We start from the raw sequence: 57,671 nt of genomic DNA, 5'->3' as shown, positions 1-57,671 counted from the left end.
TTCAAAATATGGCAGTATGGCTCACCGTAGTAGAACGGAATCCACATGGCACTTCAGTACCGATAGGTTTGCTGATGCCGGGGCTGGCATTTCATCACGGACAATCATTTCAACCGGCAAGGGGCCGCTCTCTGAGCGGCCCCTTTCAGTTTGCGCAGGCGGAAGACTGAAAGGAAGCCCGCCTCCGGCAAAAAGGCGGTGGAGGCGGGCCAAGGACGTTCGCGGCGCCGTTCGACCCGGGGCTGGCTAGGGCTCCGTCGCTCGCGATGGAACCGTAGCATCATGGAACCCGGCGTGAAAACCCGCAGGACTACCGGGATCGTAAATCGAGTTAAGTCAGATTTACGATGGCTAGGGTTGTTTTACGATCGTAAATTCAGCCAGGGGCAGAGGTGTCGGGCGCGTTCAATCTGCGTTTGCGTCCCGAGCAGTCGCAGCGGGGAATCGGTTGCGATTTGCCGAAATCCGGCAGGCTCATTAGCGCTTCTTGAATTTTTGTCCTGCATGATCGAGGCGACGCGCAATTTCTGTGCGTGCTTCGGCCGGTGGCCGAGCGGTGCGTGATTTGGTGGGAAGCGTCTCGCGCCGGCGCGCCTGATTTGTCAGGCCGCCAGCGAGCGGCGACTCGATTGAATTTTCAAACCCAGATTTCGACCTGATATGTCTGATTCACTACCGCCCGAAAAACGTGGAACGGCACGCGTCGAGTTCTCGCGGGGCGTCGATGTGCACATGGTGGCCATCGACGGGACCTGGAGCCGTCAATGTCAGATGACCGACGTGGCCGAAGCCGGCGCGAAGCTCAAGGTCGATGGATCGATCGAGGGGCTCGCGCTGAAGGAGTTTTTCCTGCTGCTCTCGACGACCGGGGCGGCCTTCCGCCGCTGCGAATTGGCCTGGATCAACGGCGACCACATCGGTGTCCACTTCCTTCGCGGCAATAGACCGGGCAAGGGGTGAGTTGTCATGGAGGAGCGTCGCAGGCAGCAGCGCGCGACAGTCGACGAGGTCGCCTACATCGCCGGCGATGGATCCAGCATGCGATGCCGCGTCGTCAGCCTCTCCGACCTCGGTGCCGCCATCGAGATGACGGACAAGGTCTATGTCAGACCCCGCATCAAGCTCATGCTGGAGAAGGACCGCATTATCCGGGATTGCCGTGTCGTCTGGTCCAGCGGAAATCGTATCGGCGTCGAGTTCATTGATTGAGGATCGCGGGTGGCCTCATCCCGGCGAGGCGTGCGGCGTCGAAAGAGGGCTGCTCAAGCCGAAATCAGAAGTCGCGCCGGTGACCAGGTCGGCCGAGTCCCCCCGCTGATCACGGTTTATCGGCAGCTTTAATCCTTAAAGATCAAGATTTAGGCTTGCATCAGGGGGTGGCTTGGACAACTGTGACGGAGTCATAGACATATTTTAGTCTGGATTAACGAGAGTATTTCCGTCGTATCAGTTTTTGGGTTTTTCGAATGAGAACGCTGTTGATCATTGTCAGCATTTGGTTGCTGATTAACGTTCTCTTTGTCGTCGTGATGATCCCTCCGCGCAAGCCACGGAGGGCGAGCATCGCCGGCAGGTCGGGCGAGGCCACGCCGGCCATTGCCGGGATGAACTCGAGCGCGACCGAAACCCGGGACGAGAGCGTTTCGTTACGGCATCTCGTCATCGCAATTGCGCTTGGCGTCTTCTTCTCTTTAACGCCGCCCCTGCTTGAAGCCTACGATGCGATCAAGAAGCTGGTCAGCAAGCGCCTGCCTTGATCGAAACAGAGCACGGGCGGTCCTGAAGCGGGCGCGTCGGCAGGGGTGACATGCCTTCAGGGCCCGCGCGGCGTCGCCGCCGCACGGGGAAGGCTCAGCCGACCGGCTCACCAATATTGGTTGATGCGATACGGGCGGGGATATTGGCCGCGGTAGTAGATGATTCCTGGTCCGGCGACCGGCCGGTGTCGAAAGCGCGAGTTGGAGAGGTCGACGGCAATCGCTCTTACATCGTGACCCACGAAAACGGGATATTCATAAGTGAAGCCGTGGCCGTCGTCGGCAACGGGTCCATACTGTCCATAAAACGACGGCCCCTGGCCGTAGCCAAACCCCCACGCATTTTCGACGGTGGGAAGGCCGCCCGTTCCCATCCGCGTTCCGCCAGCCAGAGCCGATCCTGATGTCGTGAGGGCGCCGATCCCAACAAGGGCGGCAGCCGCCACGATGTATGAAGTACCTCGCATCGCGTTTCTCCTCTCAAATCAGATGTCAGAAACAGGAATAGGCAGCTGAGCCTACTCGCTCTCGCGTGGCAGCGGTAGCGAATAGGAAAGCACGCTTTGCGGCGAGTTAGCAGCTGCAAAAACGATAAAACTTGCCTCGGTTAATTGGTTCGCTAGTCTTCGTTACTTTCGAGATCGCTATTTTGCAGGGGCTTCGGGTGACAAACGATACCGCTGTGTTTGATGCGTTGCGCTTCGATCCGCAACAAGGGCAGATAGCGACGGGGAGAATAGGTACGCGCGAGGCCATTCTTCGAGACGGCCTGCTTATCGATCCATCCACGCTCGCTTATTGCCCGCATCAATGGATAGATGGCCGCGGCTACCTCGACCTCGATCTGACGAGACAATTTCCGTACTCGCTGGCGCTCTGATGAGCCGGACGGCTCAGTTCGGACCAAGGACGGCGTCGATCTGACGGCTGTCCCTTCTGACGATGAGGATGGCTCCATTGCGGATCGCGAATCTCGCGCCGAGCAGTTTGGGCACCTTTTCCGTGATCGGCGATGGGAAGGGTATTGTCGCTCCGGCGATCGGATCGCCAACGGCTGGCGCCGCGGTGGAAGTGCCGGTGCCGGGGGCGGGTTTGATATAGTCGCGAATGACCTGAATCTCTTCCCGTGACAAAGCGAGAGGAAGCGCTTGCTGCGCCGGATTGTCTGCTGTTCGCTTGTTCCGTTCCTCTCGCGCCTTGTCTTCGGCCTGCCTTGCTTTTTCTGCCTGATCGAACCGGGACAGCCGCTCTTTCAGCGGCGACAGCTCTCGCTGCAGCGAGGAGATTTCCGTCTGGAGCGACCTGATCTGTCGTAGCGCAATCACGGCGCCGGCGCAGATGATGACGACCAGCAGGCTGACGAGCGTAATCACGATTCCATTGACGCGCGCACTCTGGCCGACCGTCCGCGCTTTCGGCAGATCCTCTTCAAGGTGCCGCCGCCATAGGACAGCCAGGCGATGCAGCGGCCGGGAAACTGCGTCGAATATGCGGGTTCGCCAGTCGCTATGGTCTGGCGCTGGATTCGGCTCGCGTGACGTAAGGCGGGGGGCCGGTGCCGATGGCGCGGGCGCTGCGGCTGGCCGCATTGCCGGTTCGGGAACAGCAGCGCTCTCATCCAGGGCCGCCGAGCTCGGCTGCTCCACTTGCATCGGTGCGCCGTCTGTCGTGGGAATATGCGAACCCTGGGAGGAGAGCGGCTCGGTATCCTCGCGGAGATCGAGATTGAGCATCCTTGAGCGCACTTCAGCACCAATCAGATGATCAATGATCTCAAGCGAATTCGACTGAGGCGACGAGCGATGGGGCAGGGCCTCGATGACCGAGCGGCCGGCCTCGGTGATCTCCAGGCTGTCGCCATCCACGATGGCAAGGCCGGCCTCAATCAATTCGATTCCGGCCGATACCTGTTGTTCTATCCGGCCCTGGATCTCGCCATTCTCGTCATGTGCCTGCAGTTGCCGCTCGAGCTCGGCAAACGCAATCCGTCCGTCTGGACGACTCGCAAGTGCAGCAAGGATGGCGAGATTGGCTTGCACGGCGACCACGATCATCAGACAGGACGCCAAGGCAGGCGAAACGAGCGCGCAACCCGGCGCTCAACTATTCGCCCACGAGGCCCTTGATTGGAAACTCCCGCTTTGGCACTGTCGCGCATTCGCGCGTGAAGATCGAGGGCAACATGCCAAAATTGCTGGCCGCAACTGCCGTTTCCCTGACAGTTATGTTCGTTTCAAGCGCCGCTTACAGCGGTCCTTATCCGTTCGGAGACGAGCCCTATCGTCTGGGCTTCGGTCCCGAACCGCAGATTGATGCCGGCTGCTGGAAATGGAACTGGCAGCAGTATCAATGGAATAATTACTGCCCGGTCTATGTTCAGCCCAAGGCCTATCTGCATCCGAGGTCGCAGGGAGCCGTGCTGCGCACCAAGGGCTGATTCAGTTCGCCTCAGCTTCCTCGCCCTAGCGGGCGAGGGTGCAGGCGACTTGGCTGTGCTTGCCGAAGTTCAGCAGGGCATTCTCGCGGAAGCCGTCGAGCCAAATGCCCCGTCCGGCGTAGCGGTACCCCACGCCCATTGGAACCAGCCGAACATGCGCGCCGCCATGGCGTCCGGTGTGCAGGGATGCCGTGACGACCTCACCGGCCACCGAGACCGCAATCGGGCAAAGCGGATATTGCCGGCCATTCTCGCAGACAAACACCAGTTCGCTGCAATTTCCGACCGCTGCGGGCCCCGAGGTCATCAGGCCCAGATCGGCCGCGCTGGCTTGGCTCGTACCGACTGCCAGACTCAAAAAGGCCGCTGCCCAAAGAAGTCCGTTGAATCTGCTCCGCATCGCAGCCCCCAATAGCGAGAAATATTCAGCTAAAAGAGCAAAAATGGCATCAAAGGTCAATCTGCACGGCTTCCTTTGCAACGTGTGCAGAACCCGTTCGCGGACCAGGATTCTGGCGCTCTGCGTGAGGACTGAGGATTTGCCGCGTTCCGCTTTTCAGAAGTCGTTTGCGGTCGGCAATGTTGTCGGCGAGGCACCTGTCCAGGCGAGGCGGCGGCGTCGCGCAAAGCTCGGGATAAATCCGGTTTAGCTTTCGCGTACGCTAATCCCGGGCTTCGCGAGCGCCCACCCCTCCGCCTCCGTGCTTTTGCGGTCGCGCCGGGCTCGCTGGGCGCCAGCCCCCGCTCTATTTAAATACCGCCTGCGCGCAGCCGCCATATTTGGCCGTTGTGATCTCCGCGCGACCGGGCCTGCTCACTGTTACCGAAATGCCGCGCTCGCCAGAATTAATGTTCGTGAATTGCCGTTTTTACCCGGTAGCTGATCTTCCGTAATGGTGCGTGGTTGACCGGCCGTCCGATGGCGTGACAAGAAGTCGCGCGGGGAGCAGGGGTAGTCACGCGCGATTCGAAAACAGCCGGTCGGGCAAGGTGGGTTTTCCGTAATTTAACGGATCTCTCGCATTGTTAATGTTTGCTTTACGACGGTGCCTGAACCTGAGGCGGTGCTTTTCGACTGTGCAGGCTTTTCCTTGGGGCGCAAGCGAGCAGGTATGGAGACCATGACCACAGGCCGTCGTTCAATCCTTGCGACCTCTTTCGTCCGTTGTGCCGCTCTGGCGCTTCTGATCACCATAACCACCACTGCAGCCAAGGCTGATGAATTCCAGGGGCCGACCTTCCGCAAGGGTCTTTGGCACTTCGTCCGGACGCTCGACATGGTCGCTCATCGCAAGCCGAAGCACCGTTTGCTCGAGCGGGAATTGACGGCCTGTGTGGATCCGACCGTCTCGATGAAGGCGACCTTCGCGTCTCCCTCGGTCGGCAGTTGTGTCTCCGCGAGACCCGAGAAGAAGAACAATCAATACACTTTCGCGAACCGTTGCGACTTCATGGGCCCCGTCAGCACGGTGATCACGGTTCATAGCGAGGAATCCTACACGGAGCAGAACGAGCTCAGTGAAGGGCAGGTGCCGCGGGTCGAGTTGGTCGTGGCGCATCGGATCGGCGATTGTGGTGCAGGAGCAGACCTGGGGGCGGGCGCAAAGACGCTCTCTCACTGACGCAGCATCGCCGCAAGATGGCTTGCGGCGGTTTCCGCGCCGCAATAACGGCAGGCCCTTGCGCGGACCCGGCAGACGCGGAAATATCTCCGCGTTGGGGATGAGGCGCGTCATGAGGCTGTTGACCGGGATCGTCTGCTGTGCGGGGCTGTGCGTCCTGATTGATGCTGCGGGGGCTCAGGTCGCTGGACCGCCCGCTGCGCAGCCCGGCCTGGGCGAGCTGGTCAAGATCGACTCACTTCAAACGATGCGACGATCTGACAGTTACGGAATCGCCAGCTTCGTGCTGTCCAACGGCACCGACAAGAAGATCGACAGCGTCGAACTGACTTGCTGGATGGATGACGACCGGGAGCGTGCCACCAAGGTCCTGGTGTGGGCCAACCAGCCTGTGCCGGCGCATGCGAGTTACCAGTTCAAGAACGTCAACATCGGCGTGGTCGGACTGAACTCGCGCAGCCAATGCGAGGTCACGCGGGTGGACTGAACCGGTCGACCACGGGCGCAGAATGTTGGCGCCGAGCCCGCAATGATATCGTGCTTTAGATCTTTTGGCCGCCCGCTCCAGCGACGTTGACCGTGATCTTTTGGATCTCGGTCCGTCCGCCGGGATACTTCACCTCGATGGTCAGCGTATCGTCGCCGACAAAGTCTGGAGGCGATTTGTAGAAGGCCACGTAAGCCGGCACCTCCAGCGCCAGGCAGGCCTTGTAGTTGGTCGCCTTCACCTTACCGGGCTTTACGACGACCTTTCCCGACGTCGGGGAGGTTGCCAGTCGGATGGTTGGCAGCGGCCCCGAGGTGCAATCGGGTCTGACGTTGATGTAAAGCCCGATCTGGGTGTCCTTGTTCGGCTGGGCCTTAACCGTGCGTTCGACCGTCTGGGCCTCTGGCGCCGGCGGGTTTTGAGCGGCGGCGGCATGCAATCCGAAAGATCCGGCCAGCACGGCTGTTACCAGTAATTTCCTCATCCCTTGCTCCAGCTGCCGCCTGTTGGGCCTGGAGCGACATGCGTCAAAACGACGTTCATCTGGTCCGTTTTGCGACATATCGCGACCGCGCGGTCTCCTTTACCACATCCTGATCGAAAGTATTGATTAACCAAATAGTTTTCTTGACCCTTGTCGGGGTTAACAATAGCTTAAAGGTACAGTTCGACGTAAATTTCCTGCAATTTTTCAATTCACGTTCTTTTGGCGGAGAGATTTCATGAATGAGCAATTTCGGATTGCCCAGGCTACTGGTGCCGGAAATTCGAACAACGCCTCGCCGCCGCGCATCTTCAAGCTCACCAAGCCATTCGCAGATCAGGCAGTCGTTTTAAACCTCGGTTATGACCAGAAGGTTCAAGTCGACTTTTCGGCTATTGCGAACGAGAAGATTACGCTCGTTCATGTCGGCGAAAAGCTGATCATTCTTTTCGACAATCACTCGACGGTGACTGTCGAGCCGTTCTTCGACTCCCGGCACGATCAACTCGGCAATCTCACTATCCAGGTCGCGCCAGGCCGCGATCTCTCCGTCGCCGAGTTCGCCAGCGCCTTCCCGATCATCAACGATCCCTCGGCAGCTTCGGCCGTTCTTCCCGCCGCCGGCGACTCGCTGGGGCAGAACAATGCTCAGGCGAGCGGCGCGAACTTCAGCCCGTTCACGGTCGATCCGCTGCCGCCGGTCGGCACCAATACGCTGGCGCCCCAGGAGGACCTGCCGACATTTCAGACCATTCCCCCGACTGGCTTTGTTCAGCAGCCGACGACCCCGCCGGCTCCGACGATCTCGCTGGGCACGCTGCCCGAGCTGGTCCTCGATGAGAGCTTCCTGACCTCCGCCACGAACGGAATTGACGGCTCCACGCCTGACGCGTTGAGCACGGTGATTTCGGGTATTTTGCCGGTCACGCTCAATGTGCCGGGCGGCCAGCAGTCGCTGACCTTCGCGCTGTCGATCAGTGCGTCGGGCGTGGACACCGGCCTGATCGATTCGCAGACCGGGAATCACGTGTTCCTGTTCCTGGAGAGCGGTGTCGTGGTCGGCCGCGAAGGCAAGGACGCGGCGACGGCGGCCAGTGGCCCGCAGGATTTCACGCTGTCCGTGGATTCCAGCGGCAAGCTGACGCTGACGGATCTGCGCTCGGTGCATCAAGGCTCGGGCGAGGATGGCGATATCAGCGAAGGCATACATGTGCCTGCCGGTCTGATCTCGTTGACCGCCACGGTGACGGACAACAGCAACCAGAGCACGAGCGCGAGCGTCGACGTTGGCCCGCATCTGACATTGCAGGACGACGGCCCGTCGATCCACGTCGTCCTGGATGGCGAAGGTGAGGGGCAGGTACTTACGAACCTCGTCGTCGACGAGAGCAACCTCACGGCTGTGACCAACGGCATCGAGGGTTCGATCCACAACGGCATCAACTCGGCGATCGGGTGGTTCGGCGGTATCTTCCAGGCGAACTCGGGTGCGGACGGCGTGGCCGATTCGGAACATCCGATCAGCTATGCGCTGTCGATCGGTCCTTCCGGGACGAGCGGCCTGGTGGATGCGCAGACCGGCGAAGCTGTCGTGCTGCTGATGAACGGCACGACGGTGGAAGGTCATACCGCGGCGAGCAACCTGCTGGTGTTCACGCTATCGGTCGACAGCAGTGGCTTCGTGACGTTCACGGTCGACCGCTCGGTGAAGGAAGCCGACGGCACCAATCCGGATACCAACGAAGGCATCAGCCTCTCCGACGGCGCGGTGACGCTGACGGCGACGATCACCGACAATGACGGTGACACGGCCACCGCGGGCATCGACATCGGCAGGCAGGTGACGTTCCTGGACGACGGTCCGTCGATCCAGATCGTTCTGGAGGGCGAGGAGCGGACGCTTCCGAGCTTGATCGTCGACGAAAGCAACCTGCAGGCTGCAACCAACGGTGTCGACGGTTCGATCCACAACGGCAACAACACGGCGAGTGCGTCGTTCGGCAGCATTTTCCTGGCGGAGACCGGCGCGGACGGCGTGCCGGACCCGCAACATCCGATCAGCTATGCCCTGTCGATCGATACCTCCAAGTCGAGCGGCCTGGTGGACGCGCAGACCGGTGAAGATGTCGTGCTGACGATGAACGGCACGACGGTGGAAGGCCATACCGCGTCGAGCAACCTCTTGGTGTTCACGCTGGAGGTCGACAGCGACGGCAATGTGACGTTCACGGATAACCGCTCGGTGAAGGAAGCCGACGGCACGGATCCGGACACCAACGAAAGCATCAGCTTGGCCAGCGGCGTGGTGACGCTGACGGCAACGATCACTGACAATGACGGCGACTCGGCGGACTCGAGCATCGACCTCGGCTCGCGGGTGAAGTTCCTGGACGATGGTCCGACGGCGCACATTGCGCTGAACGGCGAGGCGACCCTGATCGTCGACGAGACCGACGGTGTTGGCGCTCCGGGCGAGGTCGATCCGGTCGGCGGCAACCTCGGCACGAACACGATCCTTGGTGCGTCGCTCTTCACCAACACCTCGGAGTTCGGGGCCGACGGCGCTGCGAGCACGACACCGACGGTCTATTCGCTGACGCTGCTGTCGTCGGTGTCCGGCTTGACCGACACGGCGACCGGCAACGCGATCACACTGTTCCTCAATGGTGGCGTGATCGAAGGTCATGCCGGCACGCTGAGCACCGATCCGCTGGTGTTCACGCTGTCGATCGACGCCTCGACCGGCGACACCACGATGACGCAGTTCCGCGCCGTCGTGCATGGGACGGAGACTGATCCGGACACCTCGGAAGCGGCAACGCTGGCCGACAACGCGGTCGGTGTGACCGTGACGGTGACGGACAACGACGGCGACTCTTCACATGACACGGCGAACCTGAACGGCGTCGTCAAGTTCCTGGACGACGGTCCGACGGCACACATCGCACTGAACGAATCGCCGACTTTGATCGTCGACGAGACCGACGGTGTGGGCGCTCCTGGCGAGGTCGATCCGGTCGGCGGCAATCTCGGCACGAACACGATCCTGGGCGCGACGCTGTTCACCAACACCTCGGTGTTTGGCTCTGACGGCGCTGCGTCGGCGACGCCGACGGTGTACTCGCTGTCGCTGTTGTCGACGGTGTCGGGCCTCACCGACACGGCGACCGGCAATGCCATCACGTTGTTCCTCAACGCCGGCGTGATCGAAGGTCATGCCGGTACGCTGAGCACCGATCCGCTGGTGTTCACGCTGTCGATCGACTCCTCGACCGGCGATACCACGTTGACCCAGTTCCGTGCGGTGGTGCATGGGACGGAGACTGATCCGGACACCTCGGAGGCGGCAACGCTGGCCGACAATGCGGTCGGCGTGACCGTGACGGTGACCGACAAGGACGGCGACTCCTCGCACGACACGGCGAACCTGAACGGCGTCGTCAAGTTCCTGGACGACGGTCCGACGGCACATATTTCGCTGAACGAATCGCCGACCCTGATTGTCGACGAGACCGACGGTGTGGGCGCTCCTGGCGAGGTCGACCCGGTCGGCGGCAACCTCGGCACGAACACGATTCTGGGCGCGACGCTGTTCAACAACACCTCGGTGTTCGGCTCCGACGGCGCGGCGAGCACGACGCCGACGGTGTACTCGCTGTCGCTGCTGTCGACCGTCTCGGGTCTGACCGACACGGCGACCGGCAATGCGATCACGCTGTTCCTCAACGGCGGTGTGATCGAAGGCCATGCCGGCACGCTGAGCACCGATCCGCTGGTGTTCACACTGTCGATCAACTCCTCGACCGGCGACACCACGCTGACCCAATTCCGTGCGGTGGTGCACGGGACGGAGACTGATCCGGACACTTCGGAAGCGGCGACGCTCGCCGACAACGCGGTCGGCGTGACCGTGACGGTGACGGACAAGGACGGCGATTCCTCCCACGACACGGCCAACCTCAATGGCGTCGTCAAATTCCTGGATGACGGTCCGACGGCACATATTTCGCTTAACGAATCGCCGACCCTGATCGTCGACGAGACCGACGGTGTGGGCGCTCCGGGCGAAGTCGATCCGGTCGGCGGCAATCTCGGAACGAACACGATCCTGGGCGCAACGCTGTTCACCAATACCTCGGTGTTCGGCTCCGACGGCGCGGCGAGCACGACGCCGACGGTCTATTCGCTGACGCTGCTGTCGACGGTGTCGGGCCTGACCGACACCGCGACCGGCAATCCGATCACGCTGTTCCTCAACGCCGGCGTCATCGAAGGCCATGCCGGCACGCTGAGCACGGATCCGCTGGTGTTTACGCTGTCGATCAACTCCTCGACCGGCGACACTACGCTGACCCAGTTCCGTGCCGTCGTGCACGGGACGGAGACTGATCCCGACACTTCGGAAGCGGCGACGCTGGCCGACAACGCGGTCGGCGTGACCGTGACGGTGACGGACAAGGACGGTGACTCCTCGCACGACACCGCGAACCTCAACGGGGTCGTCAAGTTCCTGGACGACGGTCCGACGGCACACATCGCGCTGAACGGCTCGCCGACCCTGATCGTCGACGAGACGGACGGCGTTGGAGCTCCTGGCGAGGTCGACCCGGTCGGCGGCAACCTCGGCACGAACACGATCCTGGGCGCGACGCTGTTCACCAACACCTCGGTGTTCGGGGCCGACGGCGCTGCCTCGGCGACGCCGACGGTCTACTCGCTGTCGCTGCTGTCGACGGTGTCGGGTCTGACCGACACGGCGACGGGCAATGCGATCACGCTGTTCCTCAATGCTGGCGTCATCGAAGGTCACGCCGGCACGCTGAGCACCGATCCGCTGGTGTTCACGCTGTCGATCAACGCATCGACCGGCGATACGACTCTGACCCAGTTCCGCGCCGTCGTGCACGGGACGGAGACTGATCCCGACACTTCGGAGGCGGCAACGCTGGCCGACAACGCGGTCGGCGTGACCGTGACGGTGACGGACAAGGACGGCGACTCCTCGCACGACACCGCGAACCTGAACGGCGTCGTCAAGTTCCTGGACGATGGTCCGACGGCGCATATTTCGCTGAACGAATCGCCGACCCTGATCGTCGACGAGACCGACGGTGTTGGCGCCCCGGGCGAAGTCGATCCGGTCGGCGGCAACCTCGGTACGAACACGATCCTCGGCGCGACCCTGTTCAACAACACCTCGGTGTTCGGCTCCGACGGCGCTGCGTCGACGACGCCGACAGTCTACTCACTGTCGCTGCTGTCGACCGTGTCCGGTCTGACCGACACGGCGACCGGCAATGCCATCACGCTGTTCCTCAACGGCGGCGTGATCGAAGGCCATGCCGGCACGCTGAGCACCGATCCGCTGGTGTTCACGCTGTCGATCAACTCCTCGACCGGCGACACCGCGCTGACCCAGTTCCGTGCGGTGGTGCATGGGACGGAGACTGATCCCGACACCTCGGAAGCGGCGACGCTGGCTGATAACGCGGTCGGCGTGACCGTGACGGTGACGGACAAGGATGGCGACTCCTCGCACGACACGGCCAACCTCAACGGGGTCGTGAAGTTCCTGGATGATGGTCCGACGGCACACATCGCGCTGAACGGCTCGCCGACCCTGATCGTTGATGAGACGGACGGCGTTGGAGCTCCGGGCGAGGTCGACCCGGTCGGCGGCAATCTCGGAACGAACACGATCCTGGGCGCGACGCTGTTCAACAACACCTCGGTGTTCGGCTCTGACGGCGCGGCAAGCACGACACCGACAGTGTACTCGCTGTCGCTGCTGTCGACGGTGTCAGGTCTGACCGACACGGCGACCGGCAATGCGATCACATTGTTCCTCAACGGCAGTGTGATCGAAGGCCATGCCGGCACGCTGAGCACCGACCCGCTGGTGTTCACGCTGTCGATCAACGCATCGACCGGCGATACCACGCTGACCCAGTTCCGCGCCGTCGTGCACGGGACGGAGACTGATCCCGACACTTCGGAGGCGGCGACGCTGGCCGACAACGCGGTCGGCGTGACCGTGACGGTGACGGACAAGGACGGCGACTCCTCGCACGACACGGCGAACCTCAACGGGGTCGTGAAGTTCCTCGACGACGGTCCGACGGCACACATCGCGCTGAACGGCTCGCCGACCCTGATCGTCGACGAGACCGACGGTGTCGGCGCTCCGGGCGAGGTCGACCCGGTCGGTGGCACCCTCGGCACGAACACGATCCTGGGCGCGACGCTGTTTAACAACACCTCGGTGTTCGGGTCCGACGGCGCTGCCTCGGCGACGCCGACGGTCTACTCGCTGTCGCTGCTGTCGACGGTGTCTGGTTTGACCGACACGGCGACGGGCAATGCGATCACGCTGTTCCTCAATGCTGGCGTGATCGAAGGCCATGCCGGCACGCTGAGCACGGATCCGCTGGTGTTCACGCTGTCGATCAACTCCTCGACCGGCGATACGACTCTGACCCAGTTCCGCGCCGTCGTGCACGGGACCTCGTCCGATCCGGACAGCTCGGAAGCGGCGACGCTGGCCGACAACGCGGTCGGCGTGACCGTGACTGTGACCGACAAGGATGGCGACTCCTCGCACGACACCGCGAACCTGAACGGCGTCGTCAAGTTCCTGGACGATGGTCCGACGGCGCATATTTCGCTGAACGAATCGCCGACCCTGATCGTCGACGAGACCGACGGTGTTGGCGCCCCTGGAGAAGTCGACCCGGTCGGCGGCAACCTCGGTACGAACACGATCCTCGGCGCGACGCTGTTCAACAATACGTCGGTGTTCGGATCTGACGGCGCTGCTTCGACGACGCCGACAGTCTACTCACTGTCGCTGCTGTCGACGGTGTCTGGTTTGACCGACACGGCGACGGGCAATGCGATCACGCTGTTCCTCAACGCCGGCGTGATCGAAGGCCATGCCGGCACGCTGAGCACCGATCCGCTCGTGTTCACGCTGTCGATCAACGCATCGACCGGCGATACCACGCTGACACAGTTCCGCGCCGTTGTGCATGGGACGGAGACTGATCCCGACACCTCGGAAGCGGCAACGCTGGCGGACAACGCGGTCGGCGTGACCGTGACGGTGACGGACAAGGACGGCGACTCCTCGCACGACACGGCCAACCTCAATGGCGTGGTCAAGTTCCTGGATGACGGTCCGACGGCACACATCGCACTGAACGGCTCGCCGACCCTGATCGTTGACGAGACCGACGGCGTTGGCGCACCGGGCGAGGTCGACGCGGTCGGCGGCAATCTCGGCGCGAACACAATCCTGGGCGCGACCCTGTTCACCAACACCTCGGTGTTTGGCTCTGACGGTGCTGCGAGCACGACACCGACGGTGTACTCGCTGTCGTTGCTGTCGACGGTGTCCGGTCTGACCGACACGGCGACCGGCAATGCGATCAAGCTGTTCCTCAATGGCGGCGTGATCGAAGGACACGCCGGCACGCTGAGCACCGACCCGCTGGTGTTCACGCTGTCGATCAACGCCTCGACCGGCGACACCACGCTGACCCAGTTCCGTGCCGTGGTGCATGGAACATCGTCCGATCCGGACAGCTCCGAGGCGGCAACGCTGGCCGACAACGCGGTCGGTGTGACCGTGACGGTGACGGACAAGGACGGTGACTCCTCGCACGACACGGCGAACCTGAATGGGGTCGTCAAGTTCCTGGACGACGGTCCGACGGCGCACATCGCGCTGAACGGCTCTCCGACCCTGATCGTCGACGAGACCGACGGTGTGGGCGCTCCTGGTGAAGTCGACCCGGTCGGCGGCAACCTCGGCACGAACACGATCCTGGGCGCGACGCTGTTCAATAACACCTCGGTGTTCGGGTCCGACGGCGCGGCGAGCGCGACTCCAACGGTGTACTCGCTGTCGCTGCTGTCGACGGTGTCCGGTCTCACCGACACGGCGACCGGCAATGCGATCACGCTGATCCTCAACGGCGGCGTGATCGAAGGTCATGCCGGCACGCTGAGCACGGATCCGCTGGTGTTCACGCTGTCGATCAACGCCTCGACCGGCGACACCACGCTGACCCAGTTCCGCGCCGTGGTACACGGGACCTCGTCCGATCCGGACAGCTCCGAGGCGGTAACGCTGGCTGATAACGCGGTCGGAGTGACCGTGACGGTGACCGACAAGGACGGCGATTCCTCGCACGACACGGCCAACCTGAACGGCGTCGTCAAGTTCCTGGACGACGGCCCGACGGCACACATCGCACTGAACGGCTCGCCGACCCTGGTCGTCGACGAGACCGACGGTGTGGGCGCCCCGGGCGAGGTCGATCCGGTTGGCGGTAACCTCGGTACCAACACGATCCTCGGCGCGACGCTGTTCACCAACACCTCGGTGTTTGGCTCTGACGGCGCGGCAAGCACGACACCGACAGTGTACTCGCTGTCGCTGCTGTCGACGGTGTCAGGTCTGACCGACACGGCGACCGGCAATGCGATCACATTGTTCCTCAACGGCAGTGTGATCGAAGGCCATGCCGGCACGCTGAGCACCGACCCGCTGGTGTTCACGCTGTCGATCAACTCCTCGACCGGCGACACCACGCTGACCCAGTTCCGCGCGGTGGTGCACGGAACATCGTCCGATCCGGACAGCTCGGAGGCGGCGACACTTGCCGACAACGTGGTCGGCGTGACCGTGACGGTGACCGACAAGGACGGCGATTCCTCGCACGACACCGCGAACCTGAACGGTGTGGTCAAGTTCCTGGACGACGGTCCGACGGCGCACATCGCGCTGAACGGCTCGCCGACCCTGATCGTCGACGAGACCGACGGTGTGGGCGCCCCGGGTGAGGTCGATCCGGTTGGCGGCAACCTCGGTGCGAACACGATCCTCGGCGCGACGCTGTTCACCAATACCTCGGTGTTCGGCTCCGACGGTGCGGCGTCGACGACGCCGACGGTGTACTCGCTGTCGCTGCTGTCGACGGTATCGGGCCTCACCGACACCGCGACCGGCAATGCGATCAAGCTGTTCCTCAACGGCGGCGTGATCGAAGGTCATGCCGGCACGCTGAGCACCGATCCGCTGGTGTTCACGCTGTCGATCAACTCCTCGACCGGCGACACCACGCTGACCCAGTTCCGTGCGGTGGTACACGGGACCTCGTCCGATCCGGACAGCTCGGAGGCGGCGACGCTGGCCGACAACGTGGTCGGCGTGACCGTGACGGTGACCGACAAGGACGGCGACTCCTCGCACGACACGGCCAACCTGAACGGCGTCGTCAAGTTCCTGGACGACGGTCCGACGGCGCACATCGCGCTGAACGGCTCGCCGACCCTGATCGTCGACGAGACCGACGGTGTCGGCGCTCCGGGCGAAGTCGACCCGGTCGGCGGCAACCTCGGCACGAACACGATCCTGGGCGCGACGCTGTTCACCAACACCTCGGTGTTCGGCTCCGACGGCGCCGCTAGCGCGACGCCGTCGGTCTACTCGCTGTCTCTGCTGTCGACGGTGTCGGGCCTCACAGACACGGCGACCAACAAGGCGATCACGCTGTTCCTCAACGGCGGCGTGATCGAAGGTCATGCCGGCACGCTGAGCACCGATCCGCTGGTGTTCACGCTGTCGATCAACTCCTCGACCGGCGACACCACGCTGACCCAGTTCCGCGCGGTGGTGCATGGGACCTCGTCCAATCCGGACACCTCCGAGGCGGTGACACTTGCCGACAACGCGGTCGGCGTGACCGTGACGGTGACGGACAAGGATGGCGACTCTTCGCACGACACGGCCAACCTCAACGGCGTCGTCAAGTTCCTCGACGACGGCCCGACCATCGCGGTGTCGACCACGGCACCGGCGGACGCTTTGGTGGTCGACGAGACCAACCTTGCGATCAACGCGACGGCGAACTTTGCCGACAACTTCACGGTGGTCAGCAGTTACGGTTCTGACGGCCCCGGCACGATCGCGTCGACCTATACGCTCGCCGTCAAGAGCGCGAGCGTGGACTCCGGCCTGATCGACGTTGCGACCGGGCAGCACATCCTGCTGGTGATGAACGGCAACACGGTTGAGGGTCATGTCGGTGCGACGCCGACGTTGGCCTTTACGGTCACCGTGGATGCCGCCGGCGTTGTGACACTGGATCAGATGCGCGCACTCAAGCATCCGAATGCGTCCGATCCGGACGACACGGTGACGCTGACCGCGGCGGACCTGATCACGCTGACACGGGCCGACACGATCACGGACAAGGACGGCGATTCCGCCAACAGCTCGTCGAGCATCAATATCGGCCAGGCGCTGACGTTCCATGACGATGGTCCGAGCACGATTTCTCCGGACTACGCCATTCTGAACAACAGTATCGGCGCGAGCTTTACGGGATACCTCGACGTCGACCACAACATCGACAACAACGTCGGGGCCGATCAGCTTGGAACGATTTCATTCGCAAACATCACGAATGGCGACTTGGCGATCGGCGTTGTAAACGGGAGCAACGCAACTCTCACCTCCGGTGGCCAGAACATCCACCTTTACCTCGTGGACAACGACTCCAACCCGACTACCCCGCTTCAACTTCAGGGCTGGGTCGGGAGCGCTCCCGGCGGGGGCGGCACCGAGGTGTTTGCCGTTACGTTGAACCCGGATGGCAGCCTTGCCACCAGCAACGATCAGTACACGATGCAGCTGTTCGCTCAGATCGGAGCGACCGAGACCCGAACGATCAACGACTTCTCGGCCCTTGGTCAGAACACGCAGCAGTTCAAGGCGTTGGACGTCGCCAATACGACTCAGGACCTGCTGTTCTCGGGCTATGTGCAGCAGTCCAACGGATCGTCGAACGCGTCGGGCGGAAGCTCCGTGTCCGCAAGTACGACGGGCATCGGCGTCGCCAACAACTCGATGAACGACGGCGACAATCTGCGAATTGATTTCGTCAACAATGCAACGGTCACGAACGGGAACAACAACGAATACAACTATACGACGCACTACAACATCAACGACTTCCAGTTCGGTATCGTTCAAGTGAACGGCAGCCCGCCCGCCGATTCGATCGAAGTGTGGGTGCGGATCTACAATGCGAACGACGACACGTCGGGCAACAACACGGCCACGGATTCCGCCCATCTCGCCGATGATTCTCAGCTCAACACGATCACGGGAATTCAGGTGAACGGGGTCAACGTCAATCTGGCGTCACTGACCACGGACGGGAATGGTGGCTACCTGGTTACGGGACTGGACCTTCACGACACCGTCCTGGTGCACTCGTCGGGCACCGGTTACGACCGGATCGAGATCGAGAACGCCCTGCAGACACCGACCTTCAATAACCCTGCGCTCAACGGCGAATCGTTCGACATCGGCACGTTCTCCTATGTGACGACGGCGACAACCATCCCCAACGTCAGCATGTCGTTCGACGTGGCTTTGACGGATGCGGACGGCGACAGTTCGACGAGCAGTCTCGGGATGACGTTGGTATCGCCGGGGACGCTGTTCAACGATTACTCCGCTTCCGGAACGGGAGTTACGGCCACGGTAGGCGATGCGGCGGATCCACAAGCCAACATCAAGGGATCCAACTTCAATGATACCTTGACCGGGAATTCGGCCGCCAACGTCCTGTCGGGCGGTCCGGGCGACGATACCCTGCGGGGAATGGGAGGCGATGACGTCCTGATCGGTGGCGCTGGCAACGACAAGTTCGTGCTTGAAGCCACGGCGGCCCTCAACGGCCACGATACGATCGCGGATCTGCAGAGCACCGACGGGATCTTTGTCGATGTCGCCAGCCAGGCCTTGACGATTGGCACGGCAGCGTCGATCTCTGCCGCGCAATTCGTCTCGTCGAGCGCGGGAGTGCCGAACGAAGCGTCTGCCGGAGCGTGGAACGGGTCGGCGAACAGCTTCTTCTTCAACAACACCACGCACGAACTTTGGTACTCTGCAAACGGCACCGGTACGGACAAGGTCGACCTGGCCCATGTCTCGACCGGCATTCCGACTGCAGCGGCCGTTCATACCTTCTGACGCGACTGCCGTTGCAGACACGCGCTCTGCCGGTTGACGTTGGATGATGCGATATGCGGCGACAAGGCGACCAGCCTTGTCGCCGCTTCGCTTTCTGGCGGTTGAGCTGCGGGACCACAGAGCCAGCCGCGGGAATATGCTGATCGACGCGCCTATGGTGCTGACGCGGTCCAGGCCGCGTCAGGAGTGGTCTCAGAGAACCAGCGTCAGCGTGCTCAGCGAACCGCCGCCACCTGCCTCCGCGGGCTCCGAGCCCGCCCATTCCGCGCCCGCCGCTGCCGGCGCGGCTTCGGCCGTAAGCGGCGCAGCCTTCGCATAAGGCTTGGCGAACAGATGCACGCCGTCGTGATTGATCGCGAAGAGCGGGGCGAAGTTGAGCTCGCCGTTGTCCTCCCGCAGGCCCGCCCAGCGGTTGTCCAGGATCAGCCAGCGGCCATCGAGCCGGGCGGCGAGCACCGCGTGGTCCTGCCGGACCGTTCGGTCGCGGACGAGGAGAAGGCGCATATCGGCGTCCGGGAAACCCGCCTGGCGCAATGCGGCGTATTTGGCGATCGCATAGTCTTCGCAATCGCCTTTGCCGGTCGCAAAGCTCGCCAGCGGCGAACTCCAGCGGTCGAGCTCCCGATGCTGGACGAGATCGCTGACATAGCGGATCGCGGTATTCACGCCGAGATTGACTTCCTCGAGCTGAGCTCGCCCGGACTTGGCCTTGACGGCGCCGACGAGCCTGAGGAACTGCGCTGCCTGAGACGGGCAGCTCGCAGGGGCGGATCCGCAGCGCTCGAGCACGGACTGCTCCTTGACGAGGTCTGCCTCGACCGCCCGCCATTTGCGCCAGATATCGTTGTCAGGCGCCCGGAATGCGAAGAGACCGAAGGGTTCATTGCCGAGCGGCGACGCGGCGGCCGGAGAGACGGGCTCAGGCGCGGCATCCGTGGCGGTGGAGGAGGGCGGTGTCAGCGCTGCCAAGCGCACGGCATTCGGCCCGCGGCCGCGCTCGCGGTCCAGCTTCGCCAGCACGGCGTTGATCGTGAAGAACGTCGCGGGAGCCTGGATGGTATCTGCTCCGGCCGGCGCGATCTCGGCTGGATCAGCCGGCCCGAAATCGGACGCAAACGCGACCGAGGTCGAAACACCGGTGAGCGAAACCAGCATGGCCGCCGTAAACGCCAGAATGCCCTGCCGTCGCTGTGCAAAACGCGACTTCATTGACCGTCCCCATATTTCGGGACGTCGTCGGCGTCTTTGCGCGCCTGATCGTCATCCCGACCTGTTTATCGGGAGCCAGCGTGCGCGTGGGCGCGCTTAAGTCGGGTTAAAACCGGGGAGGCGCGGCCGGGAATGAGCCGGCGCGATGAACCGCGGCTCTCCGGCAATGCTAAAGCTTGCGATCGCGCATTAGGGAGTCATTAAGCAAGCCGGGCGGTGGCGGATCTAACGCATGACCGGATAAGCGCGAAGCGGTTTTCCGGTCAGACCGTGCTTAGACCACGAGCTAAAGCACGATGACGAGACATCCTGGTCTCGTCGCGCTCTAGTGCTCGCGGAGCGCCTCATCCCGCAAGGTACGAGCCGGCTTCATGATGTAATCCAGAACGCTCTTCTTGCCGGTCAGGATCTCGACCGTCGTGATCATGCCCGGGATGATCGGAAGCGGGGTCTCCTCCGTACCGAGATGGTTCTTGTCGGTTCGAACCATCACGCGATAGTAGGTCTCCGGTCGCTGCGCGGCCTCACCCTTGTCGTCGAGGATCGTGTCGGCGCTGATCCGCTCGACCTTGCCGGCGAGATGGCCGTAGACGGAGGAGTCGTAGGCGGAGATCTTGACGACGGCATCCTGGCCCGGGCGGATGAAGGCGATGTCCTGCGGCCTTATCTTGCCTTCGACCAGCAACGAATCGTCGAGCGGCACGATGTCCATGAGGTTCGCGCCGGGCTGAACGACGGCGCCGATCGTCGTGACGTTCAGCTTGTTGACGATGCCGCGAACCGGCGAGCGCAGATCCGTCCTGCGCACCCTGTCCTGGGCGGACTTGATGTTCTCGTCCAGGACTGCAAGGTCGGCCCGCGCTTTGGCGAGGTCTTCGTCTGCTGCAGCCCGGAAGGTCGAAATCGTGGTCGCGATCTTCGCCTTGGCTTCGGCGATCTGCCCCTTGGCCTCTGCGGATTGACGCTCCAGACGAAGCATTTCGATCTCGGGAACGACCTTCTGCTCGTAGAGCTTGCGGGTCAAAGCGAGCTCGCGATCGAGCAGGGCGGATGTCTGGGTCAGCCTGACGATCTGCTGATTGAGGACGTCGACGTCCTGCGAAACCTTGAGGGCGCGGGTCTTGAAGACGCTGCGTTCCGTTGCCACGGCGGCGGGAGCGACCACATCGATCTGGTCGGGAAAGACGATCTCGCTGCGGCCCCTGGCTTCGGCGTCGAGCCGCGCGAAGCGCGCGGCCATCGAGGCGCGGCGCTCCCGTATCTCGCCAAATTCGGAAGCGAATTTGGTATCGTCGATCCGCATCAGGGATTGCCCCTGCTGGACCACCGCTCCCTCCTGGACGAGGATGTCGCCGACGATCCCGCCTTCAAGGGATTGGACGACCTGAATCTGTCGCGAGGGGACGACCTTGCCGTTTCCGCGCTTGACCTCTTCGAGCACGGCGAAATGAGCCCAGATCAGGAATGTGGAGAGCAGGGCGAAGAACGCCCACAGCAGCATCCGGGAGGTCCGCGGCGTTCTCAATCGGACGGCCGCGCGAATATCGTTGGCGTAAGCGAAATCAGCTGACATTGGACTTCTGCGCCGGCTGGACTTGTTGAACCACTCGGGGATTGACGGCAGGCTCGGCCGACTGAGCCTTGCCTTGCAACAGGCTCAACACGTGATCGCGCGGCCCGTCGGCCACCAGCCGACCATTGTCGAACAGCAGCAGCCGATCGACCATGGTCAGCAGTGAAAGACGATGCGTGGAGATGACGATGGTCATCTGCGCATCGTCGAGCTTCTTCAGCCGCTCGAGGAACTCGGCCTCGCTGCGGACGTCGAAATGAGCGGTCGGCTCATCCAGAAACAGGATTCTGGGCTTGCGGATCAAGACGCGCGCGAGGCCAATGGCTTGCTTTTGCCCCCCTGAGAGGCTGCGTCCGCCCTCTGCGATGGGCATGTCGTAGCCCATGGGGTGGCCTGCGATGAAGCTCTCGACGCCGGCAAGGCGCGAGGCCGCGAGCACTTCCTCGTCGGTCGCCGCCGGATAGCCCAAGGTGATGTTGTCGCGCAGCTTGCCGAAGAACAGATCAGTGTCCTGCATGGCAAAGCCGATGCCGGCGCGCAGATCCGCGGGATCATATTGGCGAGAGTCGACGCCATCGACCAGGATGCGACCATCCTGTGCCTCGTAGAAGGAGAGCAACAGGCGCCCGACGGTCGTCTTTCCCGAACCCACCCGACCGATGATGCCAACGCGCTCACCGCTCTGAATCTTGAAGGTGACCTTGTCCAGCGCCTTCCCAGGCGCATTGGGATAGGTGAAGGAGACGTTTTCGAAGCTGATGGTGCCTTGTTCGATTTTCCTGGCGACATAGGTCCGTTCCGGCGAACGTTCCCGCTCCAGCGTCATGATCCGATCGATGGACTTGAGCGCCGAGAAGGTCTGAGTGCCGCGGGTGATCACGGACGCGATGCCCGCAATCGGCGCCAGAACCCGGCCGGCAAGCATATTGGCTGCGACCAGGGCGCCGACCGTCAGGGTGCCGTTCTGGATCAGAAAGACGCCGATGATGATCATCAGCAGGCTGGTCAACATCTGCACCGAGTTTGCCGCAGTCAGCGCCAGGGACGACCAGAAGTGTACGGCTTCGCCGGACCGGGCCGTCGCTGCAACCGAACGCTCCCAGGCCGTCTGCATTCTTGCTTCACCGCCCGACGCGCGCACGGTTTCGAGACCGGCGAGCGATTCCACCAGCACGCCATGGCGGGCCGCCGATTCCGCTTGCAGTCGCTTCATCGCCCGGTTGAGCGGACGTTGCAGCAGGAAGCCAATTCCGATCATGACGGGCAGCATCAGGAGCGGCACCCAGGCGAGGGGGCCGGCGACCACGAAGAGAACGGCGACAAACAGGACGGCAAACAGCAGATCGGTCGCCGAAACCACGCTCCCGGAGGTGAAGAACTCGCGAACGGAATCGAAATCGCGAAGCTGGTTGGCGAGGATGCCGACCGACGTCGGTCGCTGCGCCATCTTCACGGACATGACGTGTTCAAAGATGTTGGCGGCAAGGACGACATCGATCGTCTTGCCCGTCACGTCGATCATCTTGCTCCTGACCATCCGCAGGACCAGATCAAAGACGATGGCGAGGCCCATGCCGATCGACAGAGCGACGAGTGAAGGAATGGCTCCGTTCGGAATGACCCGGTCATAGACGCTCATCGTGAAGAGCGGCATGGCAAGGGCGAGAATGTTGATGAGCAGCGCCGCCAGCGCGATGTGGCCGTAGTTGCGCCAATGCGCCCTTACGACAGACCAGAACCAGTGTTGCCGCGGCAGACTGCCGGCGGCAACGGCTCGCGGGTCCAACTCGGCAGCTGCCCGGACGAAGAAGGCGTAACCCGTGTATCCCGCAGCGATCGCATCGAGGGTCAGCATCTGCGGCACATACGGCCGGTTGCTGGGGTCGATCACCTTGGCGGTACGCTTGGCCTCGTCGATGCTCAGCAGCACCAGCGTCGTTCCGTTCTTCATGATCAGCACGGCCGGAAGAACGAGAGGCGGGATGTCCAGCAGCTTGCGTTGGGTGGCTTCGGTCTCGAGGCCCGCGCGGCGCGCTGCGCGTTCGTAGAGCGAAACCGTCAGGCGCCCGTCGAGGATTGGCAAGCCGCCGAGCAAGCCGTCGCGTGTCACGGCTCTGCCGTGATGTCCGGCCAGGAAGATGAGCGAGTCCAGCAGGGGATCGCCTTGTTGCGCTCCGACCCTCTCGGCCCGGGCCGATACCGCGGGCTCCTCGCCGATGTTGTCCGGGCGTGCATTTTGGGCGGCCGAAGCCGTCTTTGTTCGACGAAACAACAAGCTGGTATGCCTTAAATGAAAAGCGATGACGCGAACTTTGCAAAGTCGTCGAAAGACTACGACAAATTGCCAGTTAATTCATTTAGTCATTTGGGCCGTCGAGATTAACGATTAACAATGGTGCGACCGCAAGGCTATCCGTGCATTATCGGGGGTTGGCTGAAATCAAAAAGCCCGCACAAGTGCGGGCTTTTCGTTCGTCATCCGGTCGATGTTACTATTTTGTAATCGGCGAGAATGCGGTCAGCAGCCAATGGGGCTTCTCGGCCGCGGCATATGAGCTGCGCTGGCTGGTCGAGCTATCGAGCACGATCGGCCCGCCGGCGCCTTCGCGCTGCGCAAACCAGGCCGACACGCCGGCAACCTTGACGGACCCGGCCTCAGGCTCCCCGGAGAAGCGATCGCCGAATGCCGACGTGGCAGGCCCGGTCGCAGCGTAGGACAGCCGAACCGGCGCGGCCGTCGGTGCCGGCACTGCAACCCGCACCGGCTCCGAGCCGGTCTGCGGCAGGGTCCAGCGGATCGTCGGCACTTTGTAATCCGGCAGGCCGAACAGGTTGAGATCGGTCGGAGCTGCGTCGACAGGCGGAGGGGCCTTCAGATATTCGATCAGGGTTCCCGTCGCGGCGAGCAGCTGATAGTCCGCAAACACCACAACCGCCCGCGCCGAGGTCAGCGAAACCTGCGCATTGAAGAACTGGTTCTGGGCGTTCAGGAGATCGATGAGCGAACGCTGGCCGAGCTCGTATTCCTTCTGGAAGGCGGCGATGGTCTTGCGGTCGGCCTCCAGCTGGCCAGTCAGCGCCGTAATGCGAGTCTGCGTGACCGTACGAGCGTTCCAGGCCTTGTCGATCGACTCATACGCATCCCGCTGCAAGCGGGCGTGCCGGGCGGTCGCTTCGGTGAAGCGTTCAGCCTTTTCCGAGCGATTCCACGCGTCCTGTCCGCCGCGGAAGATGTCCCAGGACATCACCACCTTGCCGCTGTAGTCCTCGTGGGTGACGGCGGGCGAGCCGGCGGCAGCCACATAGGGGAAGGAGTTGTCGTAATGCGTCGCCCGGCCTTCCAGATAGAACTTCGGGGCAAACAGGCCGTCCGTGGACTTGAAGGCGTGCTTGGCGGCATCGACATCGGACTGGGCCGCGTTGATCGTCGAGTTGAACCGCAGCGTGACCGCGAGCGCTTCATCCCGGCTGGCCGGGAGACCCCGCAACGGGCCCGGGAAGCGCACATTGTAAGGCTCTATGCCGACGACCTTGCGGTACTTCGCACGTGCGTCCTCGAGGCTGCGGCGGAACTCGGCCAGGGCAGCACGCGCACTTTCGACGCGCTCCCGCGACTGCTCGAGGTCACCTTCGCCGGCGCGTCCGCCCGAAAACCGGGAGTTCACGTTCGAGAAGATCTTCTCGTGATTGGCAACGTTCTGCTGCGCGAGGCTCACCAGGCGCATATAGCGCACGACGTCGATATAGGCCTCGGCAGCGTCAAGCGCGATAAGCTCGGTTCGCTCCTTGACGCGTGCTGCAGCGGCGTTCACCCGCGCATTCTGGCGCCATACCTCGTGGATGGAGGTAAAACCATCAAACAGAAGCTGCCGGACGACGACCGATTCCTGGCTTCCATTCCGCCACGGCCCGGATCCCGTCGTCGGGACCGCAATGCTCGGCGCGATGAAGCCCGGCGATTGGTCGAACTTCTCCGGCCCATAGCTGGCGTCGATGCGCACTTGCGGTAACAGCGTACTCTGCGTCTGGCGGAGTTCGCTCTCGGTTGCGCGGCGGTTCGCCGAGGCCTCACCCACTCCCGGGTTGGTCTGCATCGCCTGACGCAAGGCGTCGTTGATGGAAAATTGCTCGGCTCTCGCGGGGGCGACCGCCAGGACGATGGTTGCTAAGGCTAAATACGCCGGCTTCATGGTCCCCACCATAAAAGGCTTTTAACAAATATTATTGCTCGGGAAGAATTAGCAAACTGCTACGGTCTCACCTATGACATTTCAGTCACAGCTTGCAGCAATCGACCCGGCTGCCGTTGCGCACGCAACACGGGGTTGAGCCCTTCTGGCGTAGCTAATTACCTCAATCGGGCCTGCTGCGTCGCACAAACTGTGCGTGTATTCTGCGCGTTAGCAATCTGATTTTGCTTATTAATCCCGCCGCTGCTGTACCGCGATGTAGCGATCGACCGAGGCGTCGAGTTCCGCACGGGCGCGACGGGAAAGGCTGGCGAGGAAGCTTTTGCCGCAGGCTGAATAGTTTCCCGGACTTCCGGGGGGAGGTGGCCCAGGTTCTGCCGGCGCCGTTCCGCCTTCGTCGATTCGGATACCGTCGCCCGGAGCGGCCGACGGGTTGAGCTGCGATCGGCTTGCCTCGATCGCCGGTCGCCAGCGGGGCTCCGACCCAGGGCCGGTTGGCGCCGGGGCGGGTGACGAGGCCGGCCCGGCGAACCGTCCAGGTTGCGGTCCGGGGCCACCCTCACGAGGTCTCAGACAGCTTGCCTGCGGCATTAACAGAAGCCGCTTTCGAGTTAATGTCGGTTGGGCCAGGCAACGACCCGACGCAAACCTTGCTTAAGTTCTCAGACACATAGTGGATGCCTTTCAGTTTGAGATTGAAGGGCATCAATTGTGAATCAAGATCTTCGAACCGAGCTCGAAGGCCTCATGGAAGATATCCAGAAGCGCCAACGGCATATTGAGGACAGGGTTTTTCTCATCGACGTCCTCGAGCGGGAGGGACACATCACGCTCGAGGAACAGGCCGCGCTCAGATTCGAGCGCAAGCAGCTGGCGTATCAAATGGAGCGGCAGACGAGCCTGCTTCTGAAGGCACGGAACTGAGCTAGCGCCAGTCATTGTCAGGCAATGTGCCCGGCGGGGGCTTGAGCTGCTCGAGCCCCTCGTCGATCGCCTTGATGTCTTCCTCCATCCGCTCGATGGCCCGGATCGGATCGATGCCGGACACGGTCCGGAGTTGCTCGAGCAGCCGGCGACGATGCTCCCGCAGCTCTTCCAGCCCCCGCCGGTCCTTCAATGCCACATGAGAGGCAACGATCAATTCGATGGATGATGGCAATGTAATACCCGTCGATCAAATGTGTCGATTAAAGCGCCCATTATAGAGTTTTATGTGAGCAGGAAAAGATCGTCGGCGTCCGCACTTTGACGGAGGGGCTCTGCCAGCCCAGCGATTCCCTGCACTAATCCCCGAATATGAATCGCGAGTCGTCGCGTGCGTTCTTTACGCACGGCATTACGCGCATTAACTTCATCCCATATTTTGAATGTTTCACCTGCGTCGATATCAAGAAAAGCCATTCCGCCAGGGCAATTGCAGACTGATGTGCGATCGTTGCTCGGTCTTCGACCGGAAGATTCAAAGGTTCAAGGAACTCGTTGTTCAGCTGTCCGATTTCGATGACGGCCTGGTCGAGCGGATCATGTGGAAGATTGCCAAGCTGCGGAGCATGAAGGCCGCGCTTCACCCCGAAGACGGATAGCCGCATTCTTCTTTTATGATCACGCTCGGAGAGCTGGCCGCTTTGCGTTCGGTCCGAAGCACGAAGATTCCAACAGCGCCGCCCGCTTGAAATGAAACTGCGGACGGCGCTGCTCCAGCCCCGGGAGGGTGATGCAAAATCCCGGTTTTTCGAGTCTGCGGTTTTCGCCGGCCTGGGTCAAACCAAAGTGCAGAATTGGTAAATCGGGGCGAATGTAGTCCCTGGGCCCTCGTGGCATCACCCGTTCGGTTGATATTTCGGGAAAAAATAGAAGAAGGGCCTGCTCTTAATGGTGATGAGCGCAGGCCTTCGAGCGAAATCTTGCCGAATTCCGATAGATTAATCGGACGGATATCGCACGGGTCCATGCTCCCCTCGCCGGCGAGGGACTTGGCAAGATCGGGAAAAATAGGCAATATCCAATTTTTCAGATTGCCCAATTTTTGGGATTGCCAATGCCAGCTTATCTCGTCCGCTCAATTGACAGTCATGAGATCGTCGGCCTTTTGTTCGCCGATCACCCCAAAAGTCTCGCCCGCTCAGTTCAGGAATGGACGGAGCGGGACGATTGCGAATACGTCGAATTGCCGGCCGGCGGCCTGGTATGGGCGGGATCGGCGGTTCGGGTGCCCATGAGTACAGGCATCGAGAGCAGCACCGACTGGACCATCCCCGAATTGCCTTTCGCGACCGCGACGCTGTCCGAAACCTGGCTCGACGTGCTCTACGGCTACAAGCCCGAACTTCGCTGGACGAAGTTCAGAGCCAGGAAAGGGGCGCAATCGACGTCGACCGAACTTCCGCAGCCGATGCATTCGGCCCAGGTCATTCCTCTACGAAGACCGCATGCCTAGCCAAAGCCAAGCGAGGAGACGGGTCATGACTGCAGAGAAGCTGCGGAGCCACGTCACCTACTTGAGCGAGCTGGTGCCGGACTCCGAGGGGCGCGACGTCTTCGTGGGCCTCACTTATTGGGAAACCATCTGGCTGATCGATTATCGGGAACGGCGCGCGCGTCGTGAGCCGGGATGGAGCCGGGATCAGGCGGCTGCCCGCGAACTGGCTGCGAGGCACGATACGGCACACTTCGAGATCGTGACTGCACAGGCGGAATTGCGTTTCGACCACCCGACCATCCACTAGCCGGTCTGTGACGGCGAGTTGGCCGGCGACGGGGCAGGACGCCCTCGAAGGCGGTTGAGACGCCTTCTCAAAAATAGTCAGCTCGTGCGAAATCCTAACCCTGGCGGCGCAGGAAGCCCGTGATCGTGACCTTTTCCCAGATGCCGGCCGCTGCAAAGGGATCGGCCTTGTTGAAGGCCTCGACTTCGGCGCGACCGGGCGCCTCGATCAGGAACAGGCTGCCGATCATGGTGGCGCCATCGTCGGAGACGAGCGGCCCCGACATCACGATCTTGACGCCGAAGCGCGAGGTATCGCTCAGGAAGGACTTGTGGGCGTCGTAATTGGCGAGCCGGGTCGGCAGCGCGCCGGTGCGGTCGACGGCGTGAATGGCGAACAGCATGGTGGTCTCCGCTTCTTGGTTTCTTCTTGGCTTCGTTCTTGGGACGGCCGCGAGCGCGGCCGTCCGTGTTCGTCGTGTGCTTATTTTGCGCCGAGCTTGCCGGCGTCCTCGAAGGTCGGGCAGGTGCGCTGCTCCAGCGGCACGTCGAACGGCTGATAATTGTCCTTGGTGATGACGGTCGGCTTCAGCACGATCTCGCTGATGACAGGCTGGTTGCGCAAGGAGCGGATCGCCATCATGGTGCCGAGGCAGCCCTGGGCAAATCCGTTGTAATCGCCGCTGGCGAGCAGCTTGCCGGACTTGATGGCATCGATCGCCTCCTTGGTGCCGTTGATGCCGATCACCTGCGCCTTGCGGTTGGCGCCGTCGAGCGCCTCGATCGCGCCGACCGCCATGGCGTCGTTGGCGGCGAGCACGCCGTCGATCTGCGAATTCGACTGCATCAGGTTCTCCATCACCTGAAGCGCCTGCAGCCGCTGGTAGTTGCCGGGCTGCGAGGCCAGCAGCTTGGCGCCGGGCGTTTCCTTCAGCGCGTCGTTGAAGCCGCGCACGCGGTCGACATTGGTCAGCGAACCCTTGACGCCCTCGATGATGACGATATTGCCCTTGCCGCCCAGCGTCTTGAGCAGGAAGCGCGCGGTCTCCAGCCCCAGGCTGTAATCGTCGGCGCCGACGAAGGAGAGGAATTTGCCGCCGGCGGAGCGGTCGGTGATGTTGACGACGGGGATCTTGGCCTCGTTGATCTTCTCGACGCCCGGCACCATCGCCTTGTAGTCGACTGGCGTGAAGACGATCGCGCTCGGCTTCTTCACCACGACGTCCTCGATCTGGCTGAGCTGCTCGGGGATCGAGTCCGGCTTGGTCGGGATGTATTGCAGCGTCTTCGCGTTGAGCGCCTTCGCCATGTTGTCGGCGCCGACCCGCACCGTCTGGAAGAACGGGTTGGTCTGGTTCTTGGTGAAGACGGCGATGGTCTCGCCGTCGGCACGCACTTCGGTGGTGAACGCAGCCGCCATCAGCAGCGGCAGCGCCAGATAACCCAGCTTCTTCTTCATATTGCCTCCATCCCTCATTTTGCTTGTTGGACTTCTTGAGAACTCATTGCGCGCGGCGCCGGGTCTTCATGTCGAGCCAGACCGCGAGAATGACGATGATGCCTGTCACCAGCGGCTGCCAGTTGGCACTGACCGACAGCAGGTTCATGCCGTTCAGCACCAGCGTCAGGATCAGCGCGCCGATGAAGGTGCCGAACACGGTGCCGACGCCGCCGAACAGCGACGTGCCGCCGATCAGCACGGCCGCGATCGCGGGCAGCGTCAGGCTCTCGCCGATGTCGGCCTCGGCCGAATTGAGTCGCGACAGGAAGATGATCGAGGCGAGCCCCGCCATGGTGCCGGACACCGTGTAGACCAGCAGCAGGCGCTTCGCGACCGGAATGCCCGAGAGCCGCGCCGCGACCGGATTGGCGCCGATCGCATAGATCTCCTGGCCCCAGATCGTGCGTTGCGCGAACAGTGTCCCGATGCCGAGGAACACCAGCAGCAGATAGACCGGGATGGGCAGGCCGAACAGATAACCGCTGCCGATCTGGCGGAAGCCCGCGGGGAAGCCGTGCAGCGTCTCACCCGCCATGTACCAGTAGGTGAGGCCGTTCAGCACCCAGAGCATGCCGTAGGTGGCGATGAAGGAGGGGATACGCAGCGCCGTGACCATGACGCCGTTGAGCAGGCCGACGATGCCGCCGCAGGCAAGCCCGGTGAGAATGCCGAGCGCCGGCGAGCCGGTTTTGTGAATGACCGTGCCGGCGATACAGGCTGACAGTGCGACGTTGGCGCCGACGGAGAGATCAAGGCCCGCGGTGAGCACCACCAGCGTCAAGCCTGAGGCGATGAAGAAGGTCAGGCTTGCCTGCCGGAGCACGTTGAGGATGTTGCCGAGGCTGAGGAAGGAATCGCTGAGCACGGCGAGCACCGCGCAGATCAGGAGTGCTGCGAGCAGGCGGTAGAACACCTGAATGGCATCTTGCGACAGGAACGAGCGGGGCGGCGCCATGACGTCCTTGCTGATATCGGTCATGCTCGGCTCCTGAGACCGTCGAGGAACAGGGCAACGATAACGAGGACGCCGACGCTTGCGACCTGCACCGATGAGGGCAGCGAGATCAGGTTCAGCCCGTTGCGCAGCACACCCACAGAGAGGACGCCGAGCAGCGTGCCGAGCAGCCAGCCATTGCCGCGCTCGAACGAGGTGCCGCCGACGGCGACGGCCGCGATGGCATCGAACTCGAGGCCGAGGCCGGCGGTCGGGTGGCCGGAGTTCATCCGTGCGGTCATTAGGAGGCCCGCGATGCCGGCCATGCCTCCGCCGAGTGCGTAGACCGCGATCAGCAGCTTGTTGGGCGACAGGCCGGCATAGCGCAGCGCCTCGCGATTGCCGCCGAGGGCGAAGATGTAGGTGCCGAAGCGGGTGTGGTAGAGCAGGCCGTGGAAGGCCGCGTAGGTCACGAGCGCCATCACGATCGGCACGGGAATGCCGAGCACCGTCGCCGAATAGATGTCGCGGACGCTGTGGGGGATGCCGACGACGCTCTGGCCGTCGCTGACGATCAGCGACAGGCCCTGCGCCATGCCGAGCGTGCCCAGCGTCGCGACGAAGGGCGGGATACCCAGGATAGCGACCAGCCAGCCATTGGCGACGCCGAAGGCCGCGCCCACCAGCAGGCCGGCGCCGAGGCCGAGCAGCATCGAGTGGGTCGCGAGCGAGACGATGGCGACGCACAGCGAGGTCAGCGTCAGCACCGCGCCCATCGAGAGATCCAGCCCCTCCGTCATGATGATCAGGGTCATCGGCAGCGCCAGCATGGTCAGGATGGTGGACTGCACCAGCACGTTGGAGAGGTTGGCGACCGACAGGAAGCCGGGCGCGATGGCGCTGAACAGCGCGATCAGCAGCACCAGCACGATGGCAACGCCGGGAATGCGCTGCAGTGGATTGGGCTCCGAGACGACCGCGGCTTCACGCATGATGCATCCCCAGTCGCACGATGTTCTCCTCGGTCAGTTCATTGCGGGTCAGGTGTCCGGCGATACGGCCCTCGCGCATCACATAGGCGCGGTCGCAGACATGGCAGATCTCGACCTGCTCGGATGAGATCATCAGCGCCGCCGCGCCTTCCGCGACGAGCCGGTCGATCAGGGCAAAGATTTCCGACTTGGCGCCGATGTCGATGCCGCGCGTCGGCTCGTCGAAAATGAACAGCTTCGAGCCGGCGGCCAGCCATTTGCCGATCACGACCTTCTGCTGGTTGCCGCCGGAGAGCAGGCCGACGGTCTGCCGCGCGCTGGGCGTCGCAATGCGCAGCTGGCGAATGAGTGCATCGGACGTCCGCTGCGCGCTGCGTTGGTCGAACAGCCCGCTCGGGAACAGCTTTCGCAGCGCCGACACCACGAGATTGTCGCTGACCGATCGCAGTAGCGCGAGGCCTTCGCTCTTGCGGCTCTCGGGGATCAGCGCGATGCCGCGGCGGGCGGCGAGGTCAGGCTCGCCCGAGATGGTCTTGCCGTCGAAGATGATCTCGCCCGAGGTCACGGGATCGGCGCCGAAGATGGCGCGGGCGACCTCGCTGCGGCCGGAGCCAACCAGGCCGCACAGGCCGACGATCTCGCCCCGGCGCACCTCGATGTTGATGTCGGAGATGCCGGTGGCCGCGCTCAGTCCCTTGACCTCAAGCAGCAGCTCGCCGGGCTTGTCGGCAAAATTGCGCGGATAGGTCATGTCGACGTTGCGGCCGACCATCATGCGGACGAGCTGGTCCGGCGTGACGTCGGCGGGCTTGACGCCGTCGATGCGGCGGCCGTCGCGCAGCACGGTGATGCGGTCGCCGAGCGCGAATACCTCGGCCATGCGGTGCGAGATATAGACGATCGAGACGCCGTCAGCCTTCAGCCGCGCGATCAGCGCGAACAGCAGCTCGGTCTCGCGGTCGGACAGCGCCGCGGTCGGCTCGTCCATGACGAGGATGCGGGCGTTCTGGCTGATCGCCTTGGCAATCTCGACCATCTGCTGCTGTGCGACGCCCAGCTTGTCGACGATGGTGGAGGGATCGATGTCGAAGCCGATCGTATCGAGCACGCGCTTCGCATCGGCCAGAATCTTGCGACGGTCGATGGTGCCGGGGATGCGGCCCTTCGGCTCGCGGCCGAGGTAGATGTTCTGGGCGATGTCGAGATGGGGGACGAGCGAGAACTCCTGGAAGATCACGGCAATGCCGAGCTTCTGCGCATCCGCGGTGGAGGAGATCGCGACCTTGTTACCCTCATGGTAGAACTCGCCGGCGTCGGCCCGGTAGGCGCCGCACAGCACCTTCATCAGGCTCGATTTACCAGCGCCGTTCTCGCCGAGCAGCATGTGAACTTCGCCGGGGTAGACGGCAAAGGACACGTCATCCAGCGCCTTGACGCCGGGAAACTCCTTGCTGATCCCGCGCAGCTCCAGCAGCGGGACAGGCGAGGTGACTTCGATCGGGAGCGCGTCGCTCATTCCCTGGCTCCGCCTGAAAAGATCTTCCCGGGATTCATCAGTTCCTCGGGGTCGAGTGCCGTCTTGATCGACCGCATCACGTCGACGGCCTCGCCGAGCTCGTCGGTGAGATAATCGATCTTGCCGAGCCCGATGCCGTGCTCGCCGGTGCAGGTGCCGTCCATGGCGATGGCGCGGGCGACCATGCGGGCCTGCAGCGCCTTGGCGCCTTCGGTCTCCTCCGGCTTGGTGGGGTCAATCAGGATCAGCATGTGGAAATTGCCGTCGCCGACATGGCCGACGATGGGCGCGGTGAAGCCGTGCTCGTCGGCATCGCGGCGGGTCTCGGTCAGGCATTCCGCCAGCCGCGAGATCGGCACGCAGACATCGGTGATGACCGCGCGCGCACCGGGGCGCAGGCCGAGGCCCGCATAGAGCGTGTTGTCGCGGGCGTGCCAGAGCCGGCTGCGGTCTTCAGGGGCCTTGGCCCATGCAAAGCCATGACCGCCATGGTCGGCCGCGATGGCTTGCGCTGCCTCGGCCTGCTCGGCGACGGAGGATTCGGAGCCATGGAATTCGAAGAACAGCGTGGGCGCCTCGCGGTAGCCCAGCTTGGCGTAGGCATTGATGCCGCGCATCATGACGTCGTCGAGCAGCTCGATGCGCGCCACGGGGATCGCGGACTGGATGACGGAGATCGCGGTGTCGACGGCGTCGTGCAGTGTATCGAAGCTGCAGACCGCGGCCGAGATCGCCTGCGGCACCGGGTGCACCTTCAGCGTGACCTCGGTGATGACGCCGAGCGTGCCTTCCGCGCCGACGAACATGCGCGTCAAATCGTAGCCCGCGGCCGACTTCCGCGCACGCTTTGCGGTGCGGATGATGCGGCCGTCGGCCAGCACTACCTCCAGCGCCATGACATTGTCCTTCATGGTGCCGTAGCGCACGGCCATGGTGCCGGAGGCGCGGGTGGAGGTCATGCCGCCGATCGAGGCGTCGGCGCCGGGATCGATCGGAAAGAAAAGTCCGGTATTGCGCAGCTCCGCATTGAGCTGCTTGCGCGTGATGCCGGGCTGCACCACGACATCCATGTCGCTGTCGTGGACCGCCAGCACCTTGTTCATGCGCGCGAAGTCGAAGCAGACGCCGCCTGCGACCGCCGCGGCATTGCCTTCGAGCGAGGTTCCGGCGCCGAACGGGACGATCGGCATGCCCGCGCCCGCGCACAGCTTCACGATGTCGGCCACTTCCTGCGTCGTCTCGGGAAAGACGACGATGTCGGGCGGCAGGCTCCGATAGTGCGACTCGCTCTGCCCATGCTGATCGAGCACACCGCGCGCAACGCTCGCGCGCGGGCCGATCATGCCGGTGAGGCGATCGGCCAAAATGCTCGTGCTGACCCGCGGTCCCATCCTTGCTCCCTGTCTGCCCCGTTCGCGGACTCTTGCCGGTCCGCTGCGTTGTCGTCCGGCTTAGGCGGCCCTTGCGCTGCTCGCAACCTGCTTCAGGCCGAAATCGTAGTTGAGATGAAAATACGTGCTGTCCACCATGCGACCATCCGGCGCACGACCAGCGGGGTGCTCCGTAAATTCGCGGATCAGGCTGTCCTTGACGCCGAATACCACGTCGCTGTCGAGATATTTGTCGCCGGCGACGAACACATGCGTCACGAGCTGCTCGAAGCCGGGCGCGGAGATCATGAAGTGCACATGCGCGGGACGCCAGGGATGGCGTCCTTGTGCCTCCAGCATGTCGCCGACCGGGCCGTCATGCGGAATGGGGTAGGCGGCGGGCTTGATCGACCAGAAATGGAAGCGGCCGTTGGCATCGGTATGGAAGCGCGCGCGCATCGCAAGGTTACCGATCTCGTCGAGCTGCTGCACGTCGTAATAGCCGTCATCGTCGGAATGCCAGACGTCGACGATGGCGCCGGCCAGCGGCTTTCCGTCCACGGTCGAGACCGAGCCGGTGACCAGCATCGGGTCGCCTTCCATCGGGCCGGAGATATCGGCGCCGCTGTCCTTCTCCGGCGCGGCCTGGACGAAGAACGGGCCGAGCACCGTGGTCTCGGTCGCACCTTCCGGCACCGGATGGTTGATGGCGTCGACCAGCATCGAGACGCCGAGCGTGTCCGACAGCAGGATGAATTCCTGGCGCTTGTCGTCGCACATGTGCCCGGTGCGGGTCAGGAAATCGATGCCGTACTCCCATTCCTTCTGCGTCGGCCGCACCTCGCGGACGAAGGCGTGAAGGTGCCGCACCAGCGCCTCGCTGACTTGCTTGATGCGCGGATCGCTCGCACCCGCGATCCGCTCCAGCACCGCATCCGTGATCGTGTTCTCGTTGAAGTTACGCATGTCTATCTCCGCGATCAGAGTTTCGGTTCGCCAAGCCCGGACAGACGTTCCAGGTGCTTGACGGTCGCGATGAAGTCGGTGTCGCCGTCGCCTTGGGCGACCAGCGAGCCATAGGTCTCGCGCACTTGGGCTGCGAGCTGCAGCGGCACGCCGACGGCATGGCCGGCACCCAGGATGAGATCGAGGTCCTTGGCCATCTGCTTGCAGGAAAAGGTGGACTCGAAGTCGCGGCTGCGCAGCGGCGCCGTCTTGTACTTCACCATCGGCGACGCCACCGCGCTGTCGTCGAGCACCTTCAAAATGTCCTGCCAGGCGATGCCGCCCTTGCGCGCCAGCGCGAGGCTCTCCGCCATCATCGCCGCCGACACCGCGATCATGAGATTGACCGAGAGCTTTGCGTAGCGGGCTTCCTCGGCCGGCCCGAGATAGGTCTGGGCGCGGGTGAAGGCGGCGAACAGCGGCTTTGCGGTCTCGAAGGCGTCCTTTGGCCCCGAGACGAAGCAGGTCAGCGCGCCGGTGTGGACGATGCTGGCATTGCCGGAGACCGGTGAGCGCAGATAGGCAACGCCGCGTGCCTGTGCGGCAGCCGCAACCTCGGTGGAGGCATCGACGCTCACGGTGCTGGTTTCGATCAAGACAGATCCGGCGGCCATCGCTGCGATCAGGCCGGCGGGACCAAGCAGCGCGCCGCGCAAGGCAGCATCATCGGGCAGAGAGGTCACGACCGCGGCCTTGCCGTTCACCGCTTCAGTCGGCGAAGCGGCGATCGAAATGCCCTGTGCGCGCGCCTCGCTGGCGCGCGCCGCGCTCTGGTCGAACGCCGTGACGGCATAGCCGGCCTTGGCGACGAGCACCGACATCGGCAGGCCCATCTTGCCGATCCCGATGAAAGCGATGTTTTTCGATCCGTCTGTCATTGTTCTTGTCCGTTGGCGCCGTCAGGCGGCGCGTCCTTGTCGTTCGATGTCCTGCACCAGCCGCCGGCCGGATTGGCTCAGCAGCTCTTTCTTCGTCTCCAGTCCTTCGACCAGGAGCTTGCCATTCCGCTTCTTCCAGGCTCCGCCGATCATGACGGCCTCGATATTGGCAAGGCTCGTCTGCATCACGACGGTCGCAACGGGGTCGTGCACCGGATGGAGATTGAGATCGGAGGCGTTGATGATGACGAGGTCGGCGAGCTTGCCCGGCGTGAGCGAGCCGATCTGGTGCTCGCGGCCGAGCATGCGGGCGCCTTCGGTCGTGATCCAGCGCAGCGCCTCGCGCACGGGAATCGTGGTCGTCGCCGGAATGGTGCCGCTGGCTTTGCGCGACTCCGAATTGTCGAGCGCTCGCTGCATCGACAGCGCGACGCGCGCAGCAGAGACGAGATCGCCGGCCAGCACGGATTCCAGATCGATGCCGATGGTCGGCCGCACGCCGCGCTTGAGCAGGCGTCCGGTGATCGGAAAACCGTGGCCCTGGATCATCTCGTTCTCGGGCGTCACCGAGAACGAGACGCCGAGATCGACCATGCGGTCGAGCAGATCGTCAGGCAGGTCGTTGCCATGGACGATGTTGACGCCGGGGCCGACGAGTCCTGCCTCGATCAGCTTCTCCCAGCCGCCGGGCGTCTTGGCCGGGCCGCCGCCCTGATGCATCGAGGCAATCAGCTTGAGCTCGCGCGCCAGCCGGAAATCCTGCATGGCGACGTCGAGCGTCGAATAATGCGGGCCCAGGATGGCGAGCCCGAGCGTGACGAGCCCGTCGCGGTCGGCGAGGGGACCGGCCAGCAGCCGCTCGACCTCGCGGCGCGGATGCGGCACTTCCGAGAAATGCGGCTCGCCCGGCTTCGGCTCCGGCTTTGGCGAGCCATGGAAGAACGCCGCGCGGATGCCGCTCTCGATCAGCCCGCGCACGGCGGCATCGGTGTGATCGGGCGTCGGATTGTTGTGGCACCAGTCGACCAGCGTGGTGACGCCGTGGTTGATCTGGTTGAGCGCGCCGACGAGCGTCGCGATATAAATGTCCTCGGGCCGGAACACGGTCGCGAGGCCGGCATGCATGCGGCGGAAATATTCCAGCAGCGTCCAGTTCGCGGCAAAGCCGCGCAGGCCCGTCTGCCACGTGTGCATATGCGCGTTGATCAGGCCGGGGATGACGATGCGGCCTTTGCCGTCGAGGATCTCTGTGTCGGCCGCAACCTCGATCGATGGCCGCACATCAACGATGCGGCTACCCTCGACCAGCACGTCGCCGGTCGCGAGGTCGCCGATCGCGTCATCCATGCTGATGACGGTGGCCGATCTGATCAACGTGCGGCGCATCGCTTCAAGCCGCCGCTTTGACGGCGCCGGGCGGCTCGCCGGCCCAGGCGCGCGCGATCAGGTCGCGGATGGCATTGCGCTCCAGCGGGCGCGGGTTCCAATACGCGTTGGTGACGGCGAGGTCGGCTGCCTTGTCGATTTCGCTCTCGGGCATGCCGATATCACGCAGTGCCAGCTTCGCGCCCAGCCGCTTGGCGAGGTCATAGAGACCCTGCGATGCGTCGGCCGCGCCGATCGCACGCGAGATGCGCGCCATCGCATCGGGCACAGCCGGCGCGTTGTAGGCCAGCGCATGCGGCAGCACGATCGTGTGGGTCTCCGCATGCGGGAGGTCAAAAGTGCCGCCGAGCGTGTGGCAGAGCTTGTGATGCAGCGCCATGCCGACGGTGCCGAGACAAACGCCGCACAGCCAGGCGCCATAGAGAGCCTCGGTGCGGGCCTCGTGGTCGTCGCTCTTGGCCGCGATGGCGGGCAGGGCCCGCGCGAGCGCGCGAATTCCTTCCTCCGCCATCAGCGACGTCACGGGATTGGTGTCGCGCGCATAGAGCGCCTCGACGGCGTGCGCGATGGCGTTGATGCCTGATGTCGCCGCCAGGCTCGCCGGCAGCGTCAGGGTGAGGTCGACATCGTAGATCACGGTCTCCGGCAATATCGCCGCGTCGCGCACCGTGGTCTTTAGCCCATTCTCGGTCTGGCCGACGATCGGCGTCATCTCCGAGCCGGCATAGGTGGTGGGGATGCAGAGCTGGTTGACCCCGGTGCGCAAGGCCAGCGCCTTGCCGAGGCCCGTGGTCGAGCCGCCGCCGAGAGAGACGACGCAGTCGGCCTCGCAGGCTTTCATCGCGGCGAGCGCGCGCTCGGTAACGTCGACCGGCGTATGCATGGTCGCGCCCGGAAAGATGCCGGCATAGAGCGGGCCGAGCGCGGCGCCCAGGCTCTTGCCCTGCGCCTCCTGCTGCGGCGTCGTCAGCACCAGCGCGCGCTTGCCGCCGAGCCGTTCGACCTCGGCCTTTGCGCTCGCCAGGGTTCCGCTGCCGAACACGACGCGGCAGGGCAGGTTTTCAAAGGTGAACGAACCGATCATGCGCCGGTCTCTTTGATGGGATAATCGACCTGGAAGCGTCCGATCCGCAAGTCGCCAAGCGCCTCGCGGACGCGCAAATGTTCGGGGTGATTGGCGTAGGCGGCGAGGGCGGCCTGGCTGGTGAATTCGGAGAACAGCACCACGTCGCAGGCGTAGTCCACCGCGCTGACGTCCATGCCGATTTCGATATGGGTGAGGCCCTCGATCCGGCCCTTGAGGCCCTCGAACAGGGTTTTGACCTTGACCCGGGCGGCCGAGCGCTCCTCGGGGGTCTCCCCGCGCAGCCGCCACATCACGATGTGCCTGATCGGGCCCGACATTTCCTGATTTCCTCGCCTGCCATTGTGCTTTATTGGCGCCATTTTGCCTTGCAGAAATCGGAAATAAAGGTCAAAATTTGTAAGTCTCTTTTCCTTATTCCGCAAAAATGGACCGGCTGCTCCAACTCGAAGTCTTCTCCAAAACCGCCGAGCTCGGCAGCCTGTCCAAGGCCGCCGAAATCCTGCGGATGTCGAACGCGGCCGCCAGCCGCCATCTCAGCGCGCTGGAGGAGCGGCTTGCGGTCCGCCTGATCGAGCGCAACACGCGCCGGCAATGGCTGACCGAGGCAGGACAGGAGCTGCTGCAGCGCTGCAGCACGCTCTTGAACGAGCTCGCCGAAGCCGAGGACGCCGTCTCCGACCGCGCGTTGTCACCGAAGGGCATGCTGCGCGTCACGAGCTCGCTGTCCTTCGCGATGATCTATCTCGCGCCGATGCTGCCGGCCTTCCGCGCGCTCTATCCCGATCTCAGCGTCCAGATCATCAGCGCCAACCGCTATCTGGATTTCATCGAGGCCGGCATCGACGTGGCGATCCGCACGCGCGAGCACGAGCCGGATTCCAACATCATCGTCCGCCGCATCGGCCAGATGCACCGCGTGCTCGCGGCGGCTCCCTCCTATCTGGACAAGCACGGCCGGCCGGAGCATCCCGCCGATCTCGCCCGCCACAACATGCTGATCTACAACCTCGCCAACGATCCTTATTCGCTGCGGCTGAGCAAGGGCAGCGCGACGCAGACCGTCCGGATCGCGCCGACGCTCGACAGCAATGACGGCCAGATCATCTGCGGCGCGGCGCGCGCAGGGCTCGGCATCCTGATCCAGCCGCTTTACATCGTGCAGGGCGACATCGCGGCCGGCCGGCTGGTGCCCGTCCTGAGCGACTGGGAGCTGCCGCTGCTCACCATGAACATCGCCTATCAAAACCGCGTCAGGCTGCCCGCCAAGATCAGGGTCTTTTCCGACTTCCTGGTCACCCATATTCGCGAGCATTCGGAGCCGGGAATATGGATCGACACAGCGAAGTGAGCGGGAGACAATCATGTATCTCGGCATCGATCTCGGCACCTCCGCCGTCAAGACCGTTCTCGTCGACGATGCCCAGCGCGTGATTGCGAGCGAGAGCCGGCCGCTCGCGACCGTCTCGCCGCAACCAGGTTATTACGAGCAGGACCCCGCGCAGTGGATCGATGCGGCCTTTGCCACGCTGGATGCCCTGAAGGCGTCGCATGGAAAAGAGCTGGCGGCGGTCGAAGGCATCGGGCTGTCCGGCCAGATGCACGGTGCCACCTTGCTCGATGCGAGCTCGAAACCGCTGCGGCCCTGCATCCTCTGGAACGACGGACGCTCCGACGCCGAGTGTCGGATTCTCGAGCAGCGCTGGCCCGCCCTGCGCGCGACCACGGGCAACAAGGCGATGCCGGGATTCACCGCGCCGAAGCTGCTCTGGGTCGCGACGCATGAACCCGATATCTTTGCGGCGACGAAGCTCGTTCTGCTTCCCAAAGCCTATCTGCGCCTCGTCCTGTCGGGCGAGGCCGTCGAAGACGTCTCGGATGCATCGGGATCGCTGTGGCTCGACGTCGCTCGCCGCGACTGGTCCGACGCAGCTTTGGCCGCGACCGGACTGTCGCGCGATCACATGCCGCGCCTGGTCGAGGGATGTGCGCCTGCGGCACGGCTGCGGGGCGAGCTCGCGCAGCGCTGGGGCATGGCCAAGCCGCCGATCATCGCAGGCGGGGCCGGTGACAATCCGGCGGGCGCGGTCGGCATCGGTGCGATCCGGCCGGGAACCGCGTTCGTATCACTGGGAACCTCGGGTGCCCTGTTGGCGCCGACCGACAGGATTGCCGCCAACCCCGATCGCGTCGTGCACACGTTCTGTCATGCCATTCCCGGCATGTGGATCCAGGCCGGCGCGATCCTGTCGGCCGCCTCGTGCCTCGCCTGGGCCGCGCGCCTGTTCGGCGCCACCGAGGCCGAGCTGCTGGCGCCGCTGGGGTCGCGCCCGCAAGCGCCGTCTCCCGTGAGCTTCCTGCCTTATCTCGCCGGTGAACGGACGCCGCACGACGATCCCGCCGTGCGCGGCATGCTCGATGGTCTGAGCCACGGCACCGATCGCGCGGCGATCGTGCAGTCTGTGCTCGAGGGCGTTGCCTTCGCGCTCGCCGATTGCCGCGATGTGCTCGCAGATGCCGGCATGGCGATTGCGGAGGCCGACGTCATCGGAGGTGGTTCGCGGTCTCCGTTCTGGCTTTCGGTGCTGGCCAGCGTGTTGAATGTTCCGGTTCACCGTTTTGCCGGTGGTGAAACCGGCGCGGCGTTCGGTGCGGCGAGATTGGGGCGGCTTGCTGTCACGGGCGAGGCGATCCCCGCAATTTGCACGCGGCCGCAGCGCGTCGAGACGTTTGAACCCGACGCAAAACTGGTCGATGCGTATGCCGAGCGGCTTCCCGCCTGGCGCGAACTGTATCGGCCGCGCCACTAGCCGCGCTTCGATGCTCAATTCCCGTCTGTTCGGTATTGCCCTGGCTTGCGGCGTTTTGTTTAATGCGTGAGCCGCGCTGACACACCGATTGAGACGCGGGTAGGGAACGCATTGTGCGCCGGGAGGCACGATGAACGATCCGATCCTTGAGATGCGCGGGGTCTCGAAGACCTTCTTCGGCATTAAGGCGCTGCGTACGGTCGATCTCACCGTCTATGCCGGCGAAATCCATGCCCTGATGGGCGAGAACGGCGCCGGCAAATCGACGCTGATGAAGATCCTGTCCGGCGCCTACCGGCCCGATCCCGGCGGCGAGATCCGCATCGAAGGACATCCGGTGCGGATCGAAGGCCCGCTCGGCGGCCGTGCGGCGGGCATCTCGATCATCTATCAGGAGCTGTCGTTGGCTCCCAATCTCAGTGTTGCCGAGAACATCTATCTGGGGCGGGAGATCTCGCGTGCCGGCTTGCTGGCGCGCAGCACGATGCGCGAGGGCGTCGGCCCGATCCTGAAGCGGCTGGGAGCGGACTTCCTGCCATCGACGCTGGTGGCGCATCTGTCCATGGGGCAGCGGCAACTGGTCGAGATCGCGCGGGCGCTGCATGCGAGATCAAAGATCCTGATCATGGACGAGCCGACCACCTCGCTGTCGGCGGCCGAAAGCGAGCGGCTGTTCGCGCTGATCCGCCAGCTGCGCTCCGAGGGGCTTGCCATCATCTACATCTCGCATCGCATGGACGAGGTCTACGCGCTCGGCGACCGCGTCACCGTGCTGCGCGACGGCCGGCTGGTCGGCTCGCTCGACAAGCCCGATATCCGCGCCGATACCATCGTCCGCCTGATGGTCGGGCGCGACGTCTCCTCCTTCTACAAGAAGGATCACGATCCCGGCGCGGGGCGGGGGCACCCGGTGCTGGCGGCGATCGACATGGCCGACGGCCACCGCGTCAAGGGCTGCTCGCTCACCGTACATGCCGGCGAGGTGGTCGGGCTCGCCGGGCTGATCGGCGCGGGCCGCACCGAGCTTGCGCATCTCATCATCGGCGCATCGGCGAGAACCTCGGGCCGTCTCGAACTCGAGGGCCGCCCGATCGACATCCGTACCCCCGGCGCCGCGCTCGAGGCCGGCATTGCCTATCTGACCGAGGACAGGAAGGCGCTCGGCCTGTTCCTCGACATGTCATGCCTGGACAACATCAATCTCGCGGTGCTCGGACGCGATGCCAAGCTCGGCTGGGTCCTGGATCGCGACAAGGGTCGCGAGCGCGCCGACCGGGCCTTTGCAGGGCTCAGCATCCGTGCCGCCAGTGTCGGCGTTCCCGCGGGCGGTCTGTCGGGCGGCAACCAGCAGAAGGTACTGCTGTCGCGGCTGCTTGCCATTGCGCCGAAGGTCCTCATCCTCGACGAGCCGACGCGCGGGGTCGACGTCGGTGCCAAATCCGAGATCTATTCGATCATCGACAATCTGGCCAAGGTCGGCACCGCGATCCTCGTCATCTCCTCCGATCTGCCGGAGATCATCGGCATCTGCGACCGCGTCATCGTGATGCGCGCCGGGCACATCGCCGGCGAGGTCGCACGCGGGCCGCATTCGCCGCTCACGCAGGAAGACATCATGGCGCTTGCCACGGGGATGGAGCATCTGGATGCCTGACAATGGTGCATCGCAGGCCAAGCCCGCGCCCTCGACGACCAACGGCGCGGCTGCGGAGACCAAGCGCCAGCGGGTGAGGATGCTGATCAGCGCGCTCGGCATGCTGCCGGTGCTGCTGATCTTGTGCATCGGCTTTCATTTTCTCTCCGAGGGGCGCTTCTTCACCGGACAGAATCTCGGCATCGTGCTGCAGCAGGCCGCGGTGAACACCGTGCTCGCCGCGGGCATGACCTTCGTCATCCTCACCGGCGGTATCGACCTCTCGGTCGGCTCGATCCTCGCGGCCTCGGCCATGGCTGGTCTGACGCTCTCCAAGCTGCCGGAGCTCGGGATGCTATGGCTGCCGGTCTCCGTCCTCACCGGCCTTGGCTTCGGCATCGTCAACGGCGCGTTGATCGCGCTGCTGCGCCTGCCGCCCTTCATCGTCACGCTCGGCTCTCTCACCGCCGTGCGCGGCCTCGCTCGGCTGCTCGGCGCCGACACCACCGTGTTCAATCCGTCCATTCCCTATGCCTTCATCGGCAACGGCTCGCTGACGCTCATTCCGGGCGTCGCGTCGATCCCGTGGCTCTCGGTGATCGCCTTGCTCGTCATCTTCGTCTCGTGGCTGGTGCTGCGCCGGACCGTGCTCGGCGTGCACATCTATGCGGTTGGCGGCAATGAGAGCGCGGCGCGGCTCGCCGGCATCAAGGTCTGGGCCGTGCTGATCTTCGTCTACGGCATCTCCGGACTCTTCGCCGGGCTGGGCGGTGCCATGCAGGCGGCGCGGCTCTATGCCGCCAACGGCCTGCAGCTCGGCCAGTCCTACGAGCTCGATGCCATCACCGCCGTAATTCTCGGCGGAACCTCGTTCGTCGGCGGCATTGGCTCGATCTGGGGCACGCTGATCGGCGCGTTGATCATCGCGGTGCTCTCGAACGGCCTGATCCTGATTGGTGTCTCCGACATCTGGCAATATGTGATCAAGGGTCTCGTGATCATCGGCGCCGTGGCACTGGATCGTTACCGGCTGCAAGGCTCCGCCAGAACGTGAAGGCTCCGCCAGAACGTGAAGGCGCGGCCAGGACGTGAAGATACGAGGTTCCGCTGCGGCAACTGGTCTGCCGTGCCGGGGATGAAGACAGACCAGGGAGGAAACCAATGTTGAAGACGATCACGCTCGCCGGCGCCGCGACGGCGCTTGCCCTCAGCGCCGCGCCATGCTTCGCCAAGGAGCTCAAGTCGATCGGCGTCTCGCTGGGATCGATGGGCAACCCGTTCTTTGTAGCGCTGTCGAAGGGCGCCGAGTTCGAGGCCAAGAAGACCAATCCCAACGTGAAGATCACGACGGTCGGCTTCGAATACGATCTCGGCAAGCAGGTCACCCAGATCGACAATTTCATCGCCGCCGGCGTCGACCTGATCCTGCTCAACCCCGGCGATCCCAAGGCGATCGGGCCGGCGATCAAGAAGGCGCAAGCCGCCGGCATCGTCGTCGTCGCGGTCGACACCGCGGCCGAAGGCGCCGATGCCACCGTGACCACGAACAACGTGCAGGCCGGCGAGATCTCCTGCCAGTACATCGTCGACAAGCTGGGCGGGAAGGGCGACGTCGTCATCGAGAACGGGCCGCAGGTCTCCGCCGTGATCGACCGCGTCGTCGGTTGCAAGAACGTCCTGTCGAAGAATCCCGGCATCAAGGTGCTGTCCAGCGACCAGGACGGCAAGGGCTCGCGCGAAGGCGGCCTGACTGTGGCACAGGGTTATCTGACCCGCTTCCCCAAGATCGACGCCATCTTCGCGATCAACGATCCTCAGGCGATCGGCACCGACCTTGCCGCGCGCCAGCAGAACCGCACGGGCATCATCATCACGGCGGTCGACGGCGCGCCCGACATCGAGGCCGCGCTGAAAGATCCGCAGTCGCCGCAGATCCAGGCGTCCGCTTCGCAGGATCCGTTCTTCATGGCGCGGCGCGCGGTGCAGGTCGGCGTCGGCATTCTCAATGGCCAGAAGCCGGCCTCGACCGTCGAGCTCCTGCCGTCCAAGCTCGTGACCAGAGACAACATCGCCGAATACAAGGGCTGGACGTCGGATCGGTCCCAGTAACAAGGCCGCTTCCTGGGGGGAGGGCTCCCAACACCGGAATGGCAGGCGGCGTCTTGATCGCGCCGCCTGCAGTTCATGATCGCCAATATGCGCGCCGCTCACGCGCGCTCGCGCGCGAACGGTCGCCGATCTAGCGGGCCTTCGCCGAGTACACGTCGGCAAAACGCTCGCGCAGGAGATTCTTCTGCACCTTGCCCATCGTATTGCGCGGCAGTTCGTCGACGAAGATGACGCGCTTGGGCTGCTTGAACTTGGCCAATCGTCCGGAAAGCGCCTCCAGAATGGAGCGTTCGTCTACGGCGGAGCCATTCGAGCGGACGACGGCGGCGGTTACGCCTTCACCGAAGTCGGCATGAGGCACGCCGACGACGGCACTCTCGGAGACGCCGGGAATGGCGTCGATCTCCGTCTCGATCTCCTTCGGGTAGACGTTGAAACCTCCGGTGATGATGAGGTCCTTGCCGCGGCCGACGATGTACAGGCAGCCACGTGCATCGCGCTTGCCGAGGTCGCCCGTGATGAAGAAGCCGTCGAGGCGGAATTCGGCCGCCGTCTTGTCGGGCATGTTCCAGTAGCCGGCGAACACGTTCGGCCCCTTCACTTCGATCATGCCGACCTCGTCGGTAGACAGGATGGCGCCGCTCTCGGGATCGGCGATGCGGATCTCGACGGCGGGCAGGGGATGCCCCACCGAGCCTGGAATGCGCGGACCGTCATAGGGATTGGAGGCGATCATGCCGGTCTCGGTCATGCCGTAGCGCTCGAGGATCTCGTGACCTGTCCTGTCTTTCCAGTCGCGATGCGTTTCCGCGAGCAATGGCGCCGAACCGGCGACGAACAGTCTCATGTTCGCGGTCGTGATCTTGCTCAAATTCGCGCTCTGCAGCAGCCTGACATAGAAGGTGGGGACGCCCATCAGCACCGTCGCCCGGTCCATGGCGGCCAGAATGCGTTCGCCGTCGAACTTCTGCATGAACAGCATGCGTGCGCGTGCCGCGAATGTCACGTTGCCGGCCACGAACAGCCCGTGGATGTGATAGATCGGCAGGGCGTGGATCAGGATGTCGCGGTGCGAGTAGCGCCATTGCTCGACCAGGGTCAGTGCGTTCGAGACGAGATTGCCGTGCGTCAGCATGGCCCCCTTCGAGCGGCCGGTCGTCCCTGACGTGTAGAGGATGGCGGCGAGATCGTCCTTCGCGCGCGGCACGGTATCGAAATCCGCTGCAAGACCCGCTGCGGCGTCGATGAGCGAGCCATGGCCCTGCTCATCGAGCGTTTCGACGCGTCCGCCGGCCTTCGCGGCAATCGCGCGCAGGTCGGCTTCGTCCCTTGGATCGCACACGATCAATGTCGGCTGCGCGTCGCGGATGAAGTATTCGGTTTCTGCTGCTGTATAGGCGGTATTCAGCGGCAGATAGGCTGCACCGGAGCGAAGCGTCGCAAGATAGAGTGCGAGGGCTTCGACGGACTTCTCGACCTTGGCCGCAACCCGGTGGTTTGGACCGATGCCGCTGCCGGCAAGTAAATTCGCAATCCTTCCGCTGAGGGCGGCAAGGTCGGCATAGCTCAGTGTCGCGCCGTTGTCCTTCTCGATGCAGATCGACTGGTCGGAAGCCGCGCCGGCGAGCAGGCGGTCGTACAGATTCCAGGTCATGACGAGATCTTCCGTTGCGAGTTGGTGGGAGGACTGGGGACGAGGTCGCGCGATGACAACTTCGCGCGAAGCGCCTTCTTGACCTTGTCGGACGCTACGACGGTGCCGTGTTCGGCAAACGCTTCGTGGTTCGCCTCGATGTGCTCGAGCGCGTAGAGATAGTTCACCATGAGCCCGTATGACTGCTTCATGCCCTTGGCGGAGCCATAGCCGAGGAAGTTCAGCCGTTCGAGGCGCGCGCCGTTGCCGAGATGGAAGCGGGCGACCGGGTCGACCGGCTTGCCGGACGGCAGCTTCGCCTTGAGGAAGTAATAGGCGGCGAGCGCGGTGATGGCATCCTTCGCCTGTGCGACGTCGCCGCCGCTGTCGAGCGCAGCGATCGCTCCGCTCGTGTCCTCGTCGATCGCGGCGGAAGCCTCGGTCTTGAGCTCGCGCCTGACCCAGCCGGCAAAGCCGGGAACGGGCGACAGAGTGACGAAGGTCTTCAGGTTCGGCAGCTCGCGGGCGAGGTCCTGCACCACCTGCTTGATCAGGAAGTTGCCGAAGGAGACGCCGGCAAGTCCCTTTTGCGTGTTCGAGATCGAATAGAACACGGCCGTCGTCGCCTCGCGCGCCGCGATCGCCTGGCGCGATTTGTCCAGCAGCGGGCCGATCGCGCCGGGAATCTCCCGGGTGAGCGCGACCTCGACGAAAATCAGCGGCTCGTCGACCAGCTGCGGATGAAAGAACGCATAGCAGCGGCGATCCGGCGGCTCGAGCCGGTTGCGTAAGTCGTCCCAGTCCTGGATGGCATGGACGGCTTCATACCTGATGATCTTCTCCAGGATGTTCGCCGAGGTGGTCCAGTCGATCGGCCGCAGCACCAGAAAGCCGCGGTTGAACCAGGACGAGAACAGATGGACGAAATCGTCGTCGACCGCCTGGAGCTCGGGATGCTCGCGCAGCAGCGAGAGCAACACCTCCCGCATCCGCACCAGCGAGGCCGTTCCGCCGGGCGCGAGGTTGAGGCGTCGTATCAGTTCCTGCCGGCGCGGCTCCGCGGCGGCATGGAGCGCTTCGAGCTTGGACCCGTCGCCGCCCTCCTTGCGCTGGTAGGCGGCGATCGCGAGCTCGATCGCGCGGCGGTCGGGCCCGAACCGGTCGGCGAGCGAGGCGAGGAATTTCAGCCGCTCCGGCTCGGCCGCCTGCTCGAAGGCCGCCAGCAGCGATTGCGCGATCGCTACGCCGGAAGCCTCGCCGCGCCGGGACAGCAGCGCTTCGCCGAGAAGCGCGAGATCGCGATCCTCGCCCGCCTCGCGGTCCGGCTTCATGCCGAGAACCGCGCGGCCGCGTTGCGTCAGCGTGTCGATCAGCCCTGCCAGGAATTCCGGTGCGGCAATGCGTCCGGATCGGATGTCGTTCAGCATGGGGCGTGGCTCCTCGATTATCGCGATGGCGGACCCATCACGAGGTTGGGCAGAAAGGTCGAGATTGACGGGACAAGGCACAGCAAGACGACCGCGAACCCCATCAGCACGACGAAAGGCAGCGTTCCCCAGATCACGTCCCGTAGGGGGATGTCAGGTGCGATGTTCCTGATGACGAAGATGTTGAGGCCGACGGGCGGATGGATGAGGCCCATCTCCATCACGATCGTCATCACCACGCCGAACCAGATCAGGTCGAAGCCGGCGTCCTTGAGCGGCGGCAGGATGATCGGCGCCGTCATCAGGATGATCGAGACCGGCGGCAGGAAGAAGCCGAGCACGACCACCAGCACCAGGATCGCCCCCAGCAGCACCCATCGCGACAGCTGCATCGCCACGATCGCCTGCGCCGCCGCCTGGCTGATGTGGAGATAGCTCATCACGTAGGAGTAGAGCAGCGACATGCCGATGATCAGCATCAGCATGGTCGACTCCTTCAGCGTCGATTCCAGGATCGGACCGAGATCCCGTGGCCGCCACACGCCGTAGATTGAGGCGATCAGGACCAGCGCCAGGATGCCGCCGAGCCCGGCGGTCTCCGACGGCGTGGCGTAGCCGCCATAGAGTGCGATCATGACGCCGCTGAGCAGCACGACGAAGGGCATGACGCGCGGCAGCGCGCCGAACCGCATCGCCATGGTGAAGCGTTCGTTCGATAGGATCGGGTGCTGCGCCGGATCGGCCGCATAGGCGCGTTGCGCCGCGGCGTATTCGGCCTTGAACCTCAGCACCGCGTAGGTCGCGAACAGCAGCACCAGGAGAAGGCCGGGTCCGATGCCGGCGAGGAAGAGCCGCCCGAGCGATTGCTCCGCAGCGACCGCGTACAGGATCATGGTGATCGAGGGCGGCAGCAGGATGCCGAGCGTGCCGCCGGCGGCGATCACGCCGGCGGCGAAGCCGCCGGAATAACCGCGCTTGCGCATTTCGGGAATGCCGGCCGAGCCGATCGCCGAGCAGGTGGCCGGAGACGATCCGGCCATCGCGGCGAACAGCGCGCAGGCGAACACGTTGGCGATGCCGAGTCCGCCGGGGATGCGGCCCATCCAGACATGCAGCGCGCTGTAGAGATCCTGTCCCGCCTTGGACTTGCCGATCGCGGCCCCCTTCAGGATGAAGAGCGGGATCGCCAGCAGCGTGATCGAGGCCATCTCCTCGTAGACGTTCTGCGTCACCGTATCCAGCGACGCGGCGGGCATGAAGAAATACATGAAGATGACGGCGACCGCGCCGAGCGCCAGCGCAATCGGCATGCCCGAAGCCATGACGGCGAGGGTCGCACCACCATACATCAGTCCGACGGCAAGCGTGCTCATTTGCTCCTCCATGCATCGAGGCTCGTGGCGAGCTGGAGCGCGATCTGCAGCGTCATCAGCGTCATGCCCAGCGACATCATGCTGTAGGGAATCCACAGCGGCGGGGCCCATGTCGAACCGGACACTTGTCCGTCGACCCAGGCTTCGTGGAACAGCGTCCAGGATTTCCAGGCGAAGAAGCAGCAGAACAGCAGGCTCGCGGTGTCGACCACGAGCAGGCGGATCTTGTTGCCGCGCTTCGACAGATAGCCGGTGAGGGCCTCGATGCCGATATGGCCGCGCCCGGCCTGCACGAACGCGGTGGACAGGAAGGTGGCGCCGACCAGCAGGAACACTGCGGCTTCGTCCTGCCAATAGGTTGCCGCGTTGAAGAAATAGCGCGCGGCCACGCTGTAGCTCAGGATCGAGCTGGCGACGATGAGCGCGATCGAGCAGAGCACGACGATCGCCCTGTTGAGCAGGGTCATCGCGCGCGTGATCCGTCCCACCGGGGAGCCGGGCCGCGCCGCTGTCATGACAGGGGAGTGGCCGAGGTCGACACCGTGCGCGCTCATGACCCGGCCTCCACGGCGAGCTTGATCAGGTGGGCGCAGTTCTCGTTCTTGTTGGCGTAGTCCTTCCAGGCCGTGTCGCGCGCAAGCTCGCGCCATGCCTGAACCGTCTTGTCGTCGAGATCGTGCACCGTCGCGCCGGCGGCCTGGTAGACCTTGGCGACGCGGATGTCGTCCTCCACCGCCGCTGCGCGGCCGAACGCTTCGAGCTCGGCGCCGACCGAGACGATGACGTCGCGCTCCTCGCTCGAAAGCCGGTCGAACACCGCCTTCGACATCACGAGCGGCTCGAGCATGAACCAGTAGCTCTTCGCCCGCCCGGTCGTCAGATGCTTGGCGAGCTCTTCAAGGCGGAAGGAGGTCAGGCTGGTGGACGAGGTGAGGGCGGCATCGCACGCGCCGGTCTGCATCGCCGCATAGAGTTCGTTGGAGGGCAGCGACAGCACCGAGGCGCCAGCCGCTTGCAGCACGAGATCCATCTCGCGTGAGCCGCCGCGGATCTTCATGCCCTTGGCATCGCCGACTTCGACCAGCGGACGCGAGCGGCTGGCCACGCCGCCGGCCTGCCAGATCCAGGTGATGATGACGAGGCCCTTGGCGGCGAGGAATTTGCTGAACTCCTGGCCGATCGGCTTGTTCTTCCAGCCGAGGCCTTCGTCGTAACCGGTGACGAGACCCGGCATCAGGCCGATGTTGAGTTCGGGAAGATCGCCGCCGGCGTAGGAGATCGGAATGAGGCTCATGTCGAGCGCGCCTTTGCGCATCGCCGAAACCTGCGCGTTGGTCTTCATCAGCGACGAGCCCGGATAGATCTCGGCGGTCATCGCGCCTTTGCTGCGCTCCTGGATCAGCGCCGCGAAGCGCCGGCAAAGCCGGTCGCGGAAATCGCCCTCGGTCGCTGTGCCTCCCGGAAACTGGTGCGAGATCTTCAGGGCCGTGGCCGCGCGCGCCTCTCCGGACCGGAGCAGCGCCGGGGCTGCGATTCCCAGGGCCAAGGCCTGGCGTCGTGACATCCTCATTCCATACCTCCCGTTGCCTGATTGCATTTTTTAATTCTAATATTGCATACAATTCATATATGAACTGCATGCTGTATGTTTTGTCAAGCATGTGGTATGGAATCTTGGGATCAGGTGTATACGATGAGCCAGGCCTTCAGACTGAAGCAGTCGATCGAAGACGCTGTGATTGCAGGGGAATTCCTGCCGGGCGATCGGCTGGACGAGGCCTCGCTCGCTGAGCGATTCGGGGTGTCGCGGACCCCCATTCGGGAGGCGCTGCTTCAGCTCGGCGCCGAAGGCTTCATCGATGTCCGCCCCCGCCGGGGCGCGATCGTCAGCGTCCCGTCACCGACCCGGCTGTTCGAGATGTTCGAGACCATGGCCGAGATCGAGAGCGCGTGCGGACGGCTGGCCGCGCGCCGGCTGACGCCGGACAATGACGCGGCGATGGAGGCGGCGCACCGTGCCTGCGAGATCGCCGCGCGCGAAGGCGACAGCGAGCAGTACTACGCAGACAACCGCAATTTTCACGAAGCGATCTATCGCGCCAGCCGCAACAGCTTCCTCGCCGATCAGGCCTTCGCCCTGCACAAGCGCCTGAGCGCATATCGCCGCATCCAGCTTCGGGCGCGCAATCGTCTCTTGCAATCGCTCCAGGAGCACGCCGGGGTTCTCGAAGCGATCCGTGCCGGTGACGAGCAACTCGCCGCGACGCGGCTTCACGACCACGTTCTGGTGCAAGGCGAGCGGTTCTCGGACATGGTCCTCGGCCTTTCGGCAAGCGGCCGCGCAACGACTGCTGGAACCAGGAGCGGGACGAAATAGGCGCCTGCCTGCGCCTTGCTGCAAACACCACGCAATGCCCAGCGCCGTCATGGCCGACGGCTTGGTTTGAAAGCCGACTTTGCGCGCTCGCGCAGGCGCTGGAAAATCACGTAGAGCATCGGCACCAGGAAAATTCCGATCGTGCTTGCCGCCAGCATGCCGGCGAATACGGCCGTGCCCACCGCCCTTCGGCTGAGTGCAGCGGCTCCGGTCGCGATCACGAGCGGCACGAGGCCGAGGATGAAGGCGACCGAAGTCATCATGACGGCGCGAAAGCGCATGTGGGCGCCCTGGACCGCGGCCTCGTCCAGCGCCACGCCCGCCTCGCGCTGCTCCTTTGCAAACTCGACGATCAGGATGCCGTTCTTGGCGGCGAGGGCGATCAGCACCACCAATCCGATCTGGCCGTAGAGATCGAGATTGAGGCGCGCGATCTTGATACCGAGATAGGATCCGAGCACGCCGACGATCACCGACAGCAGCACCGGGATCGGGATGACCATGCTTTCATAGAGTGCGACCAGGAACAGATAGGCGAACAACACCGCCAGCATGAGCACGATGCCGGTTTGGCCTGCGGCCGCCTGTTCCTGATAGGCGGTACCGGTCCAGGCGAAGCCGTAGCCCGCAGGCAGCACGTTCTCCGAGATCTCGGCCATTGCAGCCAGCGCAGTGCCCGAGGAGACGCTGGGGGCCGGGCTTCCGTTCACCGTCACCGAGCGATAATTGTTGTATCGGGTGATGACTTGCGGCCCGGTCACGATCTTCAGCCCGGCCAATGAACGCAAGGGCACCATCTGCCCGCCATTGTTGCGCACGTAGATCCGCCAGATATCCGAGGTGTCGCTCCGGTCGAACGCCTCGCCCTGCAGGTTGACCTGCCAGGTACGTCCGAACAGATTGAAGTTGTTGACGTAGATGCCGCCGAGCGTCGCCTGCAGGGCGGTGAAGACATCGCTGACGGTGACGCCGAGCGCCTGAGCCTTGCGACGGTCGATATCGAGATAGAGCGACGGGTTGGTCGCGGTGAACGTGGAGAACACCCGCGCAAGCCGCGGATCGGCATTGGCTGCGCCGATCAATGCGTTCGTGACGCTTGAGATCGCGGCCGGACTCTGTCCCTCCAATGCCTGCAATTGATATTCGAATCCGCCGCCGGTGGAGAGCCCGATGATCGGCGGCAGGTTGAACGGCAGCACGTTGGCCTGGCGAATCTGCGCGCCGGCTGCGAACATTTTGGCGATCAGCGCCTGCGCCGAATCCGCCGCGGCCTTGCGATCGGCGAAGGGCTTCAGCCGTGACACCACCAGCGCACTGTTCGGCTCGGAGGCGCCATCGAGCAGGGAAAACCCGATCACTGCGAGCACGTGATCGACGGCCGGCATCTGTTTCAGGACATCCTCGACCTGCCGGGTGACCTCGCTGGTGCGCGCCACCGAGGCCCCGTCGGGCAGCTGCACCGAGGTGAAGAAGGCGCCCTGGTCTTCCTCGGGCAGGAATCCCGTCGGGGTCACGAGCGACAGGCCGAATATCCCGCCGGCAAACACGGCGACCAGCAGGAGCGACAGGGAGGCCCTGCGCACGAGGTGGCGGACGCCGCCGCTGTAGCGATCGCGCAGCCAGTCGATGCCGCCGAGCACGCGGCCCATGATGCCGCGGCGCGGGCCGCCGTGGCGCAGCAGCAGCGCGCACAGGGCCGGCGACAGCGTCAGGGCATTCAGGGCCGAGATCGTCATCGCGGCGCTGATCGTGACCGCGAACTGGCGGAACAGCGTGCCGGAGATGCCGGGGATGAACGCGATCGGCACGAACACCGAGAGCAGCACCAGCGTGATCGCAAAGATCGGCGCCGTGATCTGGCTCATGGCCTTCTTGCTGGCCTCGGCCGGCGACAGATCGGGCTCCTCCGCCATCACGCGCTCGACGTTCTCGACCACGACGATGGCGTCGTCCACGACGATGCCGATGGCGAGCACCATCGCGAGCAGGGACACCGTGTTGGCGGAATAGCCGAACACCAGCAGGACGGCGAAGGTCCCGATGAGGCTCACGGGCACGGCGATGGCCGGAATGGCCGTGGCGCGGATGTTTCCAAGGAACAGGTAGACCACGATCACGACCAGGACGAAGGCCTCGCCCAGTGTCGTCAGCACCTCGGCGATCGTATCGCGAACGAAGCTCGTGGAGTCGTATTGCACGAGATGGCTGAGCCCCGGAGGAAACCGGGTGGACAGCCGCTGCATCGTCTGGGCAACCGCGCGCGCGGTGGTCACCGCATTGGCGCCGGGCGCGAGATAAATCGCGATCGGGACCGCGGCGCGTCCGTCGATCCGCGCTTCGCTGTCGAGATTCTGCGCGCCGATCTCGACGCGGGCGACGTCCTTCACCAGCAGGGACGACCCATCCGGATTGGCGCGCAGCACGATGTTGGCGAACTGATCGACGCTGGCGAGCCGGCCCAGCGTCTGCACGTTGAACTGGAATTGCTGGTCGTCGCTGATCGGCCGCGCGCCGATGCGGCCGACCGGCGCCTGCACGCTTTGCGTCCGGATCGCTGCGATCACATCCGACGGCGTCAGGTTGAGACTGGTCAGCCGCTGCGTATCGAACCAGATCCGCATCGAATAGTTCATCCGGGCGAACAGATTGACCTGGCCGACCCCCGGTGTGCTCGCGATCGCATCGAGCACGTTGATGATGGCGTAGTTGGTGATGAAGAGCGGGTCCTGCTTGCCGTCGGCGCTGTAGAGCACCAGGAATTGCAGGATCGAGGAGGATCGCTTCTGCACCGTGACGCCCTGTTGCTGCACCTCCGTCGGCAATTGCGACAACGCGCTTTGCACGCGGTTGTTGACGTTGACGGTGTTGATGTCGGGATTGGTGCCGAGCGCGAACGACACCGTCAGCGTGTAGCTGCCGTCATTGCCGCTGGTCGATTTCATGTAGAGCGCGCGGTCGACGCCGATCACCTGCGCTTCCAGCGGCTGGGCGACGCTGCTTTCCACGACCTCGGCGGACGCGCCGGGGAAATTGCCGGCGACGGTCACTTGCGGCGGCACGATGTCCGGGAACTGCGCCACGGGAATCTGCATGAGCGCGAGCGCGCCGGCGATGACGATGACGAGGGCGATCACCATCGAAAGCCGCGGCCGGTCGACGAAAATCCCCGATATCATGGACTGCCGCCCGGACGCACCGGAGGAGCCGCGCCGGCGTCCTTTGGCGGAGCCGTCTCGCCCGCCGGGGCCTTCATGCTCGATAGGATCAAGGAGCTTGCCGGTTCCGGCGCGACGGTCTGGCCGGCACGGACCCGCTGCAGTCCTTCGGCGATCACCTTGTCGCCGGCCGTCAGTCCGCTGATGACGGCGGCGATCGTCGGCGTCGATTGACCGAGCTGGATGCGCCGCTGCTCGGCCTTGTTGTCGGCGCCGACGGCGAGGACATAGTCGCCGCGCTGATCGGACAGCACCGCTGCGCGCGGGATCGCCAGCACCTCGACCGGCTGCACGCCTTCGAGCACGACGGTGACGAATTCGCCGTCGGTCAACTCGTGAACGGTGACGCCGGCTGCGGAAGGCGCGTGCAGGATCGGGTTGGCGATGTCGCCGCGAACGATGATCGTATCGGTGTTCTGGGCGATGCTGTTGTCGACGAAGTTGAGCTTGCCCGACTGGCCGTACATGCGACCGTCGGGCAGCCGCAACCGGATCGCCACGGCTTCGAGGCCGCCTTGCGGACCGTAGCGTTCACGCAGCTCCAGTCCCTGACGCAGCGGCACCGGAAAGGTGACGTACATCGGGTCCTGGCTGACGATGGTGGTCAGCACGCCCGAGCTCGGCCCGACGATGTTGCCTTCGGTCACGGCCGTGCGCCCGATCTTGCCGCCGATGGGCGCGCTGATGATGGTGTAGTCGAGGTTGATTTGCGAGGCCCGCACCAGCGCCCGGGCGGCTTGAACCTGGGCCTCCAGACTGCGCTGGGCCGCGATCGCGGCGTCGTAGGTTGACTGCTGCCCGGCCGGGCCGCCGAGCAGGGTGCGTGCGCGTTCGGTCGTCAGCCTGGCGTTCTCGAGCGTGGCCTGCAGCTGTGCCACCTCGGCCTGCTTGGCTGCAACGTCGGCCTCGAACGGTCCGCGCTCGAGCCGGTAGAGCAGGTCGCCTTTCTTGATCTCGGCGCCTTCGGTGAACACCCGCTGGTCCAGAAACGCAGTGACGCGGGCGGCGATGTTGACCCGGTCGATCGCCTCGATCCGGCCCAGGAATTCGCTGCTCTCGGTGATCGGCCGCCGCGTCGCCTCGACGACGCCGACGGCAGGAGCGGACGGTGCCGGCTGCGTCCGCGCGGGCCCCGCCATCAGCACCGACATCAGGCCTGCCGCCAGCAATCTGATGAGGACGTCGGCAAGGGTCATGGACCGCTCCTTGCTCCCGGAGTCCGGAATTGCCGGCGTCAATGCAGTCGAGATCGCGCCGATCGCACTACTTCCGCGCAGCGTCGTTGCTGCGCGGAGGCTCGTCGTAGCCTTTGCGATGGCTGTAGAACATCAGCGCGATCAGGCCGCAGCCCGACACCAGCATGAGAACCGCCGCGACGGCCAGGATGACGTTGCCGTAGACCGGCATCCCCGGTGTCGATCGCCAGACCGAGACGCAAAACCAGGTCGCGCCGACCAGAAGTGCGGCAAGCACGGCGGCAAGTATCCACTGGTTCCCGTTGCGCACGATTCCCTCCTCACCTTGGCAGAGTCACCAGCGCCATCCGCATTGACGGCGACCGCGATGCCACCAGCAGACCCAGCGGCGGCGGCGGCGCGGCGGCGGAGGGCGACCCCAGCCGGGCGAACCCCAGCCTGGGCCGCCGCCCCAACCCGGACCGCCGCCCCAGCCAGGACTTGGTCCCGGTCCCCATTGCGCCGGCGTCACAGGTGCCGGTGACGCGCCGGCGCGCCCGGGATCGGGATCGACCGGCATCGCTTCCGCGACGCTGATGAGGCGCGCTCCGGCGGTGCCGAGCGCGGCGGCGGCCATGGCACTCATTGCGAAGCCGAGGAAAGCGCGGCGGCTGGCAGCTTCCATCTTGTTGTTCTCCTCTGTCATGCGGTCTTTCGCGCCGATTGCAGGGCATAGAGCAG

The 57,671-nt window shown here is 64.1% G+C and carries 48 protein-coding genes (1 of these 48 only partly in view); 17 read left to right on the top strand and 31 right to left on the bottom strand.

Going from position 1 to position 57,671, the window contains the following annotated elements; translation table 11 throughout:
* Window positions 1–660: 660 nt before the first annotated feature.
* The 3 genes from A7X65_RS38355 to A7X65_RS38345 all read left to right on the top strand — a co-directional run bounded on the left by A7X65_RS38355 (window position 661) and on the right by A7X65_RS38345 (window position 1,757).
* Window positions 661–960 (top strand): hypothetical protein, encoded by a 300-nt coding sequence (locus A7X65_RS38355; RefSeq protein WP_063694598.1) that lies wholly within the window; start codon window positions 661–663, stop codon window positions 958–960.
* Window positions 961–966: 6 nt separating this feature from the next.
* Complete coding sequence (locus tag A7X65_RS38350; protein WP_063694597.1) at window positions 967–1,209, top strand: PilZ domain-containing protein; 243 nt, start codon at window positions 967–969, stop codon at window positions 1,207–1,209.
* A gap of 257 nt (window positions 1,210–1,466) precedes the next feature.
* Window positions 1,467–1,757: a hypothetical protein gene (locus A7X65_RS38345; RefSeq protein WP_063694596.1), complete on the top strand. Its 291-nt coding sequence runs from the start codon at window positions 1,467–1,469 to the stop codon at window positions 1,755–1,757.
* 107 nt (window positions 1,758–1,864) lie between these two features.
* Here A7X65_RS38345 and A7X65_RS42345 read toward each other — a convergent pair whose 3' ends face one another.
* A complete protein-coding gene (locus A7X65_RS42345) occupies window positions 1,865–2,224 on the bottom strand; it encodes a hypothetical protein (RefSeq protein WP_145662697.1) in 360 nt (119 codons plus the stop codon).
* 197 nt (window positions 2,225–2,421) lie between these two features.
* Here A7X65_RS42345 and A7X65_RS38340 point away from each other — a divergent pair, with 197 nt between their 5' ends.
* Window positions 2,422–2,637: a hypothetical protein gene (locus A7X65_RS38340; protein WP_063694633.1), complete on the top strand. Its 216-nt coding sequence runs from the start codon at window positions 2,422–2,424 to the stop codon at window positions 2,635–2,637.
* A gap of 13 nt (window positions 2,638–2,650) precedes the next feature.
* Here the strand turns inward: A7X65_RS38340 and A7X65_RS43455 are convergent, their stop codons facing one another.
* Window positions 2,651–3,811, bottom strand: coding sequence for a hypothetical protein (locus A7X65_RS43455; protein WP_245324056.1), 1,161 nt, complete (start codon window positions 3,809–3,811; stop codon window positions 2,651–2,653).
* Window positions 3,812–3,921: 110 nt separating this feature from the next.
* Between A7X65_RS43455 and A7X65_RS38330 the strand changes: the two genes are divergently transcribed.
* A complete protein-coding gene (locus A7X65_RS38330) occupies window positions 3,922–4,194 on the top strand; it encodes a hypothetical protein (RefSeq protein ID WP_082885207.1) in 273 nt (90 codons plus the stop codon).
* Between the two features lie 25 nt (window positions 4,195–4,219).
* On the opposite strand, the gene A7X65_RS38325 is transcribed toward A7X65_RS38330, so the two are convergent.
* Window positions 4,220–4,654, bottom strand: a complete 435-nt coding sequence (locus A7X65_RS38325; protein WP_245324055.1) for a hypothetical protein — start codon at window positions 4,652–4,654, stop codon at window positions 4,220–4,222.
* Between the two features lie 652 nt (window positions 4,655–5,306).
* Between A7X65_RS38325 and A7X65_RS38320 the strand changes: the two genes are divergently transcribed.
* Window positions 5,307–5,816: a hypothetical protein gene (locus A7X65_RS38320; protein ID WP_063694594.1), complete on the top strand. Its 510-nt coding sequence runs from the start codon at window positions 5,307–5,309 to the stop codon at window positions 5,814–5,816.
* A 112-nt stretch (window positions 5,817–5,928) separates the two neighbouring features.
* Window positions 5,929–6,303 carry a hypothetical protein gene (locus A7X65_RS38315; RefSeq protein ID WP_156528438.1) on the top strand — a complete coding sequence of 125 codons (375 nt, stop codon included), beginning with the start codon at window positions 5,929–5,931 and terminating at the stop codon, window positions 6,301–6,303.
* Window positions 6,304–6,358: 55 nt separating this feature from the next.
* Here A7X65_RS38315 and A7X65_RS38310 read toward each other — a convergent pair whose 3' ends face one another.
* The gene (locus tag A7X65_RS38310) at window positions 6,359–6,787 is read right to left on the bottom strand and encodes a hypothetical protein (protein WP_063694592.1); all 429 of its coding nucleotides are present in this window, start codon (window positions 6,785–6,787) and stop codon (window positions 6,359–6,361) included.
* 238 nt (window positions 6,788–7,025) lie between these two features.
* Between A7X65_RS38310 and A7X65_RS38305 the strand changes: the two genes are divergently transcribed.
* Window positions 7,026–18,836, top strand: a complete 11,811-nt coding sequence (locus A7X65_RS38305; protein ID WP_063694591.1) for a DUF5801 repeats-in-toxin domain-containing protein — start codon at window positions 7,026–7,028, stop codon at window positions 18,834–18,836.
* A 192-nt stretch (window positions 18,837–19,028) separates the two neighbouring features.
* Here the strand turns inward: A7X65_RS38305 and A7X65_RS38300 are convergent, their stop codons facing one another.
* The 4 genes from A7X65_RS38300 to A7X65_RS38285 all read right to left on the bottom strand — a co-directional run bounded on the left by A7X65_RS38300 (window position 19,029) and on the right by A7X65_RS38285 (window position 25,808).
* Complete coding sequence (locus A7X65_RS38300) at window positions 19,029–20,045, bottom strand: transglutaminase-like cysteine peptidase (RefSeq protein ID WP_063694590.1); 1,017 nt, start codon at window positions 20,043–20,045, stop codon at window positions 19,029–19,031.
* 325 nt (window positions 20,046–20,370) lie between these two features.
* Entirely contained in the window at window positions 20,371–21,618 is a 1,248-nt protein-coding gene (locus A7X65_RS38295) for an HlyD family type I secretion periplasmic adaptor subunit (protein WP_063694589.1), read from the bottom strand.
* On the bottom strand, window positions 21,608–23,890 hold the full coding sequence (locus A7X65_RS38290; RefSeq protein WP_082885204.1) for a type I secretion system permease/ATPase: 2,283 nt from the start codon (window positions 23,888–23,890) through the stop codon (window positions 21,608–21,610). Before A7X65_RS38290 ends, A7X65_RS38295 begins: the two co-directional genes overlap by 11 nt.
* Before the next feature lie 220 nt (window positions 23,891–24,110).
* The gene (locus A7X65_RS38285) at window positions 24,111–25,808 is read right to left on the bottom strand and encodes a TolC family outer membrane protein (RefSeq protein ID WP_063694588.1); all 1,698 of its coding nucleotides are present in this window, start codon (window positions 25,806–25,808) and stop codon (window positions 24,111–24,113) included.
* Between the two features lie 747 nt (window positions 25,809–26,555).
* Here A7X65_RS38285 and A7X65_RS38280 point away from each other — a divergent pair.
* Window positions 26,556–26,732, top strand: coding sequence for a hypothetical protein (locus tag A7X65_RS38280; protein ID WP_156528437.1), 177 nt, complete (start codon window positions 26,556–26,558; stop codon window positions 26,730–26,732).
* Window position 26,733: 1 nt separating this feature from the next.
* Here A7X65_RS38280 and A7X65_RS38275 read toward each other — a convergent pair whose 3' ends face one another.
* A complete protein-coding gene (locus tag A7X65_RS38275; protein ID WP_063694586.1) occupies window positions 26,734–26,967 on the bottom strand; it encodes a hypothetical protein in 234 nt (77 codons plus the stop codon).
* 124 nt (window positions 26,968–27,091) lie between these two features.
* Complete coding sequence (locus tag A7X65_RS42340) at window positions 27,092–27,397, bottom strand: hypothetical protein (RefSeq protein ID WP_156528436.1); 306 nt, start codon at window positions 27,395–27,397, stop codon at window positions 27,092–27,094.
* A gap of 449 nt (window positions 27,398–27,846) precedes the next feature.
* On the opposite strand from A7X65_RS42340, the gene A7X65_RS38270 reads away from it, so the two are divergent.
* A complete protein-coding gene (locus tag A7X65_RS38270; protein WP_063694585.1) occupies window positions 27,847–28,245 on the top strand; it encodes a hypothetical protein in 399 nt (132 codons plus the stop codon).
* A gap of 25 nt (window positions 28,246–28,270) precedes the next feature.
* Entirely contained in the window at window positions 28,271–28,534 is a 264-nt protein-coding gene (locus A7X65_RS38265; RefSeq protein ID WP_156528435.1) for a hypothetical protein, read from the top strand.
* Window positions 28,535–28,628: 94 nt separating this feature from the next.
* On the opposite strand, the gene A7X65_RS38260 is transcribed toward A7X65_RS38265, so the two are convergent.
* From A7X65_RS38260 to A7X65_RS38210, 11 genes are all read right to left on the bottom strand, one after another.
* Entirely contained in the window at window positions 28,629–28,916 is a 288-nt protein-coding gene (locus A7X65_RS38260) for a YciI family protein (RefSeq protein ID WP_063694583.1), read from the bottom strand.
* 80 nt (window positions 28,917–28,996) lie between these two features.
* Window positions 28,997–29,971 carry a sugar ABC transporter substrate-binding protein gene (locus tag A7X65_RS38255; RefSeq protein WP_063694582.1) on the bottom strand — a complete coding sequence of 325 codons (975 nt, stop codon included), beginning with the start codon at window positions 29,969–29,971 and terminating at the stop codon, window positions 28,997–28,999.
* Window positions 29,972–30,014: 43 nt separating this feature from the next.
* On the bottom strand, window positions 30,015–30,992 hold the full coding sequence (locus A7X65_RS38250) for an ABC transporter permease (RefSeq protein ID WP_063694581.1): 978 nt from the start codon (window positions 30,990–30,992) through the stop codon (window positions 30,015–30,017).
* Complete coding sequence (locus tag A7X65_RS38245) at window positions 30,989–31,939, bottom strand: ABC transporter permease (protein ID WP_063694580.1); 951 nt, start codon at window positions 31,937–31,939, stop codon at window positions 30,989–30,991. The genes A7X65_RS38250 and A7X65_RS38245 overlap by 4 nt, the downstream gene beginning before the upstream one ends.
* Entirely contained in the window at window positions 31,932–33,455 is a 1,524-nt protein-coding gene (locus tag A7X65_RS38240; RefSeq protein ID WP_063694579.1) for a sugar ABC transporter ATP-binding protein, read from the bottom strand. Before A7X65_RS38240 ends, A7X65_RS38245 begins: the two co-directional genes overlap by 8 nt.
* Window positions 33,452–34,846: an FAD-linked oxidase C-terminal domain-containing protein gene (locus A7X65_RS38235; RefSeq protein ID WP_063694578.1), complete on the bottom strand. Its 1,395-nt coding sequence runs from the start codon at window positions 34,844–34,846 to the stop codon at window positions 33,452–33,454. The genes A7X65_RS38240 and A7X65_RS38235 overlap by 4 nt, the downstream gene beginning before the upstream one ends.
* Window positions 34,847–34,906: 60 nt before the next feature.
* Window positions 34,907–35,791, bottom strand: a complete 885-nt coding sequence (locus tag A7X65_RS38230) for an intradiol ring-cleavage dioxygenase (protein WP_063694577.1) — start codon at window positions 35,789–35,791, stop codon at window positions 34,907–34,909.
* 14 nt (window positions 35,792–35,805) lie between these two features.
* Complete coding sequence (locus A7X65_RS38225; protein ID WP_063694576.1) at window positions 35,806–36,708, bottom strand: NAD(P)-dependent oxidoreductase; 903 nt, start codon at window positions 36,706–36,708, stop codon at window positions 35,806–35,808.
* A gap of 21 nt (window positions 36,709–36,729) precedes the next feature.
* Window positions 36,730–38,094: an amidohydrolase family protein gene (locus tag A7X65_RS38220; protein ID WP_063694575.1), complete on the bottom strand. Its 1,365-nt coding sequence runs from the start codon at window positions 38,092–38,094 to the stop codon at window positions 36,730–36,732.
* A gap of 4 nt (window positions 38,095–38,098) precedes the next feature.
* The gene (locus A7X65_RS38215; RefSeq protein ID WP_063694574.1) at window positions 38,099–39,178 is read right to left on the bottom strand and encodes a maleylacetate reductase; all 1,080 of its coding nucleotides are present in this window, start codon (window positions 39,176–39,178) and stop codon (window positions 38,099–38,101) included.
* On the bottom strand, window positions 39,175–39,498 hold the full coding sequence (locus A7X65_RS38210; RefSeq protein ID WP_063694573.1) for a Dabb family protein: 324 nt from the start codon (window positions 39,496–39,498) through the stop codon (window positions 39,175–39,177). Before A7X65_RS38210 ends, A7X65_RS38215 begins: the two co-directional genes overlap by 4 nt.
* A gap of 107 nt (window positions 39,499–39,605) precedes the next feature.
* On the opposite strand from A7X65_RS38210, the gene A7X65_RS38205 reads away from it, so the two are divergent.
* From A7X65_RS38205 to A7X65_RS38185, 5 genes are all read left to right on the top strand, one after another.
* Window positions 39,606–40,529 (top strand): LysR family transcriptional regulator, encoded by a 924-nt coding sequence (locus tag A7X65_RS38205; RefSeq protein WP_063694572.1) that lies wholly within the window; start codon window positions 39,606–39,608, stop codon window positions 40,527–40,529.
* A gap of 13 nt (window positions 40,530–40,542) precedes the next feature.
* The gene (gene xylB / locus A7X65_RS38200) at window positions 40,543–41,988 is read left to right on the top strand and encodes a xylulokinase (protein ID WP_063694571.1); all 1,446 of its coding nucleotides are present in this window, start codon (window positions 40,543–40,545) and stop codon (window positions 41,986–41,988) included.
* 130 nt (window positions 41,989–42,118) lie between these two features.
* On the top strand, window positions 42,119–43,642 hold the full coding sequence (locus A7X65_RS38195) for a sugar ABC transporter ATP-binding protein (RefSeq protein ID WP_063694570.1): 1,524 nt from the start codon (window positions 42,119–42,121) through the stop codon (window positions 43,640–43,642).
* Complete coding sequence (locus A7X65_RS38190) at window positions 43,635–44,675, top strand: ABC transporter permease subunit (RefSeq protein WP_063694569.1); 1,041 nt, start codon at window positions 43,635–43,637, stop codon at window positions 44,673–44,675. Before A7X65_RS38195 ends, A7X65_RS38190 begins: the two co-directional genes overlap by 8 nt.
* A gap of 107 nt (window positions 44,676–44,782) precedes the next feature.
* Entirely contained in the window at window positions 44,783–45,730 is a 948-nt protein-coding gene (locus A7X65_RS38185; RefSeq protein WP_063694568.1) for an ABC transporter substrate-binding protein, read from the top strand.
* Between the two features lie 130 nt (window positions 45,731–45,860).
* Here A7X65_RS38185 and A7X65_RS38180 read toward each other — a convergent pair whose 3' ends face one another.
* Genes A7X65_RS38180 through dctP form a run of 5 tightly spaced genes read right to left on the bottom strand, consistent with a single transcriptional unit; the run spans window position 45,861 to window position 51,733 of the window.
* Window positions 45,861–47,384 (bottom strand): malonate--CoA ligase, encoded by a 1,524-nt coding sequence (locus A7X65_RS38180; protein WP_063694567.1) that lies wholly within the window; start codon window positions 47,382–47,384, stop codon window positions 45,861–45,863.
* Entirely contained in the window at window positions 47,381–48,790 is a 1,410-nt protein-coding gene (locus A7X65_RS38175) for a malonyl-CoA decarboxylase (protein WP_063694566.1), read from the bottom strand. Before A7X65_RS38175 ends, A7X65_RS38180 begins: the two co-directional genes overlap by 4 nt.
* 17 nt (window positions 48,791–48,807) lie before the next feature.
* Window positions 48,808–50,163 carry a TRAP transporter large permease gene (locus A7X65_RS38170; RefSeq protein WP_063694628.1) on the bottom strand — a complete coding sequence of 452 codons (1,356 nt, stop codon included), beginning with the start codon at window positions 50,161–50,163 and terminating at the stop codon, window positions 48,808–48,810.
* A complete protein-coding gene (locus A7X65_RS38165; protein ID WP_156528434.1) occupies window positions 50,160–50,717 on the bottom strand; it encodes a TRAP transporter small permease in 558 nt (185 codons plus the stop codon). Before A7X65_RS38165 ends, A7X65_RS38170 begins: the two co-directional genes overlap by 4 nt.
* Window positions 50,714–51,733: a TRAP transporter substrate-binding protein DctP gene (gene dctP, locus A7X65_RS38160; protein ID WP_063694565.1), complete on the bottom strand. Its 1,020-nt coding sequence runs from the start codon at window positions 51,731–51,733 to the stop codon at window positions 50,714–50,716. Before dctP ends, A7X65_RS38165 begins: the two co-directional genes overlap by 4 nt.
* A gap of 123 nt (window positions 51,734–51,856) precedes the next feature.
* Between dctP and A7X65_RS38155 the strand changes: the two genes are divergently transcribed.
* Entirely contained in the window at window positions 51,857–52,540 is a 684-nt protein-coding gene (locus tag A7X65_RS38155) for a GntR family transcriptional regulator (protein ID WP_063694564.1), read from the top strand.
* A gap of 47 nt (window positions 52,541–52,587) precedes the next feature.
* Here A7X65_RS38155 and A7X65_RS38150 read toward each other — a convergent pair whose 3' ends face one another.
* The 5 genes from A7X65_RS38150 to A7X65_RS38135 all read right to left on the bottom strand — a co-directional run.
* Entirely contained in the window at window positions 52,588–55,716 is a 3,129-nt protein-coding gene (locus A7X65_RS38150; RefSeq protein ID WP_063694563.1) for an efflux RND transporter permease subunit, read from the bottom strand.
* Complete coding sequence (locus A7X65_RS38145; RefSeq protein WP_082885203.1) at window positions 55,713–56,951, bottom strand: efflux RND transporter periplasmic adaptor subunit; 1,239 nt, start codon at window positions 56,949–56,951, stop codon at window positions 55,713–55,715. The genes A7X65_RS38150 and A7X65_RS38145 overlap by 4 nt, the downstream gene beginning before the upstream one ends.
* A gap of 67 nt (window positions 56,952–57,018) precedes the next feature.
* Entirely contained in the window at window positions 57,019–57,261 is a 243-nt protein-coding gene (locus A7X65_RS38140) for a hypothetical protein (RefSeq protein WP_245324054.1), read from the bottom strand.
* Window positions 57,262–57,285: 24 nt separating this feature from the next.
* Window positions 57,286–57,636 carry a twin-arginine translocation signal domain-containing protein gene (locus tag A7X65_RS41150; RefSeq protein ID WP_082885202.1) on the bottom strand — a complete coding sequence of 117 codons (351 nt, stop codon included), beginning with the start codon at window positions 57,634–57,636 and terminating at the stop codon, window positions 57,286–57,288.
* A protein-coding gene (locus A7X65_RS38135) for an HdeD family acid-resistance protein (protein ID WP_063694561.1) crosses the window boundary here: on the bottom strand, window positions 57,633–57,671 show its 3' end. Its footprint extends 519 nt past the window's final position; only the last 39 of its 558 coding nucleotides appear in the window; its start codon lies off the right edge, out of view; its stop codon occupies window positions 57,633–57,635. Before A7X65_RS38135 ends, A7X65_RS41150 begins: the two co-directional genes overlap by 4 nt.

The organism is Bradyrhizobium stylosanthis (assembly GCF_001641335.1).
Classification (GTDB): Bacteria; Pseudomonadota; Alphaproteobacteria; order Rhizobiales; family Xanthobacteraceae; genus Bradyrhizobium; species Bradyrhizobium stylosanthis.
The sequence above is the reverse complement of the archived record's forward strand: the minus strand, read 5'-3'. Positions and strand labels throughout refer to the sequence as shown.

What these genes read in the sequence shown, in the direction of transcription:
- A7X65_RS38355 (WP_063694598.1), top strand. Translation starts at nt 661, where the DNA reads ATGTCTGATTCACTACCGCCCGAAAAACGTGGAACGGCACGCGTCGAG.
- A7X65_RS38350 (WP_063694597.1), top strand. Translation starts at nt 967, where the DNA reads ATGGAGGAGCGTCGCAGGCAGCAGCGCGCGACAGTCGACGAGGTCGCC.
- A7X65_RS38345 (WP_063694596.1), top strand. Translation starts at nt 1,467, where the DNA reads ATGAGAACGCTGTTGATCATTGTCAGCATTTGGTTGCTGATTAACGTT.
- A7X65_RS42345 (WP_145662697.1), bottom strand. Translation starts at nt 2,224, where the DNA reads ATGCGAGGTACTTCATACATCGTGGCGGCTGCCGCCCTTGTTGGGATC.
- A7X65_RS43455 (WP_245324056.1), bottom strand. Translation starts at nt 3,811, where the DNA reads ATGATCGTGGTCGCCGTGCAAGCCAATCTCGCCATCCTTGCTGCACTT.
- A7X65_RS38320 (WP_063694594.1), top strand. Translation starts at nt 5,307, where the DNA reads ATGGAGACCATGACCACAGGCCGTCGTTCAATCCTTGCGACCTCTTTC.
- A7X65_RS38315 (WP_156528438.1), top strand. Translation starts at nt 5,929, where the DNA reads ATGAGGCTGTTGACCGGGATCGTCTGCTGTGCGGGGCTGTGCGTCCTG.
- A7X65_RS38310 (WP_063694592.1), bottom strand. Translation starts at nt 6,787, where the DNA reads ATGAGGAAATTACTGGTAACAGCCGTGCTGGCCGGATCTTTCGGATTG.
- A7X65_RS38305 (WP_063694591.1), top strand. Translation starts at nt 7,026, where the DNA reads ATGAATGAGCAATTTCGGATTGCCCAGGCTACTGGTGCCGGAAATTCG.
- A7X65_RS38300 (WP_063694590.1), bottom strand. Translation starts at nt 20,045, where the DNA reads ATGAAGTCGCGTTTTGCACAGCGACGGCAGGGCATTCTGGCGTTTACG.
- A7X65_RS38295 (WP_063694589.1), bottom strand. Translation starts at nt 21,618, where the DNA reads ATGTCAGCTGATTTCGCTTACGCCAACGATATTCGCGCGGCCGTCCGA.
- A7X65_RS38285 (WP_063694588.1), bottom strand. Translation starts at nt 25,808, where the DNA reads ATGAAGCCGGCGTATTTAGCCTTAGCAACCATCGTCCTGGCGGTCGCC.
- A7X65_RS38280 (WP_156528437.1), top strand. Translation starts at nt 26,556, where the DNA reads ATGGAAGATATCCAGAAGCGCCAACGGCATATTGAGGACAGGGTTTTT.
- A7X65_RS42340 (WP_156528436.1), bottom strand. Translation starts at nt 27,397, where the DNA reads ATGCGGCTATCCGTCTTCGGGGTGAAGCGCGGCCTTCATGCTCCGCAG.
- A7X65_RS38270 (WP_063694585.1), top strand. Translation starts at nt 27,847, where the DNA reads ATGCCAGCTTATCTCGTCCGCTCAATTGACAGTCATGAGATCGTCGGC.
- A7X65_RS38265 (WP_156528435.1), top strand. Translation starts at nt 28,271, where the DNA reads ATGACTGCAGAGAAGCTGCGGAGCCACGTCACCTACTTGAGCGAGCTG.
- A7X65_RS38260 (WP_063694583.1), bottom strand. Translation starts at nt 28,916, where the DNA reads ATGCTGTTCGCCATTCACGCCGTCGACCGCACCGGCGCGCTGCCGACC.
- A7X65_RS38255 (WP_063694582.1), bottom strand. Translation starts at nt 29,971, where the DNA reads ATGAAGAAGAAGCTGGGTTATCTGGCGCTGCCGCTGCTGATGGCGGCT.
- A7X65_RS38250 (WP_063694581.1), bottom strand. Translation starts at nt 30,992, where the DNA reads ATGACCGATATCAGCAAGGACGTCATGGCGCCGCCCCGCTCGTTCCTG.
- A7X65_RS38245 (WP_063694580.1), bottom strand. Translation starts at nt 31,939, where the DNA reads ATGCGTGAAGCCGCGGTCGTCTCGGAGCCCAATCCACTGCAGCGCATT.
- A7X65_RS38240 (WP_063694579.1), bottom strand. Translation starts at nt 33,455, where the DNA reads ATGAGCGACGCGCTCCCGATCGAAGTCACCTCGCCTGTCCCGCTGCTG.
- A7X65_RS38235 (WP_063694578.1), bottom strand. Translation starts at nt 34,846, where the DNA reads ATGGGACCGCGGGTCAGCACGAGCATTTTGGCCGATCGCCTCACCGGC.
- A7X65_RS38230 (WP_063694577.1), bottom strand. Translation starts at nt 35,791, where the DNA reads ATGCGTAACTTCAACGAGAACACGATCACGGATGCGGTGCTGGAGCGG.
- A7X65_RS38225 (WP_063694576.1), bottom strand. Translation starts at nt 36,708, where the DNA reads ATGACAGACGGATCGAAAAACATCGCTTTCATCGGGATCGGCAAGATG.
- A7X65_RS38220 (WP_063694575.1), bottom strand. Translation starts at nt 38,094, where the DNA reads ATGCGCCGCACGTTGATCAGATCGGCCACCGTCATCAGCATGGATGAC.
- A7X65_RS38215 (WP_063694574.1), bottom strand. Translation starts at nt 39,178, where the DNA reads ATGATCGGTTCGTTCACCTTTGAAAACCTGCCCTGCCGCGTCGTGTTC.
- A7X65_RS38210 (WP_063694573.1), bottom strand. Translation starts at nt 39,498, where the DNA reads ATGTCGGGCCCGATCAGGCACATCGTGATGTGGCGGCTGCGCGGGGAG.
- A7X65_RS38205 (WP_063694572.1), top strand. Translation starts at nt 39,606, where the DNA reads ATGGACCGGCTGCTCCAACTCGAAGTCTTCTCCAAAACCGCCGAGCTC.
- xylB (WP_063694571.1), top strand. Translation starts at nt 40,543, where the DNA reads ATGTATCTCGGCATCGATCTCGGCACCTCCGCCGTCAAGACCGTTCTC.
- A7X65_RS38195 (WP_063694570.1), top strand. Translation starts at nt 42,119, where the DNA reads ATGAACGATCCGATCCTTGAGATGCGCGGGGTCTCGAAGACCTTCTTC.
- A7X65_RS38190 (WP_063694569.1), top strand. Translation starts at nt 43,635, where the DNA reads ATGCCTGACAATGGTGCATCGCAGGCCAAGCCCGCGCCCTCGACGACC.
- A7X65_RS38185 (WP_063694568.1), top strand. Translation starts at nt 44,783, where the DNA reads ATGTTGAAGACGATCACGCTCGCCGGCGCCGCGACGGCGCTTGCCCTC.
- A7X65_RS38180 (WP_063694567.1), bottom strand. Translation starts at nt 47,384, where the DNA reads ATGACCTGGAATCTGTACGACCGCCTGCTCGCCGGCGCGGCTTCCGAC.
- A7X65_RS38175 (WP_063694566.1), bottom strand. Translation starts at nt 48,790, where the DNA reads ATGCTGAACGACATCCGATCCGGACGCATTGCCGCACCGGAATTCCTG.
- A7X65_RS38170 (WP_063694628.1), bottom strand. Translation starts at nt 50,163, where the DNA reads ATGAGCACGCTTGCCGTCGGACTGATGTATGGTGGTGCGACCCTCGCC.
- A7X65_RS38165 (WP_156528434.1), bottom strand. Translation starts at nt 50,717, where the DNA reads ATGAGCGCGCACGGTGTCGACCTCGGCCACTCCCCTGTCATGACAGCG.
- dctP (WP_063694565.1), bottom strand. Translation starts at nt 51,733, where the DNA reads ATGAGGATGTCACGACGCCAGGCCTTGGCCCTGGGAATCGCAGCCCCG.
- A7X65_RS38155 (WP_063694564.1), top strand. Translation starts at nt 51,857, where the DNA reads ATGAGCCAGGCCTTCAGACTGAAGCAGTCGATCGAAGACGCTGTGATT.
- A7X65_RS38150 (WP_063694563.1), bottom strand. Translation starts at nt 55,716, where the DNA reads ATGATATCGGGGATTTTCGTCGACCGGCCGCGGCTTTCGATGGTGATC.
- A7X65_RS38145 (WP_082885203.1), bottom strand. Translation starts at nt 56,951, where the DNA reads ATGACCCTTGCCGACGTCCTCATCAGATTGCTGGCGGCAGGCCTGATG.
- A7X65_RS41150 (WP_082885202.1), bottom strand. Translation starts at nt 57,636, where the DNA reads ATGACAGAGGAGAACAACAAGATGGAAGCTGCCAGCCGCCGCGCTTTC.